This window comes from Sphingorhabdus contaminans, assembly GCF_007280415.1.
Taxonomy (GTDB): domain Bacteria; phylum Pseudomonadota; class Alphaproteobacteria; order Sphingomonadales; family Sphingomonadaceae; genus Sphingorhabdus_B; species Sphingorhabdus_B contaminans.
Genome location: NZ_VKKU01000002.1, coordinates 1,329,243 through 1,386,913 on the forward strand (window position 1 = coordinate 1,329,243; position 57,671 = coordinate 1,386,913).

General features: G+C 55.2%; 49 protein-coding genes and 1 pseudogene (2 of these 50 cut by a window edge). 28 read left to right on the plus strand and 22 right to left on the minus strand.

Annotation, left to right across the window (positions count from 1 at the left end; genetic code table 11):
• Positions 1-130: the 3' end of an acyl-CoA dehydrogenase family protein gene (locus FOM92_RS14670; RefSeq protein WP_143777553.1), read on the plus strand. The gene continues 1,070 nt to the left of window position 1, outside the view; the window shows 130 of its 1,200 coding nt (coding positions 1,071-1,200); its start codon lies beyond the left edge, outside the window; it ends in the stop codon at positions 128-130.
• 11 nt (positions 131-141) lie between these two features.
• Here the strand turns inward: FOM92_RS14670 and FOM92_RS14675 are convergent, their stop codons facing one another.
• The 4 genes from FOM92_RS14675 to FOM92_RS14690 form a co-directional block, all read right to left on the minus strand.
• Positions 142-981 carry an SDR family NAD(P)-dependent oxidoreductase gene (locus FOM92_RS14675; RefSeq protein ID WP_143777554.1) on the minus strand — a complete coding sequence of 280 codons (840 nt, stop codon included), beginning with the start codon at positions 979-981 and terminating at the stop codon, positions 142-144.
• Between the two features lie 21 nt (positions 982-1,002).
• On the minus strand, positions 1,003-2,652 hold the full coding sequence (locus FOM92_RS14680; RefSeq protein WP_143777555.1) for a class I adenylate-forming enzyme family protein: 1,650 nt from the start codon (positions 2,650-2,652) through the stop codon (positions 1,003-1,005).
• Positions 2,653-2,711: 59 nt separating this feature from the next.
• A complete protein-coding gene (locus tag FOM92_RS14685; RefSeq protein WP_143777556.1) occupies positions 2,712-3,935 on the minus strand; it encodes a cytochrome P450 in 1,224 nt (407 codons plus the stop codon).
• Between the two features lie 135 nt (positions 3,936-4,070).
• Entirely contained in the window at positions 4,071-5,570 is a 1,500-nt protein-coding gene (locus tag FOM92_RS14690) for a class I adenylate-forming enzyme family protein (protein ID WP_143777557.1), read from the minus strand.
• A gap of 116 nt (positions 5,571-5,686) precedes the next feature.
• Here FOM92_RS14690 and FOM92_RS14695 point away from each other — a divergent pair, with 116 nt between their 5' ends.
• The 6 genes from FOM92_RS14695 to FOM92_RS14720 all read left to right on the plus strand — a co-directional run bounded on the left by FOM92_RS14695 (position 5,687) and on the right by FOM92_RS14720 (position 11,472).
• Positions 5,687-6,970 (plus strand): FAS1-like dehydratase domain-containing protein, encoded by a 1,284-nt coding sequence (locus FOM92_RS14695; RefSeq protein ID WP_143777558.1) that lies wholly within the window; start codon positions 5,687-5,689, stop codon positions 6,968-6,970.
• Complete coding sequence (locus tag FOM92_RS14700) at positions 6,970-7,749, plus strand: enoyl-CoA hydratase-related protein (RefSeq protein ID WP_143777559.1); 780 nt, start codon at positions 6,970-6,972, stop codon at positions 7,747-7,749. The genes FOM92_RS14695 and FOM92_RS14700 overlap by 1 nt, the downstream gene beginning before the upstream one ends.
• A 138-nt stretch (positions 7,750-7,887) precedes the next feature.
• Positions 7,888-9,066: a CaiB/BaiF CoA transferase family protein gene (locus FOM92_RS14705; protein WP_170226906.1), complete on the plus strand. Its 1,179-nt coding sequence runs from the start codon at positions 7,888-7,890 to the stop codon at positions 9,064-9,066.
• Between the two features lie 60 nt (positions 9,067-9,126).
• Entirely contained in the window at positions 9,127-9,450 is a 324-nt protein-coding gene (locus FOM92_RS14710; protein ID WP_143777561.1) for a 2Fe-2S iron-sulfur cluster-binding protein, read from the plus strand.
• A 56-nt stretch (positions 9,451-9,506) separates the two neighbouring features.
• Positions 9,507-10,187 (plus strand): TVP38/TMEM64 family protein, encoded by a 681-nt coding sequence (locus FOM92_RS14715; protein WP_143777562.1) that lies wholly within the window; start codon positions 9,507-9,509, stop codon positions 10,185-10,187.
• Between the two features lie 58 nt (positions 10,188-10,245).
• Positions 10,246-11,472: an NAD(P)/FAD-dependent oxidoreductase gene (locus tag FOM92_RS14720; protein ID WP_143777563.1), complete on the plus strand. Its 1,227-nt coding sequence runs from the start codon at positions 10,246-10,248 to the stop codon at positions 11,470-11,472.
• 42 nt (positions 11,473-11,514) lie between these two features.
• On the opposite strand, the gene FOM92_RS14725 is transcribed toward FOM92_RS14720, so the two are convergent.
• Both FOM92_RS14725 and FOM92_RS14730 read right to left on the minus strand, forming a co-directional pair.
• Entirely contained in the window at positions 11,515-12,768 is a 1,254-nt protein-coding gene (locus FOM92_RS14725; RefSeq protein ID WP_143777564.1) for an acetyl-CoA C-acetyltransferase, read from the minus strand.
• Between the two features lie 19 nt (positions 12,769-12,787).
• Positions 12,788-13,768, minus strand: coding sequence for an NAD(P)H-dependent flavin oxidoreductase (locus FOM92_RS14730; protein ID WP_143777565.1), 981 nt, complete (start codon positions 13,766-13,768; stop codon positions 12,788-12,790).
• A gap of 217 nt (positions 13,769-13,985) precedes the next feature.
• On the opposite strand from FOM92_RS14730, the gene FOM92_RS14735 reads away from it, so the two are divergent.
• From FOM92_RS14735 to FOM92_RS14765, 7 genes are all read left to right on the plus strand, one after another.
• A complete protein-coding gene (locus tag FOM92_RS14735; RefSeq protein WP_143777566.1) occupies positions 13,986-15,125 on the plus strand; it encodes an acyl-CoA dehydrogenase family protein in 1,140 nt (379 codons plus the stop codon).
• A gap of 13 nt (positions 15,126-15,138) precedes the next feature.
• Positions 15,139-16,116, plus strand: coding sequence for an acyl-CoA dehydrogenase family protein (locus FOM92_RS14740; RefSeq protein WP_170226907.1), 978 nt, complete (start codon positions 15,139-15,141; stop codon positions 16,114-16,116).
• A 23-nt stretch (positions 16,117-16,139) separates the two neighbouring features.
• On the plus strand, positions 16,140-16,973 hold the full coding sequence (locus FOM92_RS14745) for an SDR family oxidoreductase (RefSeq protein WP_143777568.1): 834 nt from the start codon (positions 16,140-16,142) through the stop codon (positions 16,971-16,973).
• A 255-nt stretch (positions 16,974-17,228) separates the two neighbouring features.
• A complete protein-coding gene (locus FOM92_RS14750) occupies positions 17,229-17,795 on the plus strand; it encodes a TetR/AcrR family transcriptional regulator (protein ID WP_170226908.1) in 567 nt (188 codons plus the stop codon).
• Between the two features lie 103 nt (positions 17,796-17,898).
• The gene (locus FOM92_RS14755; protein WP_170226909.1) at positions 17,899-18,666 is read left to right on the plus strand and encodes a thioesterase family protein; all 768 of its coding nucleotides are present in this window, start codon (positions 17,899-17,901) and stop codon (positions 18,664-18,666) included.
• Positions 18,667-18,710: 44 nt separating this feature from the next.
• A complete protein-coding gene (locus tag FOM92_RS14760; RefSeq protein ID WP_143777571.1) occupies positions 18,711-19,580 on the plus strand; it encodes a glutathione S-transferase family protein in 870 nt (289 codons plus the stop codon).
• Positions 19,581-19,685: 105 nt separating this feature from the next.
• Positions 19,686-20,483 carry a crotonase/enoyl-CoA hydratase family protein gene (locus FOM92_RS14765; RefSeq protein WP_143777572.1) on the plus strand — a complete coding sequence of 266 codons (798 nt, stop codon included), beginning with the start codon at positions 19,686-19,688 and terminating at the stop codon, positions 20,481-20,483.
• A 24-nt stretch (positions 20,484-20,507) separates the two neighbouring features.
• Here the strand turns inward: FOM92_RS14765 and FOM92_RS14770 are convergent, their stop codons facing one another.
• A complete protein-coding gene (locus FOM92_RS14770) occupies positions 20,508-21,908 on the minus strand; it encodes a sulfatase-like hydrolase/transferase (protein ID WP_170226910.1) in 1,401 nt (466 codons plus the stop codon).
• 233 nt (positions 21,909-22,141) lie between these two features.
• On the opposite strand from FOM92_RS14770, the gene FOM92_RS14775 reads away from it, so the two are divergent.
• Entirely contained in the window at positions 22,142-24,718 is a 2,577-nt protein-coding gene (locus FOM92_RS14775) for a TonB-dependent receptor (protein ID WP_246087367.1), read from the plus strand.
• A 169-nt stretch (positions 24,719-24,887) separates the two neighbouring features.
• On the plus strand, positions 24,888-26,297 hold the full coding sequence (locus FOM92_RS14780; protein WP_143777575.1) for an aldehyde dehydrogenase family protein: 1,410 nt from the start codon (positions 24,888-24,890) through the stop codon (positions 26,295-26,297).
• A 398-nt stretch (positions 26,298-26,695) separates the two neighbouring features.
• Here FOM92_RS14780 and FOM92_RS14785 read toward each other — a convergent pair whose 3' ends face one another.
• From FOM92_RS14785 to FOM92_RS14795, 3 genes are read right to left on the minus strand one after another with little or no spacing between them, the layout of a single operon-like run.
• Positions 26,696-27,862 (minus strand): acetyl-CoA C-acetyltransferase, encoded by a 1,167-nt coding sequence (locus FOM92_RS14785; protein ID WP_143777576.1) that lies wholly within the window; start codon positions 27,860-27,862, stop codon positions 26,696-26,698.
• A 24-nt stretch (positions 27,863-27,886) separates the two neighbouring features.
• Positions 27,887-28,651 carry an SDR family NAD(P)-dependent oxidoreductase gene (locus FOM92_RS14790; protein WP_143777577.1) on the minus strand — a complete coding sequence of 255 codons (765 nt, stop codon included), beginning with the start codon at positions 28,649-28,651 and terminating at the stop codon, positions 27,887-27,889.
• A gap of 29 nt (positions 28,652-28,680) precedes the next feature.
• The gene (locus FOM92_RS14795) at positions 28,681-29,808 is read right to left on the minus strand and encodes an acyl-CoA dehydrogenase family protein (RefSeq protein WP_143777578.1); all 1,128 of its coding nucleotides are present in this window, start codon (positions 29,806-29,808) and stop codon (positions 28,681-28,683) included.
• Positions 29,809-30,098: 290 nt separating this feature from the next.
• On the opposite strand from FOM92_RS14795, the pseudogene FOM92_RS16260 reads away from it, so the two are divergent.
• The 3 genes and pseudogenes from FOM92_RS16260 to FOM92_RS14805 form a co-directional block, all read left to right on the plus strand.
• Positions 30,099-30,377, plus strand: a pseudogene (locus FOM92_RS16260) (alcohol dehydrogenase catalytic domain-containing protein); the annotation flags it as partial.
• A 42-nt stretch (positions 30,378-30,419) separates the two neighbouring features.
• Complete coding sequence (locus tag FOM92_RS16155) at positions 30,420-31,076, plus strand: zinc-binding dehydrogenase (RefSeq protein WP_246087368.1); 657 nt, start codon at positions 30,420-30,422, stop codon at positions 31,074-31,076.
• A 13-nt stretch (positions 31,077-31,089) separates the two neighbouring features.
• Complete coding sequence (locus tag FOM92_RS14805; protein ID WP_143777580.1) at positions 31,090-32,499, plus strand: aldehyde dehydrogenase family protein; 1,410 nt, start codon at positions 31,090-31,092, stop codon at positions 32,497-32,499.
• An 89-nt stretch (positions 32,500-32,588) separates the two neighbouring features.
• Here the strand turns inward: FOM92_RS14805 and FOM92_RS14810 are convergent, their stop codons facing one another.
• From FOM92_RS14810 to FOM92_RS14845, 8 genes are all read right to left on the minus strand, one after another.
• Entirely contained in the window at positions 32,589-34,814 is a 2,226-nt protein-coding gene (locus FOM92_RS14810) for a molybdopterin-dependent oxidoreductase (RefSeq protein WP_211347415.1), read from the minus strand.
• Between the two features lie 102 nt (positions 34,815-34,916).
• A complete protein-coding gene (locus tag FOM92_RS14815) occupies positions 34,917-37,181 on the minus strand; it encodes a TonB-dependent receptor (protein ID WP_170226912.1) in 2,265 nt (754 codons plus the stop codon).
• A 14-nt stretch (positions 37,182-37,195) separates the two neighbouring features.
• A complete protein-coding gene (locus FOM92_RS14820) occupies positions 37,196-38,134 on the minus strand; it encodes an NmrA family NAD(P)-binding protein (protein ID WP_170226913.1) in 939 nt (312 codons plus the stop codon).
• Between the two features lie 151 nt (positions 38,135-38,285).
• The gene (locus FOM92_RS14825) at positions 38,286-41,015 is read right to left on the minus strand and encodes a winged helix-turn-helix domain-containing protein (protein ID WP_143777584.1); all 2,730 of its coding nucleotides are present in this window, start codon (positions 41,013-41,015) and stop codon (positions 38,286-38,288) included.
• 80 nt (positions 41,016-41,095) lie between these two features.
• Positions 41,096-41,974, minus strand: a complete 879-nt coding sequence (locus tag FOM92_RS14830; RefSeq protein ID WP_143777585.1) for a fatty acid desaturase — start codon at positions 41,972-41,974, stop codon at positions 41,096-41,098.
• A 99-nt stretch (positions 41,975-42,073) separates the two neighbouring features.
• The gene (locus tag FOM92_RS14835) at positions 42,074-43,630 is read right to left on the minus strand and encodes a class I adenylate-forming enzyme family protein (protein WP_143777586.1); all 1,557 of its coding nucleotides are present in this window, start codon (positions 43,628-43,630) and stop codon (positions 42,074-42,076) included.
• 13 nt (positions 43,631-43,643) lie between these two features.
• Complete coding sequence (locus FOM92_RS14840) at positions 43,644-44,732, minus strand: CaiB/BaiF CoA transferase family protein (RefSeq protein WP_143777587.1); 1,089 nt, start codon at positions 44,730-44,732, stop codon at positions 43,644-43,646.
• A 133-nt stretch (positions 44,733-44,865) separates the two neighbouring features.
• The gene (locus tag FOM92_RS14845) at positions 44,866-45,657 is read right to left on the minus strand and encodes a crotonase/enoyl-CoA hydratase family protein (RefSeq protein WP_211347416.1); all 792 of its coding nucleotides are present in this window, start codon (positions 45,655-45,657) and stop codon (positions 44,866-44,868) included.
• Between the two features lie 161 nt (positions 45,658-45,818).
• Between FOM92_RS14845 and FOM92_RS14850 the strand changes: the two genes are divergently transcribed.
• The 5 genes from FOM92_RS14850 to FOM92_RS14870 all read left to right on the plus strand — a co-directional run bounded on the left by FOM92_RS14850 (position 45,819) and on the right by FOM92_RS14870 (position 49,468).
• A complete protein-coding gene (locus tag FOM92_RS14850) occupies positions 45,819-46,643 on the plus strand; it encodes an SDR family oxidoreductase (RefSeq protein ID WP_143777589.1) in 825 nt (274 codons plus the stop codon).
• A 5-nt stretch (positions 46,644-46,648) separates the two neighbouring features.
• Positions 46,649-47,071, plus strand: coding sequence for a DUF4345 domain-containing protein (locus FOM92_RS14855; protein ID WP_143777590.1), 423 nt, complete (start codon positions 46,649-46,651; stop codon positions 47,069-47,071).
• Positions 47,072-47,565: 494 nt separating this feature from the next.
• A complete protein-coding gene (locus FOM92_RS14860) occupies positions 47,566-48,576 on the plus strand; it encodes a DUF1176 domain-containing protein (protein ID WP_170226914.1) in 1,011 nt (336 codons plus the stop codon).
• On the plus strand, positions 48,549-49,037 hold the full coding sequence (locus tag FOM92_RS14865; RefSeq protein WP_143777592.1) for a PCRF domain-containing protein: 489 nt from the start codon (positions 48,549-48,551) through the stop codon (positions 49,035-49,037). Before FOM92_RS14860 ends, FOM92_RS14865 begins: the two co-directional genes overlap by 28 nt.
• On the plus strand, positions 49,034-49,468 hold the full coding sequence (locus tag FOM92_RS14870) for an Imm63 family immunity protein (RefSeq protein WP_143777593.1): 435 nt from the start codon (positions 49,034-49,036) through the stop codon (positions 49,466-49,468). The genes FOM92_RS14865 and FOM92_RS14870 overlap by 4 nt, the downstream gene beginning before the upstream one ends.
• Before the next feature lie 152 nt (positions 49,469-49,620).
• Here the strand turns inward: FOM92_RS14870 and FOM92_RS14875 are convergent, their stop codons facing one another.
• From FOM92_RS14875 to FOM92_RS14890, 4 genes are read right to left on the minus strand one after another with little or no spacing between them, the layout of a single operon-like run.
• Positions 49,621-50,076: a hypothetical protein gene (locus FOM92_RS14875; RefSeq protein WP_143777594.1), complete on the minus strand. Its 456-nt coding sequence runs from the start codon at positions 50,074-50,076 to the stop codon at positions 49,621-49,623.
• Entirely contained in the window at positions 50,073-51,047 is a 975-nt protein-coding gene (locus FOM92_RS14880) for a hypothetical protein (protein ID WP_143777595.1), read from the minus strand. The genes FOM92_RS14875 and FOM92_RS14880 overlap by 4 nt, the downstream gene beginning before the upstream one ends.
• A 6-nt stretch (positions 51,048-51,053) precedes the next feature.
• Positions 51,054-51,536 (minus strand): DUF3617 domain-containing protein, encoded by a 483-nt coding sequence (locus FOM92_RS14885; protein WP_143777596.1) that lies wholly within the window; start codon positions 51,534-51,536, stop codon positions 51,054-51,056.
• Between the two features lie 30 nt (positions 51,537-51,566).
• A complete protein-coding gene (locus FOM92_RS14890; RefSeq protein WP_143777597.1) occupies positions 51,567-52,613 on the minus strand; it encodes a hypothetical protein in 1,047 nt (348 codons plus the stop codon).
• A 41-nt stretch (positions 52,614-52,654) separates the two neighbouring features.
• Here FOM92_RS14890 and FOM92_RS14895 point away from each other — a divergent pair, with 41 nt between their 5' ends.
• The 4 genes from FOM92_RS14895 to FOM92_RS14910 form a co-directional block, all read left to right on the plus strand.
• Entirely contained in the window at positions 52,655-53,230 is a 576-nt protein-coding gene (locus FOM92_RS14895) for a hypothetical protein (RefSeq protein WP_143777598.1), read from the plus strand.
• 75 nt (positions 53,231-53,305) lie between these two features.
• Positions 53,306-53,743, plus strand: a complete 438-nt coding sequence (locus FOM92_RS14900) for a hypothetical protein (RefSeq protein ID WP_143777599.1) — start codon at positions 53,306-53,308, stop codon at positions 53,741-53,743.
• Positions 53,736-54,500 carry a response regulator gene (locus FOM92_RS14905; protein ID WP_211347417.1) on the plus strand — a complete coding sequence of 255 codons (765 nt, stop codon included), beginning with the start codon at positions 53,736-53,738 and terminating at the stop codon, positions 54,498-54,500. Before FOM92_RS14900 ends, FOM92_RS14905 begins: the two co-directional genes overlap by 8 nt.
• A gap of 173 nt (positions 54,501-54,673) precedes the next feature.
• A protein-coding gene (locus FOM92_RS14910) for a beta strand repeat-containing protein (RefSeq protein WP_143777600.1) crosses the window boundary here: on the plus strand, positions 54,674-57,671 show its 5' portion. The gene runs 1,892 nt beyond the window's last position; the window shows 2,998 of its 4,890 coding nt (coding positions 1-2,998); it begins with the start codon at positions 54,674-54,676; its stop codon lies off the right edge, out of view.

The following is a 57,671-nucleotide window of genomic DNA, read 5'->3' on the forward strand; positions in this document are numbered from 1 at the left end:
GGCAACGGCGCATACCAGCCGAATAAAGTTCATCGATTTCCTCAAGAGCTATGCTTGGACCATCGCGGGAGGATCGAATGAGATCATGCGTAACATCATCGCCGAGAGATACCTTGGGCTGCCTCGCTAAAACACAACCTCCTACAGGCCTGCGATGAGTTCCTGCACTGCCTCCGCGACCGTGTCGATCGACCAGTCTGCGACTGAAACGCCCGGCTGAATGGGCTTTGGCTGTGCCACCAGGGACAATTGGCCGCTGGCAATCCTGAAGATCTGGCCATTGACATGGGCCGATCGATCTGAGGCTAGGAAGCAGACCGTTTCAGCGGTATGTCGGGGATCTTGAAACGGCCGAGGCTTACCTTCAACACCCTTGAACTCCTGCATCGCGGTAACCATCCGGGTCGTTGCATTGGGTGATACCGCGTTTACCCGCACTCCCGTGCCGGCAAGGTCCAGCGCCCAGCCGTAGGTCATCGAAGAGACTGCCCCTTTTGTCGCACCATAAGCACTCATCTCTGCAATTCCGCTGGCGGCTCCTGAAGTGACGTTGATGATTGAGCCTTTCCCGGCGGCGCGCATCCTTGGAATGGCATGCATCGCGCAGTTGGCCGTACCCAGGACATTAACCGATAGCATGGCCCGAAGATCGACCGGCTTGAGATCCCAGGCTAGGCCCATGCGGAAGAGACCGGCGTTGTTCACGAGCGCATCGATCTGGCTGCGTTCGGCAATGCAGGCGTCTATCAACCTGCCGCAATAGTCCGGATCGCTGATATCGCCGCAATGCGCGACCGCCGATCCGCCGAGCTGCTTGATCCTGTCAACGGTTTCATTGGCGACATCAGCATCGAGATCGTTCACGACTACAAAAGCGCCCAAACCGGCCGCTGTCTCCGCGACGACGGCACCAATACCCCGGCCGGCTCCGGTGATTACCATTGCCTTACCGGCAAGACTCTCGGGCGTCTTCATGTGCATTTCTGCGCTCCTGTGTCCTGATTAGAGTGACCGACCCAGCTTTTCCGCGACCAGTGCCTGCAGCTCCGGTTTCTTGACTTTGTGGGAATGAGTGCGTGGTATCTCGTCGCTGGGCAGGAAGACAATTTCCGATGGAATCTTGTACTTGGATAGCGCTCTTATGGTCACTTCGCGCAGCAACTTGGCAGTTACGGATGCTCCGGCGGCTTTGACGACGACAGCGACAGCGATCTCACCGCGTTGCGGATCGGGCAAACCTAATGCGATGGCCTCAGCGACATCCGGATGACGCATCAACACGATTTCGATCTCGGCCGGCGAGACATTGGCGCCGGCTACCTTGATCATGTCATTGCGGCGGCCCTTGAAATAGAAGTAGCCGTCCTCGTCGATCAAGCCGGTATCACCGGTCGGGAAGAAGCCGTCACATGTTAGATACTCGTGGCGTTCCTTCTTGTAATACTCGCGCATCAAGGCGTAACCGCGCACCCATAGCTCGCCAACCTCGCCTGCAGGGAGTGGCTTGCCGTTCTCCGGATCGACGATCAGGCGTTCCATCCCAGGTAGGTTGCGCCCCAGATTGCCGCCTTTGCCGACCGGCGAGGGGGTGCCGTACCGATTGATACTGTGCGGGCCAAAGGTTTCTGTCATCCCGATCCAGCTCTGGATGCGTTCTGGCGGAATTGGCTGTCCGGTGACTGCGTCAACCGGCGGTGCCAGACCCGAGATGTGCGAAATATCCAGGCCTTCCGCTGCTGCCGCCTGACGCAACTCTGCGCCTTGGGTCGACCATGCCGAAAAGCGGTCGATATTTTCTTCTTTCACGACCCTGAATAGCTCTGCGGAAGTCGGATTGTCGGGGAAGCACAGGGTTCCGCCGACATGGAGGGCGGGCATCAGGTTGAAATTGATTCCACCCAGCCAGAACAGATTCATGACATGTAATGTGCGGTTGCCTGGCTTTGCGTCGAAATAATCGAGGAAGTTGAAGGTAGTCCGAACTGCGGTACCATGGGTGTGTACCACCGATTTAGGGCGCGCGGTGCTACCCGAAGTACATATGACCAGTGCCGGATCGGAAGGGTGGACCGATTCCTCAACCTTCGCCAAGAAGCTTCCATCAATCTGGGGTTTGGCAGCCGCAGCATCCAGCACTTGCTGCGGCCCTGTCAACGCCCATTTCCGATCATGGTCTCCCCAGATGATGATCCGGCGAAGATATGGATGTTCTGAAAGATATAGTTCCGGTGTCGACTGTCCTGCGAGGCCCGGCAACGCAACTTCAACTCGCTCGACATAGTTGTTCTTTAGATAGCTGGGCTCGATGATCAGGGTATCGAGGTCATGGAACTCGACCGCCCAGTCGACCTCGGGGGGCTGGTAGAAAGTGCTCATCGTGACGACAAGAGCACCGATCCGGGTGGCCGCCAAGAAAATGACTGCCCAGTCGGGTTTGTTGGACATCAGCAAGCCGACGCGGGTTCCCTTGCCAATGCCCATGGCCAGCAGCCCCTTTGCCAGTGCAGCCGATTCCTCGTCCGCCTGCCGAAAGGTGAGCCGCCGCGATCCTTGGACCAGAAATTCGGTATCAGGAAAGCGTTCGACAGCAGACTTCAACGTATTAGTTAGCGTCGGGACATAGGCCGGTTCCGGGAGACGTACTTCTCTCATATTCAGTCTTTCCTAATGACCCCTCAACATGTTGGACGTCTGTTGCGAAACGAAAGCTGCTAGTTGCATCGCGCGTTAAACTTGAGGGGTAGTTTCAACAGGGAACCCAGCTGACCGGAATAGGGCATGCTTTCAAGTGAGCCGTTGAGCTGGACATTTTCCAGCCGTTCAAGGAGCACGGTCATGGCGACGATCATCTCGGTCTTAGCTAGAACGTGGCCAAGGCAATGATGGATGCCATGGCCGAATCCTGTGTTGTAGCTATCAATCGGCCGTGAAACGTCGTAGGTATTTGGGTTGTCGAAGCGCTCGGGGTCCCGGCTGGCTGACAGAGTGTTCAAATAAATCAGCTGGCCGGCCTCGGCGTGAAAGCCGTCAAAGTCGACCGTACTACGAACGACACGTTTGTTGGCCTGAACCGTGGGGTAGAAGCGGATCGATTCATGCATCACGAACGGAATCTGCTCTGGATCGTTCAGCATCAACTCCCATGTGCCGGGGTGCCTTACAACGGCGCGTACAAAGTTTGCGAGCTGGCTTCGCGTACTGTCATGGCCTGCGAACAGAAGGTTCGTGAGGCCCCAAATCAACTCTTCCTTGCTGAGCTTTCCTTGCGCTTTCTGGGCCTCAACAATCACGGAAACAAAATCATCTTTCGGCTCCCTCGATCGACTTTCGACAAGAGGTTCAAGATAGTCCCAAAGAACCTTTAGGGCAGCCTCGATCGCTGGTACATGAGGGGCCAACGGAACCGAAAACATGTGGGCAAGGGTGGCCGTCGCATTCTGGAAAGATGGCACATCCTTGGTGTCAACACCAAACAGCAGGCAGGCAACCGTTACCGAATAATGGTGGGTGAAGTCCGCAATGAAATCGCACTCGCCCCGATTTATGAACGTGTCGACCAAGCCATTGGCTACATCCGCCATCAATTCGCGCCTCTCGGCGATGCGACGAAGAGAAAACGCCTGACCCATGACTCGCCGAATCCGTGCGTGCTGGTCGCGAGGAAGCGCAGGCAATCGACCGTACCTGTCAAAAGACTCCTGAAGCGGGCCGCCCCCCATGTTTACCGTGTGCTCGGCGCTAGGGATATCGAACTCGTCTGCCTGAAGCATCCAGTTTAGAGTCTCATACCGCAGTACTTCAAAGCCACGTTGGCTCTTAGCTACCGGAGATTGCCTACGAAGCTGTGCTAGCACTTCATGGGGGTTCGAGTTGAATTCTTTGCCGTGAATGTCAAGGAACGGTAGGTCAGCGGTGGCGAGTTTTTTGGTTGCCATGATTTCTCTCCATTTAAAACTTTCACATGCTTGACAGTCCGACCTACGCGTGATGGCGAGTTGGTTCCGGTCAGCTTTTTAATTTACAATTTACGAGTCCTTCAATTTGGCCATGTTGAAAAGGCCGAGCGGCCTTCACGTTGAACGAGCTGTTCGATTGGAGTCTGCGGCTAGCTGCAACAGCGGCTTCAAATCCTTTTTCACGATCTTACCGGTCGGGTTGAGCGGGAGCGCTTCCATAATGAGCAGGATTCGCGGAACCTTGTTGTCCGCGAGATGCTCCTTGCAAAAGGCGCTGATTTCTTCCGGATCTGCAGAACAGCCTGGGCGAAGCGATACCGCGGCCGATACGTCCTCCCCAAGCACGGGGTGGTCTACCCCGACGACAGCTGCCTGTTGCACTGCCGGGTGTTGGTAAAGCACGGTTTCGATCTCCAATGGAGTGATGTTATAGCCACCGCGAATAATTAACTCCTTAGATCGGCCTGAGATGATCAGGTCGCCATCGCCATCGACAAATCCGAGATCACCGGTTTTGGTCCAGCCGCCGACGAAGCTGGCTGCGGTTGCTTCCGGGTCGTTCCAGTATCGGCGTGGATGCTTCTGAATTCCAAAGATCTCGCCGATGACACCAGTTTCGGTGATGACTTTTCCATCGTCGGCGCGCAGTTGCATGTACTCGGGCATTTTACCGACACAGCCTGGTTTGAGTGCTTGGGCTGCGCTGGTCGTGCCAACCACGACGCCGCCTTCGGACATGCCGTAATTGTTGCGGATCTTAAGATGCGGCCAATTTGCCATGGCCCGAACCACCGAGTCGTGCGGCAGTGGTGCAGTCCCCGTCATGAGGTACTTCACGCCGGCAAAGTCATAGCATTCAGCGTCGGTGTGATCGAGGATCAATCGCAGCATCGAAGGAACAAGATACACCAGATCTGGCTGTTTTTCTTTGACCAGTTCGAGGAAGCCCTTGGGATCGAATTTGCGCTGGGTGATTGCTGTCGCGCCGCCGCGTACCGGCAGCATAACAATCCCGAGGTTTCCAGCGGAACCAGTCAGGGGCAGCGCATGCAATGTTGACCGAGTGCTGTCCATGTTGGTCCCGGTAACTCCCCGTGAGATCAGATCGGGATGGCTCACGACTACGCCCTTGATTTTGCCGGTAGTTCCGCTGGTCCCAAGGATTTCGGCGTCGGCGTGCGCGTCTAGGCTGTTCTGATCGGGTAGTGCTGATATGTCGCGAGGCATCTGGTCGACCGACCAGCACCCGTCGAATTTTAGATTTTTAACGAGATCGGGAACATCAGTGATACACCAGCGCGGTTCGCACAGATTCTTGTAATCCGAAACTTCAGCCGGGCTCAGCCGCGGATTAATAGGGCAGACAATGCCGCCGGCGCGGAATATCGCGAAGACGGCGATGGCCATTTCGACGGCAAAGGCATTGCTGATGGGTAAGAAGACTCGATCGCCGGGTTGCAGGCCAGATGCGGCAAGACCTCCACCTATTTCATCGGCTTCAAGGTCCCACTGGGCAAAAGTGATCGTGCGGCGAGTATCGTCATGTGCGATCTCATCACGCTGGTGCGTGGCGCGGATTTTCAGGGCATCGCTAATCCGCCGCACTTTGGTCATGCCAGAGCTCCCACTATCAAATCTATTGAATAGTAAGTCCCCTTCTCACACGTCGTGAAGCTTGACAAGAAAAACTTACGGGTTAGTTTTATAAATTCTCAAGGAGTGGTTTCATTATGCCCAAAAAGGCCGATATCAAGCAGAGCGAAGAATGGCAGAAAGCCACGTCCTACGAGATTTTGGACAGTGACATAGAGAGGCAACGCAAACTAATCGGATACTGGGAGGCAATGAGGAGAGCCGACTATGTCCAGACGGCGTCGGAAGACTCCATCCGTAACTGGGCTTATGGTAGCGGCGACGATAATCCACTGTTCACCGATCCCGCATATGCTCGGAAAACCCGGTGGGGCGGTGTGATCGCTCCGGGGATGATGGTAGGGCAGATCAGCAAGCCAATGCTCGGCGATCCGCCTTCGGACGAGATCCGAGCGCTACGCAAAAGCCTGTTCAAGGGTATTCATGTCTTCGTTTCTGGTGCGGACTTCACTTTTTATCGGCCGGTCCGACCAGGGGATTCGATCTATGCCTACGAAGGAGAGGTTTCGTGTGAGGTCAAACAGTCGGAATTTGCCGGCAGGTCGATCGTCAACGTCACGCGCCGCGTCAAGGTCAACCAGCGAGGCGAGGTGGTTGCCACCTACGATCTGTTGCGGATTCTCACCGAGCGCAAAGCTGCGGCCAAAAAGGGCAAGAACGCGGCGATCGAACCAGCGACCTACACCGATGAGGAAATGCAGGCGATCGAAGACATCTACGCTGCCGAAAAGGTGCAAGGCGCCGAGAAGCGATGGTTTGAAAGTGTCGAAGTGGGCGACAGCTTGGGCCTTCAGGCCAAGGGACCGCTTGCTGTTACGGACATCATTTGCTTCCACGCAGCGGGCTACGGATTCACCCCATATGCCCCGACGACAAACCGGCGTGCGCACAAGAACCGGCAGCGGATTCCGGCTTTCTACATCAAGAATGAACAGGGCATTCCCGATGTGGCGCAGCGTCTCCACTGGGATCCGGTTTGGGCCCAGGCGATCGGTAACCCGATGGCCTATGACTATGGGGTGATGCGCGAGAACTATCTATGGCACTATCTCAGCGACTGGGCGGGAGATGACGGGATCATCATCCAGCTCCACGATGAGGTGCGGAAATTTGCTTATATGGGCGACGTGCAGCGTGTGACGGGCGAGGTTCTGGGAAAGCGCGATGAGAACGGCCAGAGCCTAGTGGACGTGGCGGTGAAGTTTGTGAACCAACGCGATGAGGAAAACGTGCGCGGTAAGGCAACAATTGCCTTGCCCAGCAAGAACAAGCCGCTACCGATGTATCCGCCTGTGCCTGACGACATAGCGGAAACCGCCGCACGCATGATGGCGCGGCACTGGGAACTGGGAGGCAACTGATGAGCGATCTGGTGCTGACCGAAGACGATGGCGGTGTCAGGATCATCACTTTGAACCGACCTGACCGGCTAAATGCTCTGTCGACCGAGTTGATGGCTATCTTGGCCGATGAAGTTGCAGATGCCGCACGAGACGCCTCAGTGGGCTGTGTGGTGATCACGGGTGCAGGGCGCGGCTTCTGTTCCGGAGGTGACATCCAGGATGGGGGAAGCTCCGTTGTTGCGCCTAATTCGCAAGTCGGCAGCCGTATTGAGCAACGGTTCGCTGGGCTGCGCGGCAATATGGAGACAGCAAAGCTGCTGCATGAAATGCCCAAGCCGACCATCGCGATGGTCAATGGACCGGTGGCCGGGGCCGGGGTCGGCATCGCCGGCGCTTGCGATCTGCGCTTTGCCGGGCGATCTGCCACATTCATTACGGCCTTCGACAAGATCGGCGCGAGCGGTGACTTCGGAAGCAGCTGGTTTCTCTCGAAGATTGTCGGAACGGCCGTCGCGCGCGAATTGTTCCTGCTTGGTGAAAAGCTGTCGGCCGAAGATGCCTTTGCTAAAGGAATCTACACCCGCCTCCTCGATGACGATGCCTTGCGTGCAGAAACATTGAAGGTGGCGCATAGATTGGCCAACGGACCGAGAATGGCGTATCGCTACATGAAGCAGAACCTCAATAACGCTGAAGACTGGTCATTCGAGGCACAGTTTGACACGGAGGCGCTAAATATGGGCTTGTCGACGCAGGCGAGCGCACTGATCCGTCGAGAACAGCAAAAAGACGGATAGCATCATCAAGGACGCGCAGCAGGCCAACTACACATGACGTTGACTTGGTAAAAACTAACCAGTAAGTTTCACATGATTGGCCGTGCTTACCATCTCATCCGGAGACGGGCGCAAGCACACCTAACAGGAGTAAGTGCCGTGTCTGCCATTTTAGAAGGCATCAAGGTAGTCGATTTCGGTAAGTATATTGCCGGGCCGCTTTGCGCCGGAATGCTGGCGGACCTAGGCGCCGATGTGGTGCGCATCGAAAAGCCGGGCGGCGGCGATGACCGTTATGTTGCGCCCGCTACAGACAGCGGTGAGGGGTCCTTGTTCCTCTACGGCAATCGCGGCAAGCGCTCGCTGACCTTGGATACGAGTAAGCCAGAAGGTCGGGCCGTGCTTCATCGCATGATCGCCAAGGCCGATGTGGTCGTTGCCAACCTCTCGCCGAGTGCGCTGTCACATTTCGGTCTGGACTATGAATCGGTCAAGTCGCTGCGCGAAGACATCATCCTTGTCACCTCGAGCACGTTTCCATCGAACACTCCGATGCGGGACGCGCTCGGCCTCGACAGCATCGGCCAAGTAGTGAGTGGCGGGGTCTACCTTACGGGTGAGGCCGGGCAACCTTACAAGTCCGCAACCGCTTATGTTGATTTCGGCACGGCGGTTTCCTCCGCCTTTGCGGCCATGGCGGCGCTTTTCAATCGGGAACGGACTGGGCAGGGCATGCACGTCGAATCCTCGCTGGTTGGAACAGCGCTCAACGTCATGGCGCCCATCTTGATGGAGCATGCGTATGGCAAAGCCCCGCGCCGTCCCACTGGCAACCGCTCGCCTATTGGCGGCCCCTCCGACATCATCAAGACCAGAGACGGCTGGTTCGTCGTGTCCGTGCTTGGCAACAAGCTGTTCGCACGCTGGGCTAAGTTCATCGGGCGACCCGAATTGACTGAGGATCCGCGCTTCGCTGACGACGCCCTGCGCGGCGTGAACGGAGATGTTCTGAGCCAGATCATGAACGAATGGGCCAAGAACAAAACTACGGACGAGTGCATCAAAGAGCTGGTGCAGATCGGACTTCCAGCAGGGCCAGTCCTTTCCCCCGATGACATCATGGGCGGGGCTATGAGCTTGCGGGAGAGCTTCTTTCAGCAAGGGAAGTTCGGATCCGAACCTATCATGCAAATGCCGAGCCCGATCCGTTTTTCGGGCGCACCAGTCCGGGAAAATATCGAGGCCCCCGAACTCGGCAAGCACAGCCGCGAAGTGCTTGGCGATTACGGCTTTACGCAGAGTGAGATCGAAAGCCTGATCGAACGTCAACTGGTTTGACGATTGTTGATGAAATCAAGGACGCTCAATGAGCGAACCAATGGAGGAATGGTATTAGTCATGACGACAATCGTTTTTTTCGAGCCTGACGGAACCCGGCGCGAAGTAGAGGCCAATCCTGGCGAAAGCCTCATGGAAGTTGCCGTGCGCCATGGGGTCGAGGGGGTTGATGCCGATTGTGGCGGGGTGTGCGCCTGCGCGACATGTCATGGTCACATTGATCCCGCGTTCTTCGGCCGCTTGCTGGCAATGAACGATACCGAAGATGCGATGCTCGAACTAGTTGAAGACCAGAGAGCGGCCAATTCGCGGCTGCTTTGTCAGATTCAAGTTGGGCCCGAACTGGATGGGATCGTCATTAAGCTACCTGGCGTTCGGCGCTGATTCAGGTCCCTGATTGCTATATTCGGTCGAAGCCAGATGGATGGGAAGCACTCAAGATGAGCAATGACCAGCTAGCGCCAAGATCCGGGGTGGCACCAGGCACACGCTGGCGTTGGTTGGCACTATTCTTCTTTGGGGCCGCGGTTCTGGCGGGGCCGGTCTACTTCGCTGCTGAGATAGAGCGGATTGCAAACGTCGCCGTCGAATTCGCACGGACCAGTCCGCTCCTCGTGGCAGGGGCAATTGTGGTGGCCCTCGCGCTCGACATATTCCTGCCCGTGCCCAACGGCGTGACCAATACGCTCGCAGGCGCGATCTTCGGATTCGCGTTCGGCTCCGTAGTGATCTGGATCGGTCTTATGGCAGCGAGCCTGCTTGGTTATACCGTTGGAGTTCTGGCAGCGCGGCCCCTTGCGCTCAAACTGCTCGGCGAACAGGAACTGATCCGCGCACACCGTTTTGCCAGTGGTACGGGGCCGCTGGTGCTGATCTTCTCCAGGCCGGTTCCGGTTTTTGCCGAACTCGCGACTATTGCATCCGGTATGGCAGGAATGAGACTTGGACAATTCGTGATCATTACCGGTCTTGCGAACATTTCGGTTGCTATAGTCTTTTCCGCTATCGGCTCTGCTGCTTTTGCCGACCAATCCGGATTACTCGCCATGACCGGCAGCGTCGTCCTTCCGTTGATTGCATGGCTTGTATTTCGTCGCTGGCACACAAGGCAAAGTTCATAGCTACGGGCGGCAGCCTACCCTAATGTCAATCCGAGCCTTCGCAAATATGAGAAAGCATATGCCGCATTTTGATGTTTTGATCGTGGGGGGTGGTCAGGCAGGGGCCTATGCGGCAATCCAGCTTCGGCAGCAAGGTTTTGTTGGCACCGTCGCCATCGCCGGGCGCGAGAACGAGCTGCCCTATGAACGACCTCCGCTTTCCAAGGAGTATCTGCTCGGTGATAAGGAATGGGAGCGTCTGCTGATCCGTCCAGCTTCTTTTTGGCAGGAAAAGGCTATTGCATTGCTGCTGGGACTTGAGGTGACCGCGGTCCAACCAACAGCGCGGCAAGTAACCATGAACGATGGCAGCAGTCTGGGATATGGCAAACTTATCTGGGCAACTGGCGGAGAGCCGCGCCGCCTGGCTTGCCCCGGCACGGACCTAAAGGGGGTTCACGTCGTTAGAACGCGGGCCCATGCCGACGCGATTCTGGGCCAACTGTCAGATGTAAGTCGCGCGGTGATCGTGGGAGGCGGCTACATTGGGCTCGAGGCTGCAGCCGTGCTCCGGAAGCTTGGTAAGGAGGTAACGCTCCTAGAGGCTTTGCCGCGAGTGCTTGCAAGGGTGGCTGGCGAGGATGTTTCGTCATTCTACGAAGCCGAGCACCGCGCGCAAGGTGTTGATCTCAGGACGTCAGCTGCCATTAGTGCGGTTGAGGGTTTGGATCGGGTGAGCGGAGTGCGCCTCGCTGATGGCAGCCTGATCGAATGCCAGATGGTAATTGTCGGGATCGGAATTATCCCTTCCGTAGAGCCTTTGCTCGCCGCGGGAATCAAAGGTGAAAATGGGATTGAGGTTGATGACTTCTGCCGCACCAGTGACGAGAACATCTACGCTATCGGCGATTGCGCCGCACAGGCCAACCGCTTTGCTGGCGGTGCAGTGCTGCGAGTCGAAAGCGTCCAGAATGCCAATGATCAGGCGGCTTGCGCAGTAAAGGCCATCCTGGGTGAAGCACAATCCTATGCCGCAATACCTTGGTTCTGGTCCAACCAGTATGATCTGAAGCTACAGACCGTCGGGATTTCGTCAGGGTATGACGCCGCGATCCTGCGCGGCGACTGTGCTGCGCGGTGCTTTTCGGTACTCTACCTCAAGGCGGGGCGTCTGATCGCTGTCGATGCGATCAACGCGACTAGGGATTATGTGCAGGCTCGCAAGCTGATCGAGGAGTGGGCGATGATCGCGCCCGAAGACCTGGTCGACACAAGCCGTCCGTTGAAAGACCTGCCACGGCTTTAGAGCCCGCCCTGTGCACAAGGCTCCCTGAGCGATCCCTGTCTTTTAGGCCATCCGCTCGATGATTATTGCTGGGGCCATGCCGCCGCCTGCGCACATCGTGACCAGGCCATAGCGGCCATCGGTGCGTTCCAGTTCGTCGAGTACGGTACCGATCAGCATGGCGCCCGTCGCCCCGATCGGGTGCCCTAGCGCGATCGAGCCGCCGTTGACATTCACCTTTTCGCGGTCGAGCTTAAGGTCTCGGATGAACTTCTCAGCCACTACCGCGAAGGCTTCGTTGATCTCCCATAGGTCGATATCGTTCACTGTCAGGCCGGCCTTTTGCAGCACTTTGCGGGCTGCCGGGACTGGGGCATTGAGCATCAGCGTTGGGCAGTCGCCCAGATTGGCATAGGCCACGATGCGCGCACGCGGCTTTAGGCCATGCTTGTCGGAATAGTCCTTGCTGGTTAGCAGGACTGCACCCGCTCCATCGACCACGCCCGAGCTGTTGCCGGGATGGTGTACAGCCTCGAATTGGAGGTCGGTATAGACCCGCTGGATCTGTTTACGCCAAGTCCGTCCGTCACCAAGATCGACATCGGCAATGACTTGGAACGAAGGCTTGAGTGATGCCAGACCTTCGGCGGTCGTTTCAGGACGCGGAAACTCCTCATGATCGAGAGCAAGTGAACCGTCAGGGTTGTATACCGGCACCACCGATCGGTCGAATCGCCCTTCGCGGATCGCGCGATCGGCGCGGCGCTGACTTTCCAGTGCCAGCGCGTCGAGATCTTCCCGGCCAATCCCCTCGATTGCAGCAATCGCGTCGGCGCAGACGCCCTGATTGGACTGGGGGTGCATGGCATCGAGCACATCGTTGTGCGAGCCAATTAATCGTGGCTCTATTCCGAATTCGGCGCGTTGGGCAGCCAGTACCTGCTGGTAGCTCATCAATTCTGTGCCCCCTGCGACAACGCAGTCTTCCATTCCTGAAAGTACAGAGCCGGCGGCGAGATTAACGGCCGTTATGCCACCTCCGCAGAAGCGATCTAGGGTTGTTCCCGATGCCTTTACGTCATAGCCCGCAACCAGTGCTGCCATCCGGCCGAGGTCAGCGCCTTGCTTGCCTTCCTGTGTGCTGGTTGACCAAATGATATCATCGACAGTTGTGGTGTCTAGATTGTTACGTTCTTTGAGCGCCTTAAGGACAGTAGCGCCAACATTTTGAGGGTGCAGGTGGGACAGTGCACCTTTGCCTGGTTTACCAATTCCGCGAGGCGTACGGCAGGTGTCGATGATATAGGCTTCACGCATCGGTCAACTCCTTTGTTAATTAGACTATCATATCATAAAGTCGTTTGCGGATGATGCTTTCAGCATCGGCCACAATTCGATTAATCAGTTCGTGGCAGGTGGGAATGTCGTGAATGAGCCCCTGAACCATCCCGGCCCAAAACACTCCTTTTGAGAGATCGCCTGTCTGCAGAAGTTCTTTTCCCGCAACGCCGGATACCAACTCGCGAACGTCGTCGAACACAGCATCTGGCTTAGAAAGTCGGCGTACAACTTCTTGCGATACTGCGCTTCTTCCGACTCTTGCTGTGTTCTTGAATGCGCGGAAGATCAACAAGCTGCCCCGTTCGTCATTGTCGAGATAAGCTTGCTTAACTTTGTCATGAATTGGGGCTTCTTCAGTCGCGCAGAACCGTGTTCCCATATTTATTCCGTCTGCGCCCAAAGCAAGGGCCGCCGCGAGGCCTCTCCCATCCCCGAAACCGCCAGACGCAAGCATTGGAATCTTCACCTTGTCAGCGGCCGCCGGGATCAGGATTAGGCCTGGGATATCATCTTCACCGGGATGTCCGGCGCATTCGAAGCCGTCGATTGAAATGATATCGCAACCGGCTTTCTCTGCCGAAAGTGCATGTCGGACTGCAGTGCACTTGTGAAGAATTGTGACCCCGTGTGGGCGAAGCATCTCCCATATTTCGCGCACCGCCTGAGTACCGGCTGTCTCGACGATGGTAATCCCGCCGTCGATGATCGCCTGTGCGTATGCTTTGTAATCTGGAGAGTTGACGGTCGGGAAGATCGTCATGTTGACGCCGAACGGCTTTGTGGTCATCGCTTTAGTGCGTTCGATTTCATCACGAAGCGCCTGGGGAGATGGTTGGGTCAGGGCAGTAATGATGCCCAATCCGCCCGCGTTCGAAACCGCTGAAGCGAGCTCGGCATAACCGACATTCATCATTCCGCCTTGAACGATCGGATGCTCGATTCCTAGGCGCTCCGTAATTCTTGTGCGTAGTGCCATCGGGGAAATTCCACTCCTCTAAACGGGTTGGGCTTCAATGCCATCAACCGGCACCAAAGGTTGCTAATATGCGACAGCAAGTGTCGCTGATGACAAGATATAAAACTAACCAGTAAGTTTTGCTTGTCAAGTGTCGTAGTTCATGGGAGAGTAAGCTTAAGTTGGGACTGGGTATCACCGATTTTCTCGTCCGAAGTATTGTGGTGTTAGAGTAACGATGCAGATTTTTCCGATTCGAGCATTTGATCCCCCAGGCGATGTTACACGTCTACGTGAGCAGGTGCGGGAGATCATACGCCAGCACGACCATCGCTGGACGCCGGAAGAGCGATGCAATCCGTGGCTCAAGTGCGATGCAAGATTCTCGCGTGCGCTGGGCGATGCGGGACTGCTCGGATTGACTTGGCCAAGGCGATATGGCGGACAGGGACGTTCGGTACTTGAACGCTATGTGGTGCTCGAAGAGCTTCTGGCGCACGGCGCACCTTGCGGGTGCCACTGGATCGCTGATCGCCAGACCGGGCCACTGCTGTTGCGTTACGGTAATGAGCTTCTGCGCGAGAAATACCTGCCGGGAATGGCCCGCGGTGAGGTCTTTGCCTGTATCGGATTGTCTGAGCCGAACGCCGGTTCAGATCTGGCGAGCGTTCGCAGTCAAGCGCGCCGGACACCCGATGGATGGGTGCTCAACGGGCAAAAGATCTGGACAAGTAACGCCCATGAATGTCAGGCGATGTTGGCCTTGGTGCGGACCGATCCCGCGTCGGAGCGTCAGGCTGGTCTATCGCAGCTGATGATCGATCTTGACCTGCCGGGTGTTACCATACGGCCCATTATCGACATGACGGGCGAGCATCATTTCAACGAAGTCTTTTTCGATGACGTGTTGATCCCTTTCGACTCTCTCGTGGGTACCGAGGGCGAAGGTTGGAAGCAGGCTATGGCAGAGTTGGCATATGAGCGCTCAGGGCCGGAAAGGTACCTCTCCACCTATATGCTGTTTGTTGAACTAGTCGATGCGATCGGCGCTGATCCGCCCGAACCGGTTGTCCAGTTGATTGGCAGGTTGGCCGCGGAGATCTGGACTTTGAGGCAAATGTCGATGTCGACCGCAGCCAAGCTGGCTGCGGGTGAGGACCCGGTGATCGAGGCTTCAATCGTCAAGGATTTGGGTAACGCCTTCGAACAGGCCATGCCGCGACTCATCCAGGCGGCCGTCGATCCAGATCTGCTCGCTGGGAGTGCTTTGGAGCGGATGCTCGCGCATGTGCTTGTTGCCTCACCGAGTTTCTCGCTGCGCGGGGGCACTCCGGAAGTTTTGCGGGGGATCATCGCCAAGGGTTTGGGGTTGCGGTGAGGAGCAGTTGGTCATGAGCGAGTCACGTCAGCTGCTTTGTGAAATGGCGAACGGACTGTTTTCCGAACTTGCCGAGGTTGGGTTCGATAATGCCTGGCCCCGGATCGAGGAGGCAGGTTTTGCTTCGCTGCTAATCCCGGAGGAACAGGGTGGATTTGGCGGCGACTGGGGTGATGCCTATGCTGTGCTGCGAATTGCGGGACGGTATGCGCTTTCGGCGCCTTTGGGCGACGCTATCTTTGCTCCCCGGTTGCTGATGGAAGCAGGGATCAAGCCTCCTGCTGGTCTTATCGGATTGGCGAGGGCCAATGGCAAGGTTGGCTATGGACGGCATTGCGGCTGCGTCATCTTGATCGAGGATGGTGAGCTAAGGCTGGTCGAAGTAGCGACTAGCGAGGTCGTCGAAGGCTATTCGCTTGCCGGAGAGCCATTTGACCACATCTGTCCGGGTGGCGCGCCACTGGCGAGCGCGCCGTGTGCAGCAAATCTCATCGCGATGGGAGCCTTTGCCTTGGTGGCACAATCGGCTGGGGCGCTGGACGCGGCGTTCCAACTGACGCTCGAACACGTGAACACCCGGGTCCAGTTTGGTAAGGCGTTGGGTCGCTTTCAGGCGGTGCAACAGGCCATGGCTGAATTTTCGGTCGAAGCAGCGGCGATTGATGCGGCCGGGCAGGCAATGGCTGCGGCGCTCGACAAAGGCAATGTGCTCGATGATGGGGCGGCATTCGAGATCGCCGCTGCAAAACTGCGAGCAAATATGGCGATCGAGAAGTGTTTCCCGATTGCCCATCGACTGCACGGAGCAATCGGCTTTACAATCGAATATGCGCTTAACCGCTATACGCGCCGGCTCATGGCCTGGCGCGGGGATTGCGGTAACGACGCCTATTGGGCAGGCCAGCTGGGGCAGCACGTTTCCAAGCTGAGCGGCGGCGGCTTTTGGCCGGAAATCACTCGCCGGTCCGATGCTGCAGGATCGGTAGTGTAAGCCCCAAAGGAAGGATAAACGGTATGAACGACTATATTGTGGGGAAATCCATCGTTATAACCGGGGCCGGTGGAGGCTTCGGCGAACTCGTCGCACGAAAGGCTGCGGCACGTGGTGCGCTAGTCACACTGGGTGACGTGAATATCAAAGGGGCTGAAGCCGTAGCGGCCCAGATCTGCGAAGCTGGTGGCGAAGCCCTGGCCAAGCAGGTCGACGTGACCGAACTTGATGCCGTCAAGGCCCTGGTCTCTACCGCAGTGAACGCGTTCGGTCAGGTCGATGTGATGATTAACAACGCGGGCATAATGCCGCTGGCATTTTTTAGTGATCACGAAACCGCCCATGTGGCTTGGCATCGCGCGATCGATGTCAACATCAAAGGTGTGCTCAACGGTATGATTGCTGCACATGATCCGATGATGGAAAAAGGCAGAGGGCAGATCGTCAACATTAGTTCGATTTACGGCAATTTCCCGGTCGTCGGCGCAGCCGTCTATGGTGCGACTAAGACTGCGGTCAATTTTCTTTCCGAAAGCTTTCGGGTCGAAACGAGAGGCAAGATTAAAGTCTCCGTAGTGAAGCCTACCGGAGTTCCCGGAACGGGTTTAACCGGATCAGTTATTAACCGTGCTGCAGGCGTTGGAATCGTGGGTCAAAATGCCGGAGATCTCGCAGAGATGTTATTGGCAGTCGAAGAGGGTAGGGGAGACTATTTATTGGATTCCCAAGGGATTTCCTATGCCCGCCTCTCGCCCGACTATATCGCAGACGCGATACTTCACGTCATTGACCAGCCGCTGGGCGTGTCGATTGGCGACATAACAGTCCGGGCTTCTGGTGATCAGTTCATCCTCTAAAACCCACTCCAAATTGCATGCCGCTGTGCCATGCATTAGTTCTTCTGCTCCGGACCGGCTGGTCAATTTTTTGGTGGAACCGGCGCGGATAATCCCTAAACCTGAGTTTTGACTTTAACGCTGGCCTTGGATCGATGCGGGCGCGCGGTGCCGAGGTCAACCCCCGACGGTGCAAGCTGCTTGACGCAGCTAAACTTACGGGTTAGTTTCATTTTGTGAATGGGGTGTAGTATGGGACGGAGCCGACAAGAAGAATTGACTGATTCAGTCCTTGAGGCTGCAAGTAACCTTTTTGCCGAGAAGGGTTTTCACGAGACTAGTACGGATGAGTTGGCCAGCCGCTTGGGCATTTCCAAGCCAACGCTTTACAAATACGGCTCGAGCAAGGCCGCCATTCTTCAGGCGATTGTGCGGCGTAACCACAAACGCGCACTCGAAGAGGCGCAGCGGATTGCCGCCGGTAAGGCGGCGCCGCTCGATCAATTACGCGAGCTGTTCCGTTTTCACACCCATTTCGCGATCGAACACCGGCACGAGGTCAGGATTATCGATGGCGAGAGACACCGGCTGACCGATCATGATGAGATTGATAAGCTCGCCGGTGAATATCTAAGCTTTATTAAGCATCTGATTACTGAAGCCCAGAAAGCTGAGAATTTGCGTGATGACATTCCCCTTGAGCTGTTCGCTAGATCGTTCATCGCGCTCGCTCTCGGGCCAGGCAAATGGTTTGTAGAAAAAAAGAGAGGGTTATCTGAAGAAGAAGTAATTGATGCCAACTGGTCCTTGTTCATGCGTGGAGCTGCCAGTCTAGGAAAATAAGGACTCGAGTTCTTATTGAAGCACTTAGATTGCGCATGCGACAGACCAAATTTTAAGTCTCGGAGTAAATCTAGTGTCTTCACTTAATGCAAGGCCGCGCCTTGTGCCAAACACATATTTTGTCCGGGATGGAGAGTTTTTTCATCCTACGGAACTGGCTCGTAGTCCCTGGCATGGCAATAAATGGATCGCCGGCGGCCCGACAAGCTGTCTACTCGCATCCTGTGCCGAGGACCCTGTGCTCAATGAGCGCTTCGCCATCGCCCGTTTTCAGCTGGATATATTTGGGAAGGTTCCCAATCTGCCGCTAACGCGCTCTATTAGGGTTTTGCGCGACGGAGAGCAAACCAAGCTCCACTGCATTAGCCTGCTGGCAAAAGGTGAAGTCGTGGCGCAAGCTCACATACTTCGTGTGCGTCGCTTAGCGACGCCAGATTTTGCAATGCCATCTAACTATCCCAAGCCCAAGGACATGCCTTCAGGGACAGTTCCAGAACTCGCGCAAATGGGCGGTTCAGTATCGTTCCGGCGGGTCAGCGGCGACCCAGGTGTGCCTGGACGAGCCGTTTGGTGGATGACAATGACCGACGGTGAAGTGATCGAAGGCGAGACACCATCGAACTTCGTAAAGGCGTGCCTATTTGCAGACTTTGGACATGGCTTCGGTAACGCACTTCGACCGCTTGAATGGGCCATGCCCAATCTGGATATCACGGTGCAGTTCATGCGGATGCCCGTCGGTGATTGGTTCTTGCTGGATGCTGAAACCCACACGGCTGGCAACGGACATGGAACTGCGCATACCCTGTTCGCAGACGAAAAGGGTGTCTACGCTCGTGGATTGCAAACCGTTTTTATCGCTCCTCGGTAACGAAAGTATCAGCTCATAATTCGTGAAAAATACGGAAACCATCCATGGTAATGCTACACGAAAGTGATGTCCTAACGAAGGAGGTGCTGGAATGGAGAGGGCTCCATCTGTTTCATTACAATGGATCATCCTGCTCACAAAAAGTACGCATATTCCTGAATCTCAAGAGAATCCCTTGGACCTCACACCACGTTAATCTCGCCAAGAGTGAGCATGTAACGGATTGGTATATGGGAATAAATCCGCGGGGACTAGTGCCTGCGTTGGTGCACGACGGTAAGGTGATTATCGAGAGCAACGATATTCTTGAATATTTGGAGGTGTCTTTTCCCGAGCCAGTGCTGATACCGGCCGATCGCAAGGAAGAGATGCACCGCCTGCTTCGCGAAGAAGATGAACTGCATCTCGACATCAGGGCCTTGTCGATGCGGTTTGTGGTGCCGTCATTTCTAGTAAAGAAGCCCGAGAGCTCGATCCTTAAGTATGAGGCGCTGGGCTCAGGCAAGGTTAACGGTAAAGCTGACCCAAACCGGGTGCGTGAAACCGAATTCTGGCGCGATATGATACGTAATAACGGGATCAGCGACGAGCGTGCGTGCATGGCTTTTGAGCGTTTCCGAAGGGCGCTCGAACAGTATGAGAATCGCCTTGAAGGCCAGCATTTTCTACTTGGCGACTCACTAACTCTGCTCGACATCGCTTGGTACATCTATGTCAAGCGGCTGAACGAAGCCACCTATCCCCTGCATCGCCTTCATCCTCGACTAGGTATGTGGTTCGATGCGCTCGACGCACGCGACGACTTTCGGAGCGAAGTCCACATGCCATCGGGCTTGGGATTTTTGACAGGCCTGTTGCACGTTGTGCAGCGAATATGCGGAACCGACTTAGTCACCGTAGTCGGGGAAAACTAGCTTACCATACTTGACCCAACCTCGACCCCACCGAAACCTTACATGCCGCTTCAAGTCTTGATCAGATCAAAATGACTAGAGCCCTTTCTTGATTGGATGGAAAAAATGACAGATCTCATTCTTGAAGAGCAATTAGGACCGGTTCTCGTTGTGACTCTTAACGCACCCGAGCGCAGAAATCCGATTTCTGACATCGAAATGGTCGATGCTCTGGCGCAAGCAATGCTCGGTGCCGACGCCACTGCTTCCGTTCGAGCTGTTATTCTTACTGGTGCTGGCACTGCCTTTTCTTCGGGGGGAGACGTGAAGAAGATGGCACCGGGCCAAGGCCTGCGTGACGAGGCACCAGTCAATACCCGGATAAATTATATGCGCGGTATCCAGCGGCTGCCGCTGTTGTTTGAAGCATTGGAGGTGCCCGTCTTGGCGGCGGTTAATGGCCCTGCGATCGGCGCGGGTTGCGACCTTGCCTGCATGTGCGATGTCCGGATTGCATCCGAGAATGCACTCTTTGCCGAAAGTTTCGTGAAGGTTGGTCTGGTCCCGGGTGATGGTGGTGCATGGCTCTTGCCTCGGATTGTCGGCTTTTCGAAGGCGTCCGAAATGGCTTTGACCGGCGAAACTTTGAACGCATCCCAGGCTCTCGCTTGCGGCCTGGTTTCAAGGGTAGTGGCTGCCGAGGATTTGCTTTCCGAAGCGCTCGACATTGCCAACATGATCGCTAGCAACCCGAGACATGCAGTCCGGATGACGAAACGGCTGTTGCGTAAGGCCCACGCCACAACACTGAGCGACACGCTCGAGTTGTCGGCCGCAATGCAGGCGCTGGCACACACGACGCGCGACCACGAGGAGGCGGTTTCGGCCTTTACCGAGCGTCGCAATCCGTCTTTCTTAGACTAGCCTGCGGACACCAAATTGCCGCGCCTATTTGCCCGGAAGTTTTGGCATTTCCAGGGCTTCGGCCTGCTCGACAATGGATCGTGGTACAGCCGACATTGGCTTCTGCATCTGTTTTGACCAGGAGTGGGCTTTTGCCTTAAGATCGGAGAAGATGGACAGGGTTCTGTTCTTGAAATTAGCGTGTTCGGTTGGATCCTCGTCCAGATTGTAGAGGTATTCCAGAGTGCCATTGCGCATATATTTCCAAGGATAAGACAGCGCGGCCAGTCGGTCTCCGGGGGTCATCCAAAAAACGGTTCGATCAACCGCAGGAGCACCGAAGAGTTGCGGTGACAAGTCGATCCCGTCGGGTGGATAGGATGGATCTGTCGCAATTCCCGCAAGCGCGGCCATCGTTGGCAGGAAATCAATAGAAATGGCGACCTGACGGGAGACTGCGTTCGCGCGAATTCGTCCCGGCCAGCTGACGATCAATGGAACCCGGGTGCCGCCTTCCCAAAGCTCGCCCTTGGCCCCGCGCAGGGGCCATGTTTTGGAAAAGCGCTCGCCGCCATTGTCGCTGGTGAAGATGACTACGGTATCGCGGTCCATACGGTACTTGCGCAAGGTATCGAGAACCTTGCCGATCCCCTCATCCATCGCCAAAACCATGTCGCGATAGATCTTTGGCGAACCGCCTTCAAAATGTATGTCGGTCATCCGCTGCGACCCGCGTTCAACCCGCGTTTGCCAAGGCCAGTGTGGGGCAGTGTAGTGCAGCGACAGCATGAAGGGCTGTTCGACGTTTCGCCGGATGAAGTCGCAGGCGCGGTCTGAAAAGAGGTCTGTAGCATAACCATCGATAGTTACCGGAGTTTCGTTTTCGTACAGGTCCGGGCGCCGCGGACCCGTTGTGAGCGGGTCGAGGAAATCATGCGACCAATAGTCGATACCGCCACCCATAAGGCCGAAGAACTCGTCATAACCGCTCTTGCGAGGCCCATAGTCCGGAAGTTCGCCGATGCCCCATTTCCCGACTAACCCAGTCCGATAGCCGGCGGCCTTGAACAGGCCAGGCAGCGAAGGCAAGTCCCCCGAATAACCGATCTTCCCGCGGGTATAGCCGCCGCCTTCTCCCGACCCGGCCAGCAACCGGTTCTGATAGCGTCCAGAAATGAGGCCGACCCGTGTCGGTGCGCAGGAGCTGGAGCTGGCATAGCCCAGTTCGAACCGCATTCCACGTCGCGCGAGGCCGTCGATGTGCGGGGTCTGGTAGTCCTCCCGGCCGTAGCAAGACAAGTCAAAAGCACCGAGGTCGTCGGCGAGGATGAACACAAAGTTAGGTTTGCGCCGAGGGCGCTTAGTTCGTCCGGCGGCGGCACCGGCGGTGCCGAGTGCGGCAACCGACATCGCACCTGCAATGACTTCCCGTCTGGTAGCCTGCATAGTGAACCACTCCATCTTTTTAGGCGCTGCGGCACCGCACACTGTTGTCATTCGGCTATACTTCACAAGGCCACTTGACAAGAAAAACTTACTGGTTAGTTTCTATTCCCGTTAATTGGGATCTGCAAACCTAGATTCAGGGGCTGCCGGTCGCTCTGAATTAAATGATCGGGTGGAGCGCAGAATCTTCATCCGAATATGGGAACGGTGTCACAAGGAGAGGGAGAGTGCAGATGAAGACGAGTTTCAGGATAGCGATGCTGGCGTCGGTATGCAGCTTGACGTTGGCGGCTCCGGCAATGGCACAGTCCGGTATGGACACTGCCGATGAAACATCCGGCAACGACGAAATCATTGTGACGGCGACTCTGCGCGAAGCAAGCGTGCAAGACATTCCACTTGCGGTCACTGCAATCAGTCCGACTTCACTTGAGCGGCAGGGCGTTGTTGATGTGAAGCAGCTGGCAAGTATTTCACCGAGCTTTTCATTTCAGTCCACCCAGACTGAAACTTCTGGAATTGCAATCCGCGTACGTGGCGTTGGTACTCCAGGCAACAACGCTGGCCTCGAAAGTTCGGTCGGCATCTTCATTGACGGCGTTTATCAATCTAGGCCCGGCGTCGCGCTAGGCGAGCTAGTCGACCTTGAGCGGCTTGAACTATTGCGCGGCCCACAGGGAACTCTGTTTGGGCGGAATACGTCTGCGGGCGTTCTCAGCATTTCTACTAAGAAGCCCAGCCTTACCGACTTTGATGGATTTGCGAACGTTACTTATGGCAACTATGATTTGATGAACCTTCAAGCCGGCGTGGGCGGACCGATTTCCGAGAATGTCGGGTTCAGGCTGACTGGTTCATGGAGGAAACGCGACGGATATGTTGAGAGCGCTGGTGGTGCAGAGAGTCACAACAAGGACCGATGGATTCTGCGTGGCCAGTTATACTTTGAGCCAAGCGCGGACCTGAGCATTCGCTTGATCGCCGACTATTCAAAAATTGACGAAAAGTGCTGCGATGGAGTGATATTTCGCGAAACTGAATTGGCACTGAATCCTGCCAATATTGCCCTTCATGGCCTGCCAAATTCGGGTGTAACCTTTTCGGGGCCCTCTGCTCTTCGCAATCTGCAGACCAATGGCGGCCAGTTTTTCAATGGGGCGAAGCAGTGGGGTTTTTCAGGCGAGCTGAAATACAATCTTGGCGGTGCCAAATTGACTTATATTGGTTCATACCGGGACTATGAATCCTCCTCCACAGCCGAAACTGACTTCGTCGGACTTAGGATTTTCACTCAGGGGATCGGCGGCGAGTCGAGTGTTCCTGGGCAGCCCCCGACGGGCGATCGCATCAAGTCCACAACGCACGAATTGCGAATCCAAGGCGATGCGTTCGATGGCAAACTAGATTGGCTCATTGGCGGGTTTTTCGGGGACGAAAAGATCGTAAGTACGGCTACGGCGACCTTGGGCACACATTTCCAAGCTGCCGCAAGCGCCTTCAATTTCGGAACTGCGCTTGGTCCAAATCCGCTCTTCGCGTTCACAGCTCTTGGAAATGGCGGGATACCTGTGAACGCTGCTGGAGCAAACGCTGCCAACCAGTTCAACCAACAGGGTAAGACTTACTCTATCTTTACCCACAATGTCTTCGATCTTACGGACAAGCTCAGCTTAACGTTGGGTGCTCGCTATGTGAGCGAAACAAAGGATGGAAGCTTCGATCAGCTTCAAGGAGCCAATGGGGCGTGTCAAGCAGTCGTAAACGGGCTTTTGTCTGGTGCCTATAATGCGTTGCCGGCTGCAGTCAGAGGAGGGCTTCAAAGCCTCAATTGCTTTAATACTGCGACACCGGTTTCCATAACCGCACCAACGGGATTGGGTGGAGGATTGGCCAGTCGTTTCTTGCCACTTCCGCGTGAGTTTTCAGATACATTCAAGGATGATGAACTGACCTATACAGCTCAAATTTCCTACAAGCCTAACACGGATACGCTACTTTACGGAAGCTTCAGTCATGGGTTCAAATCAGGTGGGTTCAATCTTGATCCTACAGCAGCTATCCTGAGCAACTCTGCTGCAGTGCTAACAACTGGAGCTGCTCCGCAATATACCGATCCACGCTTCTCGTCCGAAAAAATAGACGCCTACGAAGTTGGCTTTAAGGCGACTTTGGGCAGGATTAACGCGAATGTTGCATTGTTCCATATGGATATTAACGGCTTTCAACAGCTCGAATTCAATGGACTGCAATTCCGAACTTTCAATGTCGGGAAAGTGAAGTCAACAGGCGTTGAGGCTGAGCTATTTGGCAAACTTGCTGATTACGTCTCGCTCAATCTATCTGGAACGTATCTCAACACACGCTATCCTTCCGATTGCACTGCGGGCATTGTCGCGAGCGATGTTCCGACCATCAGCCGCCTTTGTGGAGCAAAGTTAGTTCGTTCTCCCCGCTTTTCTAGCGTTGCTGGACTTACTTATGATGGCCCGTTGGGTGGATCCGCTTGGGGGCTCCTTGCCAATGTCAATCTGCAATATTCGGACTCATTTCGGGTGCAAGTCCAGCCGAGGGACACAAATGGCACCCTGTTTCCTGTGCAGGAAAACTTCTTCAAGGTGAATGCTAGAATTGGTTTCACCACCCCAGACAAACGTTTCACGGTTGAGTTTTGGGGAACTAATCTCAGCAACGAGATAACTCGGACAGTTACAGCCAATACGCCACTTCGAGGGGTTGCGGGTGCACGGTCATATCTTACCTTCTTCGACGAACCTCGAACCTATGGCTTAACAGTAAGGACTAAGTTCTGATCGGCAGGGCGACAAGCCAGCTTCATCATCCGATGAACAAGTAAGACCTTTCGATACGGGAAGTAGGGAAACCAACTTCCCGTATTTTAATCAGCCAATTTTAGAATAGCTGCTGCGCGGACTAACGTTTTTTCTGTCCATTAGATTCAATACAGAGTCAGTCTGATCCATGCCCGAACCCGAATTAACCATGACGATTGGCGGTGAGCCTGTGATCGCCAAATCCTTGCTTGAGGTGCGGAACCCGGCGACCGGAATGGTCTTCGCCACGGTGCCTGATGCCGGTCACACCGAACTTAATGCAGCCGTAATAGCAGCGCGTGACGCTTCCAAAGCTTGGTCCCGGAAGACATGGCCTGAACGGGCGTCAATTGTCACCCGAATAGGCGAGACTGTTGCCCATCATGCAGCTGAGCTTGCCGCCATGCTGACCCGGGAGCAAGGCAAACCTGCTGATCAAGCCATGACTGAAATTATGACTGCAGCGCATTGGCTGCGTTCAACCGCAACCTTGACTCTGCCGGACCGCGAAACCGAGATGGCGCCTGGTCGCCACCATATCACGCGCTATGTTGCGATAGGAGTTGTGGCAGCAATATCGCCTTGGAACTTCCCCGTCGCACTTTCTGCTTTTAAGATTGGTCCGGCCTTACTTGCTGGTAATACAATGGTGCTGAAACCTTCGCCTTTCACGCCAATGACCATGCTGCGTATTGGTGAACTAGTGCGCGATTTCGTACCTGCGGGAGTATTAAATATAATCTCAGGAGGCGACGCTTTAGGTCCGCTAATGACTGCCCACCCAGGCTTCGACAAGGTCAGTTTCACTGGGTCCACATCAACCGGAAAGCGCGTCATGGCCGCCGCGGCGTCAAGTTTGAAGAGTTTGACCTTGGAACTGGGAGGCAACGATGCAGCAATAGTCTTGCCTGATGTTCCAGTCGAAGAGACCGCACAAAAGGTTTTTCATTCAGCTTTCGCAAACAGCGGGCAAATCTGTATTGCGACTAAGCGCGCCTATATTCATGAGGACATATATGATGAGTTTCGGGACGCTCTAGCGCGCATCGTTAAGGATGCGAATGTGGGAGATGGCAGCGAGACAGGTATTACTCATGGGCCGATCCAGAACAGACGGCAGTTCGACCGATTGAACGACCTTATTTCCGACTGCGAGTCAAATTCTTTCACGCTGATCCGGGGCACGGTACCGTGCGGTACCGGTTACTTCATGCCGCTGACCCTCGTCGACAATCCTCCAGAGACAAGTCGAATAGTTCAAGAAGAACAGTTCGGTCCCATACTTCCGTTGATCAGGTTCCGTGATGTTGACGATGTTGTTGCAAGGGTTAACCACAGCGACTTTGGACTCGCTGGAACTATATGGTCGACTGATATTGATGTGGCTTTGAAACTCGCTGATCAAATTGAAACTGGGAACATATGGATCAACGAAGCATTTGCATTGAGCCCATTTGCCTCTTTTGCTGGTCATAAACAATCAGGATTGGGTGTTGAGAACGGCATCGAAGGGCTTATGGCATATACTAAACCAAAGACCTATTTTGTAGGCAGGTGATGGACAGCACTTCTGACTCTGTCAGAGCGCTTCAACAATGGTTACATTTGCGATGCCGTGCACCCGCATCATCGCAGTACCAAACCGCATCTCCTGAACGCAGGAGGGCTATCTCCTTTGCCTTGACGCTCGGCCCCGCACGGACGGAAAGAAAGCTCCCCGGCTTTAGCGGCTTTACCGAAGACGTGCTCATGCAGGCGTCCAAGTCTTCATTGCCAGCTACCATAAGCCAGCTTGTTGTCTTTGTAATCGAGGGTCTGCAAGCTCCGTCGACAACCTCCACGGGCGGGTGGCAATCGCCTTTTTCCCACTGATAGCGCCATATGCTTGTTCCACTCAACTATAGGCACCGGAGGACGTCACCGAGAATCGACTGAAAATGTCGACACCAAACTCTGTCAGAGTGCTTCAACAATGGTTACATTTGCGACGCCGCCTGCTTCGCACATTGTCTGCAATCCCCAGCGTTTGCCCCTCGCTCGAAGCGCATTGATTAGTGTTGCCATCAACTTGGTCCCTGAGGCACCAAGCGGGTGACCCAGAGCGATAGCGCCGCCATTGACATTGAGCTTCTCTGGGTTTCCGCCGATTTCCTTAAGCCAAGCCAAAGGGACTTGAGCAAACGCTTCATTCACTTCGTAAAGATCTATATCCCCAATGGTCATGCCTACACGCTGCAAGGCTTTGCGTGTTGCCGTAATCGGTTCTTCCAGCATGATTACAGGATCACCCGCGGTCACCGTCATGTTGTGAATCCGGGCTATTGGTGTAAGATTGAACCGATTAAGAGCGTGTTCGCTAACGACCAAGGCGCCGCTCGCTCCGTCACAAACCTGGCTAGCATTGGCCGCGGAAACCACGCCTCCTTCTTGTAAGAGCTTGACGGACGAGATACCTTCCAAGGTTGCATCAAATCGCACACCTTCATCCACCGTGTGCCATTCACCTCCAATGTCGATCGGAACGATTTCATTTCCGAATGCGCCGGACAAAATAGCCGCAGACGCCTTGCGATGGCTTTCGAGTGCGAATCGATCAAGCGTATCACGTTCTAAGCCGTGCTTCTGCGCGAGAAGCTCTGCTCCCTCGAACTGGCTGAATTGGGCGGTTCGATTGTACCGCGCCTTACCCCTTGGACTTAATGGTCCTGTGCCGATCCCTTCTTTTTCATGCAGAGTATAGTTGGAGAACATTGGCACACGGGTCATGCTCTCGACACCGGCCGCAATCACGACATCCTGAGTTCCCGACATCACCGCCTGCGCTGCAAATTGAAGGGATTGCTGCGACGAACCGCATTGACGATCAATAGCAACACCCGGAGTTGTCGCGGGTAATTGTGAAGCTAAAATTGCATTGCGCGCAAATGCGAAACATTGCTCACCAGCTTGCATCACGCAGCCAAGAATGACGTCTTCAATCGCATCCGGATCAAGCGACGCGTTGCGGCCCAGCAAGGCGTTGAACACCTCGGCCGCGAGATCAGCAGGATGCCATTCGGCAAGTTTTCCGTTTCGCTTGCCGCCCGCTGTGCGGACGGCGTCAACGATATAGGCTGCTCCCATATTTGTTCTCCAATCTTTGGATTGTTACTTGGGCGCCATGCGAATGGCACCATCTAAGCGGATCGTTTCCCCATTGAGCATAGGGTTTGCGATAATGCTCTCGACCATCAGCGCATATTCATCAGGATGGCCGAGGCGTGAAGGGAACGGCACCTGCCTGCCGAGCGAATCCTGTGCTTCTTGAGGCAAAGACCCGAGCAGAGGCGTCCAGAAAATCCCGGGCGCGATTGTCATGACGCGTATCCCATATCTTGCAAATTCGCGAGCGATGGGCAAGGTCATGCCCACAATTCCACCTTTTGAGGCCGCATAAGCGGCCTGCCCAATCTGGCCATCGAATGCGGCTACCGATGCGGTATTCACGATGACACCGCGTTCTTCGACGCCAATGGTGTCTGCTTCGTGGATGCGTGCAGCGAACTTCGCGAGGACATTGAAGGTTCCAAGCAGGTTGATGTTCACTATTTTGGCAAAATCGCCCAACGGAACGGCATTGCCATCTCGGCCAATAACTTTCGCCGGAGGGCCGATACCCGCGCAATTGACCAAGATCCGGGCTTTTCCATTCACTTCTTCGGCTTCGAGAATCGCATTGGCCACTGACAATTCGTCGGTGACGTTGACCGCGGCAAAACGGGCCCCGATCTTTTTGGCAAAGTAGGTGCCAAGTTCCGCATTTAGATCGAAAAGCGTGACCTTGGCGCCGCGTGATGCGAGCCGTTCGGCGGTGGCAGCTCCAAGACCGGAGGCGCCTCCGGTAACGATTGCCGCAACTCCTTCTACGTGCATTAATTGTCCTTTCCCAAAACCCGATATGATTACAGCGCGCGCGCGATAATCATGCGTTGGATGTCCGAAGTGCCTTCGTAAATTTGGCAAACCCGCACGTCGCGGTAGATCTTCGCAAGCCCAAATTCCTCAAGGTAGCCATAACCGCCAAGCGTCTGGATCGCGCCGGATACGACAGCTTCGGCCATCTCGGATGCAAAAAGCTTTGCCATTGATGCTTCCTTCAGCGCCGGTGTCCCTGAATCTCTTAGAGCCGCCGCCGAGAGGACCATAAGCCTCGCTGCCTCAAGCTGCGTTGCAAGGTCAGCTAGCCGGAAACCCACGGCCTGATGTGCGATGATTGGAATCCCCATCGATACCCTGTCTTTGGCGTATAAAATCGCAATCTCGAGTGCGGACTGAGCCATGCCAACAGCTTGAGCCGCGATACCGATGCGGCCCGTTTCAAGATTGGCAAGTGCGATCCGGTATCCGTCGCCTGGTGCCCCAAGTACAAGATCATCTTCAACAAAAAGATCGTCGAACCGCAAGGCGCACGTATCCGATGCTGTCTGACCCAATTTGTGCTCAACTTTTTCGACAACATAGCCTATCCGGTCCGTCGGTATGAGAAAAGCTGTCATGCCCTTGCGGCCTGCGGCCGGATCAGTAACAGCGACGGCCATAACTAACTTCGCGATCTGCCCTGATGTAATAAACTGCTTGGCTCCGGTCAGCCGCCAGCCTCCATCCACACGGTTGGCTTTTGTGCGAATTGCGGCGGCATCGGACCCTGCATCACTCTCTGTTAGTGCAAACGCACCGATCATTCGGCCCGAAATAAGCTCAGGCAAAAATCTCTGTTTCTGTTCTGCAGTGCCATCTTTGAGTAGGCCGGAAATAAGAATTGAGTTCTGGATCGAAACAATAGTTGAAAGCGCTCCGTCAGCAGCCGCCAGTTCGATCAGCGATAGCGCGTAAGAAACATAGTCGGCATCGGCACCTCCATAGGCTGCCGGTGCAATCAATCCGAACAAGCCCAGTGAACCAAGCTGTTCGAAGAGATTGTCGGGATATTTGCCTTCGCGCTCGTAGCGGGCCGAATTCGGACGAATCTGGTCTTGGGCAAAAGCGCGAACGCCATCACGGATTGCAACCTGTGTTTCAGTGAGAATCATTTAGGTACGCGCCCTGTCTGCTTCTGTCCGCTCCACGAAACGGCGAACAATATGATTGGGGTGCTAGATACCTTGGCAATGGACGGGCCAAGACAAAAGTATGGGAGCGATAGCCAGTCGAAGTGGAAAAGAAATCTAACGACACTTTAGGGAGAGTTGAAATGCAAGGCACAGCCGCTGTTCTGCGCGAACCGAACAAGCCCTATTCCATTGAGCCGATCCGCTTCGATGCGCCGTGCGCAGGGGAAATTCTCGTCAGAATTCATGCTGTGGGCATCTGTCATACAGATATGGTTTTTGCCTCAGGAGCAATGGGATCACCTTTCCCACTCATCCTCGGGCATGAAGGCGCCGGCGTGGTCGAGAAGGTCGGAGATGGCGTCACTAAAGTTCGGCCAGGCCAGAAGGTTTTGCTGACTTTCAATTCGTGCGGGCAGTGCAGCCAGTGCCATAGCGGAGACCCCGCCTATTGCGACAATTTCGTTGGGCTCAACTTTGCCTGTGTTAGGTCGGACGGAAGCTCATGCGCGCATGACCATTCAGGACCGGTCGCTGCAAGATTCTTTGGACAATCTTCATTCGCTTCGCACGCGATCGCTCAGGAGCGGAATGTGATCGTTTTGCCCGATGAAGCAGAACTCACCACCCTTGCCCCGCTCGGGTGCGGGGTTCAAACGGGTGTAGGCGCCGTGTTGCGCTCCTTGAATGCGCAAGCGGGTTCCAGTCTTGTCATAGTGGGCGGTGGTGCCGTTGGCCTCAGCGCCGTTCTCGGTGGCAAGATTGCGGGCTGCGCATCGATCATCATGATCGAGCCGCAGCAAGCCCGTCGGGAGCTCGCGCTGGATCTGGGTGCAGACCATGCCATCGATCCGGCAGCGGGCGAAACGGCCGAACAGGTCAGGGCCATCCTGCCTCAAGGCGCCCACAACATCGTCGACACAAGCGGCAATGTGGGAGCGATATCAGCGGCTCTGGGCATGTTGGCCCCGCATGGCGCGCTTGGCCTGGTAGGCGTTCCCGGCAGCCTCGATGCTGTCCTGCCGCTGCCCATCGTGCCCGCCATCACCTATGGCTATACGATCAAGGGCATTATCGAGGGGGATAGCGATCCTGACACTTTCCTGCCCGAACTGATCGCATTGCACGCCGCCGGCAAACTACCCATAGAAAAATTCTCAACTATCTATCCGTTCGACCAGATCAACGAAGCAATCGCTGACAGCCATTCCGGCAAGTGCGTCAAGGCGATCCTCGAATTGCCCGCGTAAAGGAACCAAGACCATGACTCACGATACACTCAGCATGACAATCAACGGCCAGGCGGCGGACTCGCAAAACCGTCTTGAGGTCGTCAATCCCGCCTCGGGGGAGGTCTTCGCTTCGGTTCCGGATGCAGGCGCGTCGGAGCTTGAAGCCGCAATTGCAGCGGCCCGCGCTGCCTTTCCAGGCTGGCGCGATACGCCATGGGCGGAACGGGCCGCGATTGTGAACCGGATTGGCGAAACCATTGCTGCCAATGCAGCCAAGCTTGCCAAGATGCTGACCCGCGAGCAGGGAAAGCCGGCAGAGCAAGCGCAGTTTGAAGTGATGGCGGCTGCGCAATGGTGCCAGGCAACCGCCACTCTGTCGTTACCTGACCGCGAGGTTGAGGCCGGTCCCGGGCGCCGGCAGGTCACCCGCTATGTGCCTATTGGAGTAGTAGCCGGTATTTCGCCATGGAATTTCCCAGTCGTGCTGTCGATCTGGAAAATCGCCCCGGCCTTGCTCGCGGGCAATACGCTGGTTTTGAAGCCTTCGCCGTTCACCCCGATGACCGTGCTTCGGATCGGCGAGCTGATCCGCGATTTCGTTCCGGCAGGCGTGATTAACATCATCACCGGAGGCGATACGCTCGGACCCATGATGACGGCACACCCTGGTTTCGACAAAGTCAGTTTCACCGGTTCGACCGCGACCGGACGCAGGGTGATGGAAAGCGCGGCACCGACGCTAAAACGGCTGACATTGGAACTGGGCGGCAACGATGCCGCAATTGTCATGCCGGATGTCAACGTTCCAGAAACCGCCGCGAAGCTGTTCTGGTCCGCCTTCACCAACAGCGGTCAGGTTTGCGTGGCTACCAAGCGGGCCTATGTCCATGACGATATTTATGATGCGTTTCGCGATGAAATGGCGAAACTTGCCAAAGCCGTGCCGATGGGCGACGGCAGCCAGCAAGGCGTTGCGCTCGGCCCCATCCAGAATAAACCGCAATATGATCGGGTAAAAGGGTTGCTCGCCGATTGCGAGGCAAATAGCTACGGGCTGTTGCGAGGAGAGGCACCGCAGGACGGCGGCTTTTTTGTGCCGGTGACTCTGGTTGACAATCCACCCGAGGAAAGTCGCATCGTCCGTGAAGAGCAGTTCGGCCCGATCTTACCTCTCATTCGATTTACCGACGTCGAGGATGCCATATCGAGAGCGAACAACACCGACATGGGGCTTGCCGGAACGGTATGGTCCGCTGACACCGACACCGCCATGCGGATCGCCGAACGGTTGGAGACCGGGAATGTGTGGATCAACGAAGGTCTTGCGTTGTCCCCCTTCGCGGCATTTGGCGGTCGTAAGCAGTCCGGGGTCGGCGTTGAAAATGGTGTAGAAGGTTTAATGGCTTACACAGAACCAAAGACCTTTGTAGTGGCGGGGTAACTTCGATGCAGAGGTGGGTCCAAATGTCCACCCTTCAAATGGTTCTCCACCTCTCTGCCATTATATCTTCCGATTGAGCGATCTGCCATTCACTGCAGGGCCACCTCAACCGGAATGCCGGTTAGTACCGCAATGCCCGACAGGCTATCCCACTCATCCTCATCGGTGAGCGCATTAAAATTTGCTCCGGGCATTTTGGCCGCAACCGACATGCGGGTGCTATCGTCGCCATGATCGTGACCGTGAGGGAGCGTAATGACGCCCTGTTTTATGCGGTCCGTAATTCGCGCAGTTACCTGAATTTGCCCTTTTCTTGACCTAATGAGAACTGTCGCTCCATCGAATATCTGACGGTCGCGCGCATCGTCGGGATGGATTTCGAGGAAGCTGCGATCCGGGCCTTTGGCCAAGGCCCCGATATTGTGCATCCAACTGTTGTTCGATCGCAAATGCCGGCGCCCCACGAGCAGAAGTGTCGAGTCGCTGACTTGACGCGTCAATTCGTCTCTTAGGGATGCCAGACCTTGTTTCATCAAGGGCGGAACAAGCTGGATGAACCGGTCGGTCGTGGTAATTGTTTCGCGAAGCCTCGGGATCATAGGTCCCAAATCTATGCCGTGTGGCATTTCTTGCAGTCGGGTAAGCGTCAACCCGTCGGCGCGCGCTCCGAAGCGATCGCCAAAGGGGCCGCAGCGGATCAACAAATCGATAAAGCGCGCAGGTCCTTGGTGAACTGCGACTGCGTTAAAACAATCCGCAGGGCTTATCTGCTCTGCCAGTTCGGCGTCGGCCGCAAGTGTTTGTGCGATCATCCCCTTCAGCGCCTGTTCTTCAAGGGCAGCCGGCTCGATACCTAGTATCCGTGCATTCAACCGCAACAGCAGTTCGCCATCTCCCGGTGTCTCTTCAGGAAATGCGGCGCCGTCCCATTTGGCGTAAGAACGCACCATATAGGGCGGGCTGAACGGTGGGTAATGAACCTGTTCGAGATGTCCGGACGGCGGCAGGATTACATTGGCAAAGCGCGTCGTCTCGTTGAGATAGAGGTCGATGCTAGCCATGAAATCGAGGCTCGCCAAGGCTTCTGCGTAGCGAGCAGAATTGGGGCTGGACCGAACCGGGTTGCCACACAATGTGAGCATTGCGCGAATTTGTCCTTCGCCGGGAGTCAGTATCTCGTCTGGAAGGGTCGCAACGGGACTGAAGCCCGATACTTCAGGCAATCCCTTGACCCTTGTCCGCCAGCGATTGTTGGGTGCGATGCCATCCACATAGGTCTGGTTATAGATCAGTGCCGGAGTTACCGGGAGCGGGAACATAGCTCCGCCCTCCCGATCGAGGTTGCCGGTCAGGATGTTGACTACATCGATAAGCCAGGAAGTGAGGGTGCCGAATTTCTGGGCTGTTGTGCCGATGCGTCCGTAGGCTACTGCTGATTTCGCCTTTGCAATTTCACGTGCGAGCCTGTGAATTACTTCAGCATCTACTCCCGTTTTTTCAGCGACAGATGCGGGTGAAAAAGGCGCGACGAGATTTCTCAAGTCATCGACGCCCTTTGTAATGTCAGCCAGAGTGCCAATAGAAACGAGATTTTCCGCGTAAAGTACGTTCACAAGCGCCAACAAAAGAAACACATCGCTTCCCGGTTGTATCGCGATATGGCTGTCCGCCACTTCTGCTGTTTCCGAACGGCGTGGATCGATAACGACCAGTTTACCCCCTCGCGCGCGTAAAGCTTCAAGCCGTCGGGGCCATCCTGGCGCCGTAACCAGACTACCATTTGAAACCATTGGATTTGCCCCGATAACGAGCAGGTAGTCGGTTCTATCGATGTCAGGGACGGGGATCAGTGCTTCGGAGCCGAACAGTTCCGTCGAGGAAACAACCTTGGCGATGTGGTCAATCGATCCGGCGGTGCCCATATTCCGGCTTGGCAGAGTCAGCGCAAAAATTCCGCCGTAGATTACAAGCCCTAAATTATGGGCGACTGGATTGCCAATGTAGAGCCCGAGCGCATCGTTTCCGCACTTTTCCCGAGTTTTGCGGATCGCGGTCGCCGCTTCGTCGAGCGCACTGTCGATATCTGTTTCGACAAAGTCCTTACCTCTCCGGACCAGCGGGCGACGCAGTCGGTCCGGATCGTCTTCAAGCAACCGTAACCCTTGCGATTTGGGGCAGAGGAAGCCTTTGCTGAACGGATTATCCTTGTCGCCCTTGATCGAGATTACTTGCCGGCTGGCAGAATTGACTTCGACGACCAGACCACAGCATGCCTCGCAGAAGGGGCATAGCCTGGTAATTTTCCGGTTATTCAAAGCTCTGTCTCCCAAGCAGAAAAGGTCGGTGATCTGGTGCTTTGCACCGGATCAGCCGACCGAATTTTCATGTGCTATCCGAAGGGAATAGCATCCCCATCATCAGAACTTCACGCCGACGGTCGCTCCGAACGTACGCGGGCTGCCAAGCGCGAGATAGTCATAGGCAAAGGCTGCACGCAGATCGAGGCCGTACACGTGGTAACCCTTATTGAAGATATTCTTTGCCCAAAGCGAGCCATAGAATGTGTCGCCATCGAGACGGAGCTGGCCGTTAACAAGCCAATAGCCGTCCTGTTGTTGCCGCACATTGGTGATTGCGTCGCCGATATATGACGGTTTTTCGTTAAACGGTGAAAACCATTGCTGACTGGCATAGCTGAAATTGCCATTGACCACGACTTTTCCAACGCCTGTTTCGGCTATGGTCCAATCTGCTCCCCCACTCCAGGTCAGTTTCGGCGCAAACGGCAGCCGGTTGCCATCCAAGTTTATGCCAGACAGCATCAGACCCTTATACTTCGTACTGAGAATGCCCAATGTCGAATTGATCTTGAAGTTATCCGATAGCAGGGCAGTCATTTCTGCCTCAAAACCCAGGATCTTGGCCTTCGGTGCACTGCGGAGCAAAGCAACCGCTCCGATAACCTCCTGCAACTGCTGGTTTTTATAGTCATAATAGAAGCCTGCGAGGTTCAGGCGGAGGCGACGGTCCAGCAAATCGGACTTGAGGCCTACTTCATATGCGTTGACCTTTTCAGGAGCGACAAAGTCAATCTGTGTTGGAGAGAGATAACCACCGCCATTTATAGCGCCCGCCCGATAACCGCGCGAGTAGCTTGTATAAAACAATACATCGTCCGAAACCTTGTAATCGAGACCGATTTTGCCGGACAAGGCTTTAAAATCATCTGATCGATCAAGGAACACAGCCGGGTTGAACGGACCGGGTGCCGGGATTGTGTTGAACACAGGCGTCAAATTATAGTCAATGATGTTGGCATTTCCCCGGGAATAATTGAGGCTATCCCATGTATATCGAAGCCCCAGTGACGCGGTGAGTTTGTCGGTCAGCTCGTATTCCACCTGGCCGAAAATTGCCTTGGACTCGCGGGTTTGGCGATAGCGGCTGTCCACGCCAAATCCGCTGGTCGCTGCCGGGAATGGCAACGCGAACGGCACTATTCCATCAAGGAAGAACAGGAACTGGAATTGGTTGTAAACATCTACCCGGTCCCAGCCATAATAGCCGCCGAGGATCGCTTTTATCCCATCCGCGTCGTAATTGACCCGTACTTCCTGATTGAACTGCTTGAACTCGTCGTTCCAGTAAATCTGCAATATATCCATGGGGGCGTTGTCGGCGTCATGTTTCAATGTGCGACCGCCGCTGTCGTAAGACGTGATACTTGTTAGTGTCCAATCACCACTGTTGTAGCTTAGGTTGAGTAGACCACCGGTCCCATCAAATTCGAATATACCGGGATCATTGGCTTCTACCTCGTAAAAACCGAGCGATCCGCGTCCATAACCGGTCAGAGGACTGACGCCCGTAGGTGTTGCGCCAATGAAGTGGTTGCCGACCTGCCGAGGCTTATCCTTGCCATGGTAGAATTTCGCGAAGAGTGTGAAATCTTCGCTTGGTTTAGCCAGCAGGCTTACGCGCACACCTAGACTGTTTTCGGATTGTAGATCCTTGCCGCCCGGGAAGAGGTTGTCGACCATCCCATCCGACTTGATGTAATTGCCAGCAATGCGAATTCCGACTTTGTCCGGGATCAAGGTTGCATCAAGCGCACCCGATGCTTCGACACGGTTGAATTTCCCATATCCCAGTTCGACGAAGCCCGACGTTCCATCGAGTTGCGGCCGCATGGTGATAAAATTCACGGCACCGCCGGTAGTGTTCCGGCCGTATAATGTTCCTTGCGGCCCGCGCAGCACCTCGACCCGTTCCAGATCGTACAGTTGCATGCCGTGACTGGTTCGTGAAGCCATGTACGCATCGTCGATGTAAACCCCGATCGGTGATGCCTGGTTGGCATTATATTCATTCGCAACCGAAATACCACGAAGCGAAATATTCGGCTGGGCTCGTCCATAAGGCGAGATGATCTGCATATTTGGCACGACCGCACTGAGATCGGCCGTTTCAAAGACACCCTTTGATTGCAGATCATCGCCCCCGATTGCTGTAATTGCGAGCGGCGTTTCCTGCGATCTTTCCGAGCGGCGTTGTGCTGTCACGACGATGTCGCCGATCCCAGCTTCCTCTTCACCCGTTTGTGCTTCCTGCGCATAGGCAGGAACGGTTAAAAGTGCTGCGACGCCTGCGCATAGTGTCAGGCGGGTTTTGATACGGCGCATGTAAATCTCCCTCATTATTGGCCGAGAATGTTTTGTTTGTTCTCCGACAGCCATTGTCGGAGGGTTTTTGCTGGTTTTCCGGTAAGGAATTCGACGATGTCCGACTTGCGCCAAACTGTTTCATTGTCCTGCTCGAACTGGAAATAGTTGATGAAATACTCATCGGCGTCTGGGCGGCCGATATAGGCTTTCACACCTTCGCCGCAGATGCGCAGAAACGTTTCGTCGGTCCCGTCATATGCGATTGTCTCGTTGAAAATGTCAGACATCAACAAAGCAACCTCGTCGAACCGCAAGACATCATGCCCGTTGTCAAGATGATAAGTCTGGCCGACGTGCCGAGGATTGTCGGACAGCAGGATTGCCGCAGCGCACGCGCCAATGTCATGCGTATCAATGAACCCCATGCGCCGGTTGCGCGGCACCGAAAGGACGCGCTCAGCCTGAATTGGACCATTGAAAAATGGGGTGAGGAAGTTCTGCATAAAATATGCAGCGATGTTGATAAATGTGATTGGCAGTCCGCTCTGTTCGAGGATCGCCTTGGCCCGCAAATGTTGAACTGCGGTGCCCCCGCCCAACGCTTTCAAACTGTCGGGAACCCGATCAAGGGTCATGCCGGGAGGATCCGCAATCAACCGCACCACATGACGCAAACCTGGGTTGGTTCTTGCCGCGTAGATGAAATTCGTCATCGCGCGCTCTTCGTCGAGAAAGTCAGGCGTCACAATGAAAGCGCCTTCAACCTCGGACAGCGCAGCCTCGAGCGAAGTCAGGTCATAATAGTTAGCGATGAAGATTTCAGCCCCGGGAAAGGTCGCTGCCAAATTCGCGCGTCGATCCTCGTTGCGTATGATCAGCCGCAGAATAGTTGAGGGTGAATTTGCCTTCACCCACGCGGCGAGCGGCCGACCAATGTGGCCATTCGACCCAAAGACCGCAATCCGCGCCAATGGCGGCTTCCTATCACTACCCCTCACTGCTGCCATTACAGCCTCGCACATCCTATCCTGAATGTGCCTAATGCATCGTGAGCGGCGGAACCTTCCCAACCGAAAGTTTGGTTTCTAGGCGAGTTTCCTAATCTGCTCTGGAAAAATCAGTTTATACGGGTACGAGGCCCAAGCTGCGTGCTCGGTGTATAGCGGCGGTGCGATTGTTTACGCCTAACTTGCTGTAGACATTGTAAAGATGCCATTTCACAGTTGCCTCGGACATTGAGAGTCGTCCCGCAATTTCACGGTTGCGCAGACCTGCAAGTAGCAGCTCTACCATCAACTTCTCCCGCGCCGTCAAGGGCTCCAGTGGGGTTTGCAATTCGTCGTCAGGTTTTGCTATCTGGCTTTCTAGGCCGAGGCGCTCCTGCAATATATGCAGGAAATCGACTTCTTTGCCCTGAGGCGACGATCCGTGCTCAAATCCCGCCATTGCAGCGGCTACAAGCGGACGAGAGAGTTGAGCATCATCGATGAATATTTGAGTAAGCCCGCGTTCGCATGCGACTGCTACCGCATCGAGAAAGGCACGCACGGCCTTTACGCTATCGCCCTGATTATAATGGACTGCGGCTTTAAGAATGAGAGCCTGGAGCAGCCGTAAATTGCGCCCACCATGTCGCGCTGTTCCGATCAGCCCCGTCAATATTCGAAGAGCCTCATTCCAGGTTTGGTCTGCAATCGCTACACGTGCCGATACGATTTGACGGAGTTCCTTGACACTGGGCAAGTCCGCCTCCCCCTCATCCTGTCGCCTTTCACCAAGCGGCTGTACATCAGTGATACTCGATGCTTCCTCTATTGCTTCCTCGTTTCGACCCGCCCGAAAAAGCAACAACACCCGTTCATATCGCAAAGTGAAAGCAAGGCGCGGCGCATAAGCTTTCGCTAGTCCGGACTCCATCTTACGAGCCAGCGTTAGTGCGTCCGAAGCTCTATTCTTAAACGCGGTTACCCGCAGACAGGCTGCCAAGCCAAAAGCCGCCGTTTCGCTGACTCCATGTTCGGCAAGCATATGGACGTTTTCGCTGACCAGGGCATGCGCGCTTTCTATTTCTCCCAGATGATAGTGGGCGGCTGCCCCGAGCAATGCCAAAGTGGATGAAATATTGCTGGGCGCTTTGGGTGTTTCAGACCAACCGGTTCCCAATGCTTCAAGCCGTGCAAGAGCCTGCTGCGGTTCTCCTGCGACTAAATCCATTGTCATCCCGATGCCGCAGACCCAGGCCGTGCCATATGTGCTGTCACTGTCCGCAATCGCCCGTTGCGCAAGGTCGAAAGCGCGCCTTGCGCCTGATAAATCTAAAAAGGCCAGCGAGGACAGCACGAGGCTGCAGGCGACGGTAGCGCGATCAAACGGATTAACATTCTGATTGTTGCTCAGCCAGTCGCTTGCGGCACGACGCGCAGAGACCATGTCATCCATAAAGGTTGCCGATAGGGTATCCAGCAGACCGATTTGGTTGCGCAGGCCTTCGTCGATCTGCGTTGCATTACCAATTTGCACATTTCGATGCAGGCTTGCCACCAACGCCGCCGCCTCCCGGTAGCGACGGGCGAAGAACATGGCCCATGCCTGCCAGTAGAGCAGTGTTGAATCATTATCGATCATGCCCTTCGGAAAACGCGACAATAGCTGTAAGAAGGTCGCAAGATCGCCGCGTACCGAGACAAGTTCCGGCGCCAGTTTGGCGAGCAAAGATCGTGCCCGATCTGCGTCGCCCGAAAGCAGGGCCATGTCGATGGCTTCTGCCAAATGCGCGTTGGCTTCATACCAGTAGCCAGCCGCCCGGCGCATCTCGGCCTGCTCTTGTCTGGGAAGGAGGTCGAATTGTGTGAGAAGATATTGACGGAAAATCGGATGATAACGATACCAGCCGCTGTCGCTTTCCAGCTTGACGATAAATAGATTGTTGCGCTGTACTTGATCGATCATGTGAGCGGCGTCAGCGCTTGGAGCTACTGCTTCGCACAAGGAAAGGTTGAACTGTTCCAGAAAGCAGGTGGCTACGAGAAAATCCCGGACTTCGGGTGGCTGGCCTCGCAGGACTTCTTCGGAGAGATATTCGGCCACATCGGCATCGCGCGATGATATTTCCTCCAGCAGCCGCTTGGTATCGGCTCCTTCTTTTAGAGCGAGAAGGAAAAGGCGAATGGCTACAGGCCATCCTTCTGTCCGCTCCAGAACGCCTGCGAGATCGACGCTGCCGTCATGAGGAATAACCGACCTGGCAAGCGCGGAAAGTTCGTTTTTGTTGAATGCCAGATCCCGAACCCGCAGTTCAGCTACTCGACCGGCAAGAATGAGTTTACGGGTCGCAAATCCCGGTTTGACGCGCGAAGATATGACGAGGTGCAGATAGGGCGATTCCGTTAAAAGCAAGGCTTCGATCAAGGCGTCACTTTCTTGCGATTGCGCAAGATGATAGTTTTCAATGATGACCGTAATGTGAGCCTTATGTTGCTCAAGCTCTGCGTCAATGAGGCCCGCGAAAGAGGCAGCGCTGGCTTCAAGGCCGAGGTTATCATCTTCCGCAAGTCCGCCGGCTGCGCCACTCGCTTCAAGCAAAAATGCGGCCACTTTGCGGGGAACGACATCTGTGCGATCGCAATTGTACCAGAATACTGTCTTTTGGGACGAACAAAGAGCCTCGTAAAGCGACGTAAGAAGGACAGTCTTGCCGTAACCGGCTGGCGCCACCGCTAGGGTCAACTCCTTCGACTGTACATCGGCCAAGAGCTTGTCGAGTAAAGCATCCCTGCGGATCAAGTCGTTGCCTGATACCGGCGGTGCCGTTTTGCCTCTCGGGTAGTTCAAGGGAGCTGTTGTACGCTTCAAATTCCGATCCTGTTCGGTCCGGATATAGCGTCAATCTTTGCGACTACCCATACTTTTGTATGGGTAGTCATGTTCGCAGTTTAATGCTCAGTGAGCACATTCTTTCGTGGCGACAGCCCGAACGTTGGAGGCATAAGTGGTTCCTTTGCCAATATTTCATCACCGCGTAGCTTCATTATTTTGATGTAATTATAGAAGGGTGCGGTCGGGTAAAGATGATGGATTAGGTGGTAATTGTGATTGGCCATCAGAGGGGACAAAATCCATTCCCCGCCGATACGCAACGCGGTCGCCTTATACTCGTCTTCCTTAGCATAGGTTTCGAACGGCTGATGGGTCAGGAAGCTGAACACTAGGACAAACAGGAACGAGCTGATCCGGGTTGGAATGAACCAGAGCATCAGCAGTTCCATCCCATAGCCCAGCCAGATGATCAGCGCACAACTCGCGAGGATAAAAGCGACATAGGCAAACAGAGCCGGGTATTTGCGACGCGCAAAATCGCCGCCCTTCTGGAAGAACCATTTGGTGTAGTAATAGTCGAAATTCAGCCAGCGGAGCGGAAACCAGATGTCCAGCTTGTGCGCATAACCATCAGGATCGCGATCAGGGTCGTTCGCATATTTGTGATGCGCCATATGGATGTATCGGGCCACGTCCATTGGCGCGAGTGGTGCGAAATAAACCAGACCGATCCGACCCAGCAGTTCATTTATCCATTTCGTCTTGCTGACAGCATTATGTGAGGAATCATGAACGACACTAAACAAATAGTAGGCCGTGACTCCATTTAAGAGTGCGCCAAGCCAGAGCGAAAATCCGTGAACTATCGCGGCATACCACACACCGCCGATAATGCTGGTGCACACAACGAATAGCGCCACCGTCGGCCATGCCACCTTGGGGCACGACCGTAATGCATTGAACTCTGCATTTGCACTCTGCGGCGATGTTGACATCAGACTCTCCTGGATCGAGCGTTTCCTGCACAATGCCTGTCTGCGGACATCAGCGCCTCGACAAAAGTTTGGCTTGTTGGAATTTTCAGCGAGCAACGCCTAGCTAACAGCCCTGTCCAGCCCCTTCCAGAAGGGCTCGCGCAATTGGGTCTTCAGGATCTTTCCGGCGCCGGATAGTGGCAGGCCGGGCATGATTTCCATGCTGCGCGGCACCTTGTAGCCGGCAACCAGGGTTCGACAATGGCTCTGCAAAGCGTCCAGTTCGAGCGTACACCCCGGCCTCAGTACGACGGCGACATGCACGGTTTCGCCCATCTGCTCATGAGGGATACCGATGACAGCATTGGCTGCCACTGCTGGGTGGCTGGCGACGGCATTTTCGACTTCAGCAGAATAAATGTTTTCGCCTCCCGATATGATCATGTCCTTGGCTCTGTCGACGATGTACACATACCCTTCCTCATCCATCCAGGCCATATCGCCGGTATGCAGCCATCCGCCACGCAAGGTCTCTGCGGTCGCATCGGGCATGTTGTAATAGCCTTGCATCACGTTCGGCCCCTTGACGATGATTTCGCCAACCTCGCCGCGGGGAACTTCACGGTCGTCGGAATCCACAATCCTGAGATGGACATCGAAGGTCGATCGCCCCGCAGCGCGCAGCCGGTTCGGGCCACCTTCGGCCACGACATGCTGGTGCCAGGGCAATGCGCAGATAAAGGCAGCGCTCTCGGTCATGCCATAGCCTTGGGTCAGGCGAACTCCGGGAAAGGCAGCCATGGTTCGCCGCAGCAGCGTTTCGGATGCGGGTGATGCTCCGTAGAGGATGTTGCACAGGCTTGAAGTGTTGAAATCGCTAATTGAAGGATGGTCGGTGATGGCCTGAAGCATGGCTGGAACAACCAGCGTGTCGGTCACCCGATGCCGCGCGACATGATCGAGCACAGCATCAGGGCTGAAGGCAGGGAGCATGACATGCGTGCAGCCACGCAGCACCAGGCACATGGTCATCAGCATGTCGGCGAGGTGGAACATCGGTGCCACATGCAGGCCGACTCCACCTTCGTTGAATACGCCCTCGGCCAGCATCGACAGGCCGGAGGAACACAGATTGGCATGGCTCAGCATCACACCTTTGGGCCGCCCGGTGGTACCGCCGGTGTAGAATATGCCCAGCAGGTCGTTGCCGCCTGCACCTGCATTTGGCAATGGTTCCGAAGCATGAATCAGCGCATCAAGGCCCAGAATATCTCCCGAATCTTCGGACCCACCCATCAGGAAAATATGTTTCAGATCCGGGCATTGCTGTCGCAGTGTAGGTATGAGCGCGATATGGTGCTGATCAACCACGATCGCCTGGCATGCCGCATCATTCAGCGAATAAGCTATCTCGCTAGGGCTCCAGCGGAAGTTGACGGGCACTATGATGCCTCCGGCCCACGAAGTCGCCAGATAGACTTCAAGATAATAATCGCAGTTGAGTGCGAGCACCGCAAGGCGGGAGCCCTTTGATAATCCCCGTGCGGCGAATGCTCCGGCAAGCTGTTTGGTCCTGGCGGAAAGTTGAGCAAAAGTCTGGCTACGCGAACCGCATATTGTCGCCGTCATATCCGGATGTTGTTGCACGGCTCTTTCCAAGCCTTGTGTAAACTGCATTATCCGAGCCTCCCTATTTCTGTTGATGTCGGTCAGATGCCCACGCCGCCATCATTGCGTCTGCATCCATGTTTTCCGGTATCGAAGCTTGTGTACGTGAAAACCTTGGCGCCGGAAGATGATGGGCGAAACCCTCGCGCTCCACATAGGTGCCCCGCCACTTCATGTGAGGGTGAAGCCCCGCCTCCCTTAGATCATAGACTGGGGCGAAGCATGCATCAGTTCCTTCAAATATCTCCGTCCATTCAGCTCTTGTTTGCCCCAGAAACTGTGCAGCAAACCAGGCCGACCGATCCGGCCAGTTGGATTTGTCATATTGATCTTCAATCCAATTGGCAGGTGCTCCAACGGCTGCCAGCAGCTCTGCGTAGAATTGTGGTTCGAGTGCGCCGACCGATATTTCCCTTCCGTCTTTGCAAAGATAGCAACGATAAAAGGGAGCCGCGCCGCTCAATATGTTCGATTGCCTATCGATGGAGATTCGATTGGCTGGATAAAGCCCTGCAAACATGCTCATCATTGATGCCACACCATCAACGATTGCCGCATCTACCACTTGGCCTATCCCGGACCTCTCCCGCTCCCACAGCGCCGACATGATTCCAAAAGCCAGAAACAACGAACCGCCGCCAAAGTCACCGACCAAGTTAAGAGGAATGGTGGCAGGTTCACCCGGCTTCCCGATTCCGGCCAGTGCGCCGGTCACCGCAATATAATTGATATCATGGCCAGCAGTTTTTGCCAGCGGCCCGTCCTGACCCCATCCGGTCATTCGTGCATAAACCAGTCTCTGGTTAACCGCACAGGCCTCCGCGGGACCAAGGCCTAACCGCTCCATAACACCAGGACGATTCCCTTCGATCAGAACATCAGCCTGGCTTATCAGATCGAGACTCTTCGCTCGACCGGCTTCCGAGCGAATATCCAGAGGCAATATAGCCCGACCGCGATCTGCGATAGGATTGGGCCAACCATTGCCTCCCGGCCGGTCAATGCGCAGCACATCCGCGCCTAAGTCTGCAAGCAGCATAGCGCAATGTGGCCCAGGACCAATGCTTACAAATTCAAGGACCCTAAGGCCTGCAAGGGGGCCACCTGTCATCTGGCGTATCGTGCGATGCGAAACGTACAAAGAAGAAGACAGCCGCGTTGACCAATTATATCGTCAAGGAAATGCATCCTAAAGGTCCTGCAACAGTAGCGGAGGCGATGCCGGTTTAAAGGCTCTCATGCTTTCAATCGCGATATATGGGCGCGCGCTTTTCCATGCTCGCTTTCAGCGCCTCGCTGTGGTTGTATGATTCAAGCAAAGCCTGCTGCTCAGCCGCCTCGGCCAGCAGCAAATTGGGATCCGATGTTCCGGCGGATCCCAAATTTGCTAAACGCTTCGCCGACCGGACCGCATCGGGGCTGTAGGCGGCAATCTCTCGCGCCAACTCGCGGGCAGTGGCCAGCGGATCATCGGCCAGTCTAGTCGCGAGGCCAATTTCGAGGGCTTCTTCGCCCGTTACGATCCTTCCCGAATACAATAAGTCGCGCATCACGTCTGCGCGGACCAGTTGTCGCAGCAACACAGTACCAGCCATATCGGGGATAAGTCCCCAGACGATCTCCCGGACAGACAATTGGGCATCAGGTGCGACGATGCGAATATCAGCTCCTAAAGCCAGTTGCATTCCACCGCCCAAGGCATGTCCCTGGATCGCCGCAATAACTGGTACCGGCAAATCGCGCCATTGCAGTGCGACCTTCTGAAACCGGTTCGCTTCCCCATGTGTGCGAGCAGACAGATCTGAAAGCGCGCTTGCTCCGTCATGGGCAAGTGCCGCAAGGTCGATCCCAACCGAAAAGCTGCGTCCGTTCCCGCTAAGAATGATTGCCCGCAAACCCGGCATTTCTGAGAGCAATTGCCCCACTTCAATCAGCAGATCGAATGTCGGAAAGTCCAACGCATTCAATTTGTCTGGCCGATTGAGGCGCACTTCGGCGACCTGCTCTGCAACAACCAGCTCAACCCGATCGGACACCTTCCTGCTCCTGAACATAGTGCGTGGCGGCAATTTCCCTCTTATTGCCACCAGAAACTTTTGAGCGCTGAAGGCACTGTGGTGGCCATCCAAAAGTATGGGGCGGAACTGTCAGTTCCTCCATTACATGGCATCCAAAATTCGAAGGATACTTTCAGGGAATGATCACCGACTTTATCAATCCAGAAACTTTACGCGGTCAGGTGGCCTTCATCACTGGTGGAGGCAGCGGAATAAATCTTGCCATAGGTAAAGCGCTTGCTCGGCTTGGTGCGAACGTCGGTATCTGTGGGCGCACAGCCGAGCGTCTCGAAACTGGTCGCCAGGAACTTGAAAGGGTAGGGGCAAAGGTCTTTACGGCGGTCGCTGACGTTCGCGATGCAGGGGCTGTTCAGGACGCAGTTTCGGCCTGCGGTGAAGTGTTGGGTCCAATAAATTTTGCCGTTTGCGGGGCGGCGGGCAACTTCGTCGCACCGGCCGAGGCGATTTCTCCAAATGGCTTCCGGACTGTTGTAGAGATCGACCTGCTTGGCGCCTTCCATGCCGCTCATGCATGCTTCGAACAGTTGCGGCTGACGCGTGGCGCGTTGCTGTTTGTCTCGGGCGGACAGTCTTACGTTCCATTCGCCTATCAAGCTCATGTCGGCGCGGCCAAGGCTGGAATCGACAATTTGATGGCCAATCTGGCGCTGGAATGGGGACGGTACGGAATTAGAGCAAACAGCATCGTGCCGGGGCCGGTAGAAGGAACAGAAGGCATGAACCGGATGGGCGGGGCCGATGCCGAAGTGATCTGGAAGAAAATGACTCCACTCGGTCGCATGGGTAAATTGGATGATGTCGCTAATGTGGCGGCATTCCTTGCTACACCTCTGGCATCCTATGTTTCCGGCGCGCGGATCGCTGTTGATGGTGGGCAGAACCTGACGGGCTCGCACGTGTTTAACCAGGCAATCGGCGATGCAATGGATGTCTCAAAGGGGTAAATCAGATGAAGTTCATTAAGATTGCCACCATCTTGCTCTCGCTGATTGCTCTACTGACTGGCGCGATGGACGTAATCGTGGGGGTGGCCGGGCAGGCCAACATAGGTGTGGGGGCTGCGGCCGCCGCTCCAATCGACCCGATTCTCGACAGTCAGGTCCGTTTCCTTGGAGCGGTCTGGTTCGGCCTAGGAGCAATCCAATTGGTTTGCCTCCGGGATATGCATCGTTTCGGTGGTATTCTGCAGCTTTGCTTCGTGATAGTGGTGCTTGGCGGAATAGGGAGGGCAATGTCGCTGTTGCAGGTCGGTTATCCGACCAGCGGCATAGGGTCCACTTTCATCACCTTTGCGTTGGTGATTGAACTGGCGGTGGTGCCGCTGGCTTGGGCGATGTTGCGTAAAATGACACTTGTTGGCGAGCGCAAATAGCTAACAGAATAAAATACCCGCTGTGTTCGTGGATTTCGCTGCTCCTTGAAATTTATTCCCTGCTCTGATGTTTAGGGAACTTGACCGGCTAATCCGCAGAAGAGCTGGGCTGCGAGGGCAGGAAATGCTGTTAAGCCTCCCTAAATTTGTACAATTCCCTATAAATTCCCTGCATTACAGGGAAATACAATCGGAGAGAGGTTCGGGTCTGACTGCTATCACCGCCATTATTGCTAAGGCTTTCGTTTTTTTACGGTTTGCGAACTTTGCGCGCACTGGTGAACGCAGCGGGGCTGCGCCGGTCAGTTCAGCTTGTTGGCAGCTTTGCTTGATCTAATACCGGCACTTAACCCGAGATTACTTGAGGCATGAGGCGCATGTTGTTCGAATGTCCCCCTTAATGGGGGGATTTATGCAGAGATCAACATCTGCAAGAAATGTGCGTCAAGGAGACGCTCGTGCTTTCACCGTCCTTTCTAATCCTTATGGAGAGTGTGGCCAGCATTTCGCTCTATTCCGGTCCGCGTCCGGAGGAAACAGTGACGTATAAGGATTGGGTCACCGGTTGCGATAATGTGCGCAACTGTGCGGCTGTGGCACTGGAAGTTGAACCATCCGGAACGGACGGGCGCACCGACCATCTGGAAATTATGATTGAGCAGCCGCTCGCGCGGCATCTCGGACCGTCTGTGGTGGTTAAGCTTCCATTTTCGGTAGCTCCGCACCCTCACTTGCGGCTTTTTGTTGATCAGAATGAAGTCAAGATTCCGACGCCGGTTGACCAGCTGATCAAAATCGAAGGAGCGGCAGCGCGCAAGCTGATCGGACAAATGCTTAAAGGAAAGTGGGCCCTCCTTCTTGACGTGGAAGGCAAGACGGTCGCGCGGGCTTCCTTATCGGGTTTGACGGCGTCGCTGCTGCGTGTCGACGAGCAACAGGGCAAGGTTGGAACGCCGAGCGCGTTAGTGCGTCCTGGCAAGCGCGTGCCATTTGACGATTTGCCGGGGTATAGCGTCTCACTCACCCGGCCTGCCAAATCTCTCCGGCCTCCTGCCATGCTTAGTGCTACCGCGATAGCTGGTCTTAGAGCTAACGACCAATGCACCACGGACATTGATGCACCTGCAACCCATCAAATCGTTCGGCTGGATTCGGATAACAGTATGGCAATCATGCCCCGGAGGTGCGGTAATGGCGCATATAATCTTTACAGCAATATCCTGATCATCAACGGCTTTGGCGAAGTGCGCCCCGCCACATTCGACTATGATAATGGCATCACCGGTGATGGGCCGAGCAATGTGCTGGTCAATGTTGCCTGGGATGACAACAAACGCGTTCTGGAAGGATTTACCCGACATCGCGGTATTGGCGATTGTGGGCGGGTGGACCGCTATATCTGGAGTGGCACCAAGTTCATGCTCAGCGAACAGTTGGTAATGCCCGAATGCCGCATGGCTTTTGATCGCATCCGCACGTGGAAAGTCGACGTGGTGGACCGGTGATCGAACAACCCGTCATAATCGATATTGGTTACATTATCGGCGGGGAAGAAGGCCATTTACTTGTGCATGCACTTTTAGGAATGTTCTCGGCTTACGCGGAGAAAACAGGGCTCATACATGACGTAATGGAACGGGCTCCGGTTTTTGGCGGCGGGCTAAAATCGGCAAAACTCGGAATATATTGTGTCGACGGCGATCAGTTCGCCTCTATGCATCAGGGTACGCATACTTTGATCCGTGTACCTCCAAATGCTTCCCCGCAACGCCGCCATATGAGTTGCGCAGGCGTGCGGGTATCCGGTTGCAACAATTTGCCGTTGCCTCTGGAAATGGCCGATTGGGGGGAAGAGCGCCGCCGGTACATCCTTGATCCCTATCGGGCCATCATAGACGCACGACGAGGCAAGTTGGACATTGATCCGGATATCGTTTTCGCTGGCGACTTCTCGGGGATTGCATGACCCGGGAAATGCAGTCAACTCCTTTGCTCGACCATGATGTCATTGCGGTGCGGCATTCCGAGCTTTTGAGCCAGTTGGTTGGAGAACCCCGTATTAGTGACGCCTACCGGTCTTTTGACGGCGATGAGGGGCAGTTGCTTTTAATTGATGCCGATGGCTATCACTGGGTTTCTTATGAGCGTGGTCAGGAAAACGGGCGACGAAGCACAAAGGATGCAGATGAACTTCTATTCTGGTTCCTTGTGCAAACGGCGTTCTCCATCGGGTGCGCCCATGAATTTGCAAACCGCATTGAAGGCCCCGATTTTCGACGTGTTGTACATGCCAAGCAGCGTGAGCTGTTTGCCCGGCTCGATTCAAAGTGGCGAGTGCGCTTGGAAGCGCAAATTTCAGCTACGTTGGCCGAACATCCATATGTGGATCGGCTTTAGGCCAGGTCCGCCGATGCCGCTCTTGCGCGCATATTTTTGATCGCCTTGCTCAAATGTTCACGATTAGCTGCAGACTTAATCCATGCAGGCAAACGCGCCAGCTGGGTCATTTTCAAAGTCCTGGATGCTGGTATCGATAAAGACCCTGGACGTCACACCACCACCCGCTGCGCGCCATGGGTGCGGCCTTCAAACAGCGCGTAAAATTCATATTTCTCTTGAACGCCTGCGTCTTCCGCTTCGCCGCAAAGTTGACTGACCAAAAAACACAGAGCGATGTAAACCTGATTATCGAAATGCTGGGCACCTTCTTCATGGTCGAGTGACTCTTGCCACAATAACTTGAGTTCAAGATAATAGACCGGCCAATTCTCATCGTAGAAGCAAGCGCCGCCTCCCTTTTTGTCCCAAGTGCACATCAAATGTCCGTTGGTGGCATTGACGTCGATGAACACGGCCTCTTCTTTGCAAAAGCCCTGGGCCACCCAGTTGGCTTCCATATGCTCGACCAATTGGCGAATATAGGGTGCAATGCCGGTGAAATGCGTTTCGGTGCATACCAGCACATTTTCATGCGGGTCGCTTTCACGGGCTTTTCGCCAGATCATGAGTTGAAGTCCGCCTGATGTTGGTCGTCGTAGCGAAAGATGACATCGCCTACCCAAATGCAGGCGGCACTATCGGCCATACCTTGCGCATACATCAGGTGGCGGTTGTACGGGATGTCGTCAGTCGAGCCGTCACGGTAAAATGCGCCAAGATGGTCCTGCATGGCCGATAACAGATAGAGGGCTTGGCTTTCGAACCATGCGCGTGGATGAGATTGATCTTGCGCCGCGCGTTTGAGAGACCAAAGCTCCAGAATATAGTCTGGGGATCGGGCCGCACGCACGGGATACTCGTCATCGACGGCCCAGTTAAAAATGAAACGCGCTTGCTCCCAGTCAATAGTAGCGATGATCAAGCCCGGCTCAAAACGCTCCCATTCCTCTGTCACCATCTGTTTTTCTTTTGAGGGAAGTACTGGCGACGAGGTCTGCTCCATTCGGTCGATCAGTACCCTGCAGCTTTCGCGCAGCTCGACGAACAAGGGCGACAAGGGACGCCGGATCTTTTGGCGGGCGATCAGCGTACCTGGTTGGCTGACACCGTGTTCGGACGCTGGCAGCCCGGCGCTACCCCCCGCCAACAGCATAGCTTCGATCTGGTCCGCAAACCGCAATAAAGCATAAGGTTCTACATGGAAACGCAGCTGAGCGGAATGGTGAAGGATGTTTTCATCGGGTTCCGTAAGCGAAATATCTGCCCAATAGCGCCCCTTGTCGCCCCGCTGGGCAATCGTGATGCCAACATGCGTTTCTACGGGTCTGCTGCTGGTTGTGCTGTCCGAAAAATAGCCACCTTCCAGTTTTATGGGCTGTTCCAAAGAGGGCAGAAAGTTCCGCAATGGGTCGGCAAATTTTTTGAGTGTATCCGTGCCAAACCAAGCGCTCGCATGCGCTGAAAAGCCGGCATGGCGGGCTTCAACGCGAAGCTCGCCATGCCATTCATCTTCAGGAATATAATGCAACGTCAACACGAGCGTTCAGCTTTTGCAGTCGCCGATCCGCTCGCTGGTGAGCGTCATGGCAATATTGGCCTTGCCGCCCGGGATCTTGGTGTCCGTTACTTCCCCCGACAGCTTCATTTCGACCTTGTCCGTGGTGTAGGAGCCGTCCATCTTCATCTTCGGCGCTCCGAGACCGCTAACCCCGGTGCAGACCATCGTGCCCGACATCTTGCCACCGCCCTGTTTGAAGTCTTCCATCTTGCAGTCGCCCTGCTGCATTGAACTGGAAAAGTCACGTACGCCCGCCTTGGCCTGCGCAGGGCTGATGCAGGCTTCGCTCGATTGTGGTTTGTTCAGAACCGCTTTGGCCTGCTGTGCCATAGCAATCGGAGCGCCAGGAATTTCGAATTCGGTCATGGTCATTGTATTTTTCCAGTTGCCCGGCGTTAGTTCACCGTCGGCAGTGCCACAGGCGGAAAGCAACGCGAATGCGGGCAGTAGGGTAAGTGCAAATTTCATTTGGATTTCCTTTGATGTGATAGAGTTAGTTCAGCCGAGACAACCGCAAGGGATATATCGGAGACTTGCGGGGTTGATTGAAATGCTGGCAGTTGACGTCCCGAAAGTTCCGCCGCCCATATAATCCTCGTAGAAATAGTGGACGTTGGCTGTGCAATATTTCGCGCCGCGCGCCAGGATGGCGACCGTTGTTTCACGTTCGGTCGGGATTCCGGTGATTTCGTTGCGCTCGACATCCCAGCTATCGCCGATACCGATGGCGCGTACCGGCGTGACATCCGGGTTGCGTGAAATCCGCTTCGCCTCTGACAACGCCCGTGCCTCCAGGGCAGCGCTGCCAGCGCCACCACGGCCCGTGCCGCATATTGCCGTGTTGCTGGGCTGAAAGGCACCGGCAGGGACGGTGAGGTTGAACGTGCCGGCTGCAACAACACCAGACTTGAAGTCCCCAACATTCTGAATGAAGGACTGAGGGATGACCTCCATCTTGACGCTGTATTTCCCGGGCTTGAGCAGTCCTGCTGCGGTTGCCTTTGAAAGCATTTCCATAAAGACGTCGGTGCCCGGCGTTCGCTGTGCTCCAATTGTGTTCACAAATTGGCCGCGCCATGTCGTCCAAGTCTCGTGATCTTGCGGATTCCCCCAAGGAAACATCGAGGTTTCGAATATATGCCCATCGATGGTGAAACGGGCTGTGTATTTCACCGCGTGTGAAGATAGGTCACGGGCATTCAAATTGTTGGCCGCCGCAATGGCGTTAATCGCCGACCGTTCGGTAAACACCCGGAAGAACATCGGCTGACCTAAAGTGAAGTCGGTTACGATGTCGCTTTCAGTGATGGCGCCGATCCCGAGGTCTTTGCGCGTAAAGACAATCTGGTTCTGGTGCGCGGCGTGGACAGCATTGTGTACCCCTTGGTCTTGTATCGGGCCGCTGGCGGTTTGGTTCAAGGGCTTGGGCTTGGCAATTGGAAGGGCGCGCTGGAACCTTTCTCTTGGATCCCGCTGCGCGTCGGCAGCGGCGCCTAACACTATCGACGTCAGGGCCATCGACAAAAACAGGGTCTTACGCATCATACATCTCCGTTGTGAAGTTGGTGCGTTGATGCGGGCCTTTTATGTTAGCTGCTATCCCCTCAAATCGCGGGGTTGAGGTGCTCGATCCTGTTCGCCATCCATTTGTCATGCACGAAAATGAACCGGATGTTGAACAGCGGAAAGATGGCTCGCTTTGGCTTAAGGTTGATGAAGCCAACCCCTTGAGCACCGCGGTTTCCGAGGTCGAAGTCGTGCGGGAACGCCAACGTTGGATGGCCGCAACCGAATTCTCCCGCAACCGATTTCAAGCCAAGCCTGCGGAAAGAAAAATTGGCATTGTTCGTGCGCTCATGATCATCTTGCGCGAAAGCCTGCGATCGCGTGACGATGTCGCTGAACGGTTGCACGATATCGAGCAGCTGATTTTGGCGGGCCAGAACGACATGGCGGATATGCACATCGAAAAACTTCGCGCCGACTATCCCACCGAAGAAATGAAGGCCCGTGTGCTAGGACTCTACAGTCTCAATCTCTATGACAGGGGTAATGCCGGAAAGGCGCAATATATCCATGAATTCGCACTGCTTTGCGGCACTGCACATCCTGTAATGACCGAGATATTTGGTGAGACCGTACAGGGCCTGAGTTCCGATTAATCCCCTCATCTGACGGGGATGTAACAGGGCGTTGCTTGTGGTCTGTTCATCTCCAGATCAGGAAAGGACGGATCCATGGGTTTCTGGAGCACTTTATTTGGCGGCGGATCGCCCCAGGAGAAGGCCGCACGCATTGCAGCCAAAGCGGAAGCTCGTGCGCAGCGGGAGGCTGAGGAATTGGCTGAAAAAGCAGCAAAGACCGATGGGCTCTTTGAACGCGCTCTCGGCAAGGATCCGGAAAATTGCAGTTATGATGCCCGACAAAAGGCTGCGATCAAATTGGTGCTCGCAAATGAAACCGCAAAGGGCAGGGAGGCTTGGCTATCCATCTCCCGCGACTATCCGAACGAGCTTGCGCATGCGCTGGAACAAGTTGGTGTTTGCTATCATCTGGAAAAAAATTATCGAGCGGCGCTCGAAAATTATGAAGCGGCCATTCGGGTTGGGGCGGACGCAGGGCATCTGGCGGACAATATGGCAGAGGCACGTAAGGGGATGGCCGCCATTGGCTGATTTATGGCGCAAGATGATGCGCAAAGCGGGATGGACAATGTTGAAAGCTGCAGGCACCATTGATGTGATGAGTGAAATCGAGATCGAACCTGCTCTCAAATCTAAGGCGCGCGTCATTGTCGTCGAGGATGACGCGCGCCTGCGTGATTACGCTATCGGAGCCCTTTCGGTTGCGGAGGAGATCGAGCTGGTAGGCGATGCCGGCAATCTGGCCGATGGATTGCCTCTTGTAGATTTGATGCCCGATCTTGCGCTTTTGGATCTCGGCTTGCCTGATGGTAGCGGGATCAGCCTTATAGAAGCCATTCGCGCAAAGGTCCCTAACTGCCGGGTGCTTGTCTTCACAGTCTTTGAAGACAAGGCAAGCGTCCTCAATACGCTGAAGGCAGGGGCCGATGGCTATATATTGAAAGACACAACGGCCGATATGGTATTGGCGCATGTACGCGCGACGCTGGCCGGCGAAACGCCCATCAGTGCCCGTGCTGCAAGCCACCTACTGAGCCTTGTGCGGGACGAGCCGGTCGTCGAAACAAGCGAACCCGACGCCCCGCACCTTAGCCCACGCGAGCGGGAATTGCTCGAATATCTTGCCCGCGGACTAAGCCGGAAAGAGGCGGCGCGGATCATGAACCTGTCGCCTTATACCGTCGCCGAATATGTTCAGGGTATTTACCGGAAACTACAGGTCAAATCGCGCGGCGAGGCTGTGTTCGAAGCGATCCAGGCCAAGCTGATCCGTATCGATCGAGACTGATCTTCACTTTCTCGAAAGCGATCCCACCGGAGTAATGTGCTCCATCCTTTATCCCCGGCCAGGCAACTGGCCGGGGTTTTTTGTGCGAAAAAGACCCCCTCCTCTGTGGGGATATGATGTTCGTCGCTGGAGTGGGAGGGAGGCAAGGTAAATTGTAACCAAAGGGAATACCCATGTCTGTTGTTCGCGCTCGTAAAAATCAGAAGCTTGTCCGTTGTCTTGGCCTCTTGGCTTCCGCATCATTGATGTCATTCATGATGGCGGACGACGCGCAGGCGGCGTGTGCGGTAAGCCCGGCACAGCCGCTGAACAATATCACTACGCCCGTCACCGCCGTGCAATGTACAGGCGCCAACACAGGGCTAACCGTTATAGCCAACACAAACGCCACGGAAGTTTCGGTATCAGGCGCTGGTTCAACATTGAACAACAGTGCCGTCACACTGAATGGTGATGCGAATTCTCTGTCCATCTCAGCGGGCACCAGTGCTGCTAACCTCAATTACAGCAGCACTGGAAATGTCAATTTATTGGAGGTTTTGGGGAACGCGACCAATCTCACGGCAGTGATCAACGGCCTCCAGAATAACATGACGATACTTAACGGCGGAGCAGTTACCGCCGCGCCGGGCGGTATCTCGCTCTCCGCAGGAACAGGTCAAATCCAGTCCTTCACAATCAATCAAGGCGGCTCTCTAACCTCGACCGGCAATCTTGGTGGCGCATATTTGCTGACTGGCGGCACCGGTAATCAGAACTTCGCCATAAACGGCACCATATCGCTCCAAGGCAATGGCTTGTTTGTCAATTCGGGCGATGGCGACGACATCATCAACATTGGCACGGCCGCAGTATTCAGCAATAGCAACGTCACGCATACAATCAATGGCGGTGCAGGAAGCGACCGTTTGATCCTGAATGGATCCGGAAACACCGCGTTTTCAACGATCGATGTCGAGCGACTCGACGTTATCGCGGGCGCAGGCGGCACGCGCACGCTGAGTGAGAATGGCAGCTTTGGGCAAGTCAATCTGCTCAACGGCACGCTGTCGGCGCGCCGGGTTCAGGCGCTTGGTCTGGCGAATAGCTTGGTGACACTATCAAACGGAACAGTTCTGACGCTCGATTTCACAACCCCGACAACTGTCACCAACAGCTTTGCCGGATCTGGGACGATCCTGCATAACACGCTCGATCCTGTCACCTATGGTGGATCGTCCAGCGGCTTTACCGGGGTGTTCAACATTCTGGGCGGCACGGCCACGGTTACGACGAGCGATGCTTTTGGCACGGGATCGATCATCAATAGTGGCACCTTGTCTTTCGGGGGCGTCAATCTCGCCAACACTATTAGCGGTACGGGACAAGTCATCGTTACCGGCAGCGGTAATAGCCGCTTGAGTGGCAACAATAGCTTTTCCGGCGGCCTCGATGTGCAGGGCGGTGTCCTCGACGTGTCCAGCGTCAACTCACTCGGCACCGGAACGGTGACGTCGAGCACTGCCGGGGCCGTTCTCGCGCTCGGAAACTCGACAAACGAAGTGCTGTCTAACAACCTTACGGGTAACCTTGCATTGGTGATGGGCGGGACAGGTATCCTCGATCTGACAGGGACCAACAGCTATGCGTTAGGAACGCTAATCAACAACGGTGCGGTTCGCGTTGACAGCTTCGCCCGCCTTGGCACCGGTCAGGTTATTGCCAATTCTGGAGGCGCCCTAATCCTCAACTACAATGGTGCAGGGCAACTGCTTCAAACGGCACCCTTCATGACCGGTGGCGGCAGCTTCATTAAAGAGGGCACGGGCGATGTCGTGATGAACCAGACCAGCACTTACACCGGCGGAACCATAATCCGTGCGGGCCGGATCGGGCTGAACAACGGGAACGCTTTGGGCACCGGAAACATCGAGGTGAATGGCGGTGCAGAGTTGGGCATTGGCAACATCACCTTGGCCAACTCCGTCACCGGTGCCGGCAATATCGTCAAAACGGCGAACAATGGCGCGACTCTTACGGGGAATAACAGCGGCTTTACTGGACTGCTTGATGTGCAGGATGGATGGATTGAGGCGTCCGACGGTAGCGCGCTGGGTTCCGGAACGGTCAGCATCGCATCCGGTTCCTATGTGACGGTCGACAGCGCAGGCGTGGACACCGTTATCGCTGCGTCGCTTACCGGAGCAGGCGATCTGGAACTGGCAAGTTCAAACCGCTTCACCCTTACGGGCAGCAACAGCAATTTGTCGGGTGTTGTTTTTGTCAACAGTGGTACCCTGCAGATTGAAGGCAGCCAGAATATTGGCAGCACAGCCAGGATCGATCTCACTGGCGCAACCAGCGTTCTCGACCTTTCCACCAATGCGTTGACCACTTTGTCAAACGATGTGACCGGCTTGGGGCGCATCGTAAAAACCGGCAGTGGAACGGTGTCCTTGATCGGCGCAAACACGTACAGCGGCGGCACTGATATCCAGCAAGGTGCCATCCGGGTGACCGATATCAGCTTCCTGGGCACTGGCGCCATCACGGTTCAGGCAGGTGCGGCATTGGACCTTTCCATTGCTGGACAACAAACGCTCAACCAAACGGTGACCGGTGCCGGCATTTTGCGCAAATCGGATGTGGGTGATCTAACCTTGCTGAGCAACAGCCTGACAGGCGGTGTCGATATTGTTGGCGGGCGTGTCATTGTGAATACGGCCGCGGCATTGGGCGGCGGACCGGTTACGACCGCCGCCGATACGCAGCTTGTTTTCGACAACAGCACCACAGAAGTCAGCAATACCGTAATCAGCGGTGCGGGTGCATTGACGAAGAATGGCAACGGTCTTCTCGTCATGAACAATGCCAACAGTTTCACGGGCGGAACCGTGATCAATTCAGGTCGCGTGGGGCTGAACAACGGCTTGGGTCTCGGTACCGGGGATGTCGTTGTTTTGCAGAACGCTATCCTCGGAATTGGCGGTGTCAATTTTGCCAATAATGTATCGGGCGCGGGACAGATTATCAAAACGGCAAACAATATCGCCGTCATGACGGGCACCAATACGCATAGCGGAGGCACCGACATCCAACAGGGCGGGATTATTGTGAACAGTCCTGCGGCGTTGGGCACCGGAGCAGTCTCGCTAAGTGGCGCAAATACGACGCTGACGGTCAATTATAGCG

What these genes read in the sequence shown, in the direction of transcription:
- FOM92_RS14675 (WP_143777554.1), bottom strand. Translation starts at nt 981, where the DNA reads ATGCACATGAAGACGCCCGAGAGTCTTGCCGGTAAGGCAATGGTAATC.
- FOM92_RS14680 (WP_143777555.1), bottom strand. Translation starts at nt 2,652, where the DNA reads ATGAGAGAAGTACGTCTCCCGGAACCGGCCTATGTCCCGACGCTAACT.
- FOM92_RS14685 (WP_143777556.1), bottom strand. Translation starts at nt 3,935, where the DNA reads ATGGCAACCAAAAAACTCGCCACCGCTGACCTACCGTTCCTTGACATT.
- FOM92_RS14690 (WP_143777557.1), bottom strand. Translation starts at nt 5,570, where the DNA reads ATGACCAAAGTGCGGCGGATTAGCGATGCCCTGAAAATCCGCGCCACG.
- FOM92_RS14695 (WP_143777558.1), top strand. Translation starts at nt 5,687, where the DNA reads ATGCCCAAAAAGGCCGATATCAAGCAGAGCGAAGAATGGCAGAAAGCC.
- FOM92_RS14700 (WP_143777559.1), top strand. Translation starts at nt 6,970, where the DNA reads ATGAGCGATCTGGTGCTGACCGAAGACGATGGCGGTGTCAGGATCATC.
- FOM92_RS14710 (WP_143777561.1), top strand. Translation starts at nt 9,127, where the DNA reads ATGACGACAATCGTTTTTTTCGAGCCTGACGGAACCCGGCGCGAAGTA.
- FOM92_RS14715 (WP_143777562.1), top strand. Translation starts at nt 9,507, where the DNA reads ATGAGCAATGACCAGCTAGCGCCAAGATCCGGGGTGGCACCAGGCACA.
- FOM92_RS14720 (WP_143777563.1), top strand. Translation starts at nt 10,246, where the DNA reads ATGCCGCATTTTGATGTTTTGATCGTGGGGGGTGGTCAGGCAGGGGCC.
- FOM92_RS14725 (WP_143777564.1), bottom strand. Translation starts at nt 12,768, where the DNA reads ATGCGTGAAGCCTATATCATCGACACCTGCCGTACGCCTCGCGGAATT.
- FOM92_RS14730 (WP_143777565.1), bottom strand. Translation starts at nt 13,768, where the DNA reads ATGGCACTACGCACAAGAATTACGGAGCGCCTAGGAATCGAGCATCCG.
- FOM92_RS14735 (WP_143777566.1), top strand. Translation starts at nt 13,986, where the DNA reads ATGCAGATTTTTCCGATTCGAGCATTTGATCCCCCAGGCGATGTTACA.
- FOM92_RS14740 (WP_170226907.1), top strand. Translation starts at nt 15,139, where the DNA reads ATGAGCGAGTCACGTCAGCTGCTTTGTGAAATGGCGAACGGACTGTTT.
- FOM92_RS14745 (WP_143777568.1), top strand. Translation starts at nt 16,140, where the DNA reads ATGAACGACTATATTGTGGGGAAATCCATCGTTATAACCGGGGCCGGT.
- FOM92_RS14760 (WP_143777571.1), top strand. Translation starts at nt 18,711, where the DNA reads ATGGTAATGCTACACGAAAGTGATGTCCTAACGAAGGAGGTGCTGGAA.
- FOM92_RS14765 (WP_143777572.1), top strand. Translation starts at nt 19,686, where the DNA reads ATGACAGATCTCATTCTTGAAGAGCAATTAGGACCGGTTCTCGTTGTG.
- FOM92_RS14770 (WP_170226910.1), bottom strand. Translation starts at nt 21,908, where the DNA reads ATGCAGGCTACCAGACGGGAAGTCATTGCAGGTGCGATGTCGGTTGCC.
- FOM92_RS14775 (WP_246087367.1), top strand. Translation starts at nt 22,142, where the DNA reads ATGAAGACGAGTTTCAGGATAGCGATGCTGGCGTCGGTATGCAGCTTG.
- FOM92_RS14780 (WP_143777575.1), top strand. Translation starts at nt 24,888, where the DNA reads ATGCCCGAACCCGAATTAACCATGACGATTGGCGGTGAGCCTGTGATC.
- FOM92_RS14785 (WP_143777576.1), bottom strand. Translation starts at nt 27,862, where the DNA reads ATGGGAGCAGCCTATATCGTTGACGCCGTCCGCACAGCGGGCGGCAAG.
- FOM92_RS14790 (WP_143777577.1), bottom strand. Translation starts at nt 28,651, where the DNA reads ATGCACGTAGAAGGAGTTGCGGCAATCGTTACCGGAGGCGCCTCCGGT.
- FOM92_RS14795 (WP_143777578.1), bottom strand. Translation starts at nt 29,808, where the DNA reads ATGATTCTCACTGAAACACAGGTTGCAATCCGTGATGGCGTTCGCGCT.
- FOM92_RS14805 (WP_143777580.1), top strand. Translation starts at nt 31,090, where the DNA reads ATGACTCACGATACACTCAGCATGACAATCAACGGCCAGGCGGCGGAC.
- FOM92_RS14815 (WP_170226912.1), bottom strand. Translation starts at nt 37,181, where the DNA reads ATGCGCCGTATCAAAACCCGCCTGACACTATGCGCAGGCGTCGCAGCA.
- FOM92_RS14830 (WP_143777585.1), bottom strand. Translation starts at nt 41,974, where the DNA reads ATGTCAACATCGCCGCAGAGTGCAAATGCAGAGTTCAATGCATTACGG.
- FOM92_RS14835 (WP_143777586.1), bottom strand. Translation starts at nt 43,630, where the DNA reads ATGCAGTTTACACAAGGCTTGGAAAGAGCCGTGCAACAACATCCGGAT.
- FOM92_RS14840 (WP_143777587.1), bottom strand. Translation starts at nt 44,732, where the DNA reads ATGACAGGTGGCCCCCTTGCAGGCCTTAGGGTCCTTGAATTTGTAAGC.
- FOM92_RS14850 (WP_143777589.1), top strand. Translation starts at nt 45,819, where the DNA reads ATGATCACCGACTTTATCAATCCAGAAACTTTACGCGGTCAGGTGGCC.
- FOM92_RS14855 (WP_143777590.1), top strand. Translation starts at nt 46,649, where the DNA reads ATGAAGTTCATTAAGATTGCCACCATCTTGCTCTCGCTGATTGCTCTA.
- FOM92_RS14870 (WP_143777593.1), top strand. Translation starts at nt 49,034, where the DNA reads ATGACCCGGGAAATGCAGTCAACTCCTTTGCTCGACCATGATGTCATT.
- FOM92_RS14875 (WP_143777594.1), bottom strand. Translation starts at nt 50,076, where the DNA reads ATGATCTGGCGAAAAGCCCGTGAAAGCGACCCGCATGAAAATGTGCTG.
- FOM92_RS14885 (WP_143777596.1), bottom strand. Translation starts at nt 51,536, where the DNA reads ATGAAATTTGCACTTACCCTACTGCCCGCATTCGCGTTGCTTTCCGCC.
- FOM92_RS14890 (WP_143777597.1), bottom strand. Translation starts at nt 52,613, where the DNA reads ATGATGCGTAAGACCCTGTTTTTGTCGATGGCCCTGACGTCGATAGTG.
- FOM92_RS14895 (WP_143777598.1), top strand. Translation starts at nt 52,655, where the DNA reads ATGTTAGCTGCTATCCCCTCAAATCGCGGGGTTGAGGTGCTCGATCCT.
- FOM92_RS14900 (WP_143777599.1), top strand. Translation starts at nt 53,306, where the DNA reads ATGGGTTTCTGGAGCACTTTATTTGGCGGCGGATCGCCCCAGGAGAAG.